Origin of the sequence: Pseudomonas sp. MWU12-2319, from assembly GCF_023242525.1 — a bacterium.
Taxonomy (GTDB): Bacteria; Pseudomonadota; Gammaproteobacteria; order Pseudomonadales; family Pseudomonadaceae; genus Aquipseudomonas; species Aquipseudomonas gingeri_D.
Genome location: NZ_JALJES010000012.1, coordinates 113,596 through 170,187 on the forward strand (window position 1 = coordinate 113,596; position 56,592 = coordinate 170,187).

At 62.1% G+C, this 56,592-nt stretch carries 49 protein-coding genes and 1 pseudogene (1 of these 50 only partly in view); 28 read left to right on the top strand and 22 right to left on the bottom strand.

Annotation, left to right across the window (positions count from 1 at the left end; all coding sequences use genetic code 11):
* Positions 1 to 44: 44 nt before the first annotated feature.
* The 4 genes from ydcS to M5C01_RS20035 all read right to left on the bottom strand — a co-directional run bounded on the left by ydcS (position 45) and on the right by M5C01_RS20035 (position 5,560).
* A complete protein-coding gene (gene ydcS / locus M5C01_RS20020) occupies positions 45 to 1,196 on the bottom strand; it encodes a putative ABC transporter substrate-binding protein YdcS (RefSeq protein ID WP_103495179.1) in 1,152 nt (383 codons plus the stop codon).
* An 87-nt stretch (positions 1,197 to 1,283) separates the two neighbouring features.
* Positions 1,284 to 2,774 (bottom strand): gamma-aminobutyraldehyde dehydrogenase, encoded by a 1,491-nt coding sequence (locus M5C01_RS20025; protein WP_152740191.1) that lies wholly within the window; start codon positions 2,772 to 2,774, stop codon positions 1,284 to 1,286.
* 106 nt (positions 2,775 to 2,880) lie between these two features.
* Complete coding sequence (locus M5C01_RS20030) at positions 2,881 to 3,795, bottom strand: LysR family transcriptional regulator (RefSeq protein ID WP_100942371.1); 915 nt, start codon at positions 3,793 to 3,795, stop codon at positions 2,881 to 2,883.
* A gap of 97 nt (positions 3,796 to 3,892) precedes the next feature.
* Entirely contained in the window at positions 3,893 to 5,560 is a 1,668-nt protein-coding gene (locus tag M5C01_RS20035; protein WP_152740192.1) for a diguanylate cyclase, read from the bottom strand.
* An 86-nt stretch (positions 5,561 to 5,646) separates the two neighbouring features.
* On the opposite strand from M5C01_RS20035, the gene M5C01_RS20040 reads away from it, so the two are divergent.
* The 8 genes from M5C01_RS20040 to M5C01_RS20075 all read left to right on the top strand — a co-directional run bounded on the left by M5C01_RS20040 (position 5,647) and on the right by M5C01_RS20075 (position 14,758).
* Positions 5,647 to 7,269, top strand: a complete 1,623-nt coding sequence (locus tag M5C01_RS20040; protein WP_178129897.1) for a methyl-accepting chemotaxis protein — start codon at positions 5,647 to 5,649, stop codon at positions 7,267 to 7,269.
* Positions 7,269 to 7,787, top strand: coding sequence for a chemotaxis protein CheW (locus tag M5C01_RS20045; protein WP_152740193.1), 519 nt, complete (start codon positions 7,269 to 7,271; stop codon positions 7,785 to 7,787). The genes M5C01_RS20040 and M5C01_RS20045 overlap by 1 nt, the downstream gene beginning before the upstream one ends.
* Positions 7,784 to 9,058, top strand: coding sequence for a protein-glutamate O-methyltransferase CheR (locus M5C01_RS20050; RefSeq protein ID WP_152740194.1), 1,275 nt, complete (start codon positions 7,784 to 7,786; stop codon positions 9,056 to 9,058). Before M5C01_RS20045 ends, M5C01_RS20050 begins: the two co-directional genes overlap by 4 nt.
* The gene (locus M5C01_RS20055; protein WP_152740195.1) at positions 9,055 to 9,741 is read left to right on the top strand and encodes a chemotaxis protein CheW; all 687 of its coding nucleotides are present in this window, start codon (positions 9,055 to 9,057) and stop codon (positions 9,739 to 9,741) included. The genes M5C01_RS20050 and M5C01_RS20055 overlap by 4 nt, the downstream gene beginning before the upstream one ends.
* Entirely contained in the window at positions 9,738 to 12,038 is a 2,301-nt protein-coding gene (locus M5C01_RS20060; RefSeq protein ID WP_152740196.1) for a hybrid sensor histidine kinase/response regulator, read from the top strand. Before M5C01_RS20055 ends, M5C01_RS20060 begins: the two co-directional genes overlap by 4 nt.
* Positions 12,035 to 13,045, top strand: a complete 1,011-nt coding sequence (locus M5C01_RS20065; protein WP_152740197.1) for a chemotaxis response regulator protein-glutamate methylesterase — start codon at positions 12,035 to 12,037, stop codon at positions 13,043 to 13,045. Before M5C01_RS20060 ends, M5C01_RS20065 begins: the two co-directional genes overlap by 4 nt.
* Positions 13,046 to 13,096: 51 nt before the next feature.
* Complete coding sequence (locus M5C01_RS20070) at positions 13,097 to 14,101, top strand: PleD family two-component system response regulator (protein ID WP_152740198.1); 1,005 nt, start codon at positions 13,097 to 13,099, stop codon at positions 14,099 to 14,101.
* Positions 14,102 to 14,473: 372 nt separating this feature from the next.
* Positions 14,474 to 14,758, top strand: coding sequence for a hypothetical protein (locus M5C01_RS20075; protein WP_152740199.1), 285 nt, complete (start codon positions 14,474 to 14,476; stop codon positions 14,756 to 14,758).
* A gap of 258 nt (positions 14,759 to 15,016) precedes the next feature.
* Here the strand turns inward: M5C01_RS20075 and M5C01_RS20080 are convergent, their stop codons facing one another.
* The 4 genes from M5C01_RS20080 to tssI all read right to left on the bottom strand — a co-directional run bounded on the left by M5C01_RS20080 (position 15,017) and on the right by tssI (position 20,984).
* Positions 15,017 to 15,973: a hypothetical protein gene (locus M5C01_RS20080; protein ID WP_178129898.1), complete on the bottom strand. Its 957-nt coding sequence runs from the start codon at positions 15,971 to 15,973 to the stop codon at positions 15,017 to 15,019.
* 61 nt (positions 15,974 to 16,034) lie between these two features.
* Positions 16,035 to 18,377, bottom strand: a complete 2,343-nt coding sequence (locus tag M5C01_RS20085; RefSeq protein WP_152740200.1) for a toxin VasX — start codon at positions 18,375 to 18,377, stop codon at positions 16,035 to 16,037.
* Positions 18,370 to 18,939 carry a DUF4123 domain-containing protein gene (locus tag M5C01_RS20090; RefSeq protein ID WP_152740201.1) on the bottom strand — a complete coding sequence of 190 codons (570 nt, stop codon included), beginning with the start codon at positions 18,937 to 18,939 and terminating at the stop codon, positions 18,370 to 18,372. Before M5C01_RS20090 ends, M5C01_RS20085 begins: the two co-directional genes overlap by 8 nt.
* On the bottom strand, positions 18,936 to 20,984 hold the full coding sequence (gene tssI, locus M5C01_RS20095; RefSeq protein ID WP_152740202.1) for a type VI secretion system tip protein TssI/VgrG: 2,049 nt from the start codon (positions 20,982 to 20,984) through the stop codon (positions 18,936 to 18,938). Before tssI ends, M5C01_RS20090 begins: the two co-directional genes overlap by 4 nt.
* 274 nt (positions 20,985 to 21,258) lie before the next feature.
* On the opposite strand from tssI, the gene M5C01_RS20100 reads away from it, so the two are divergent.
* The 9 genes and pseudogenes from M5C01_RS20100 (at position 21,259) to M5C01_RS20135 (ending at position 28,554) form a co-directional block, all read left to right on the top strand.
* Complete coding sequence (locus tag M5C01_RS20100) at positions 21,259 to 21,807, top strand: hypothetical protein (protein WP_152740203.1); 549 nt, start codon at positions 21,259 to 21,261, stop codon at positions 21,805 to 21,807.
* Positions 21,788 to 22,243 (top strand): type II toxin-antitoxin system YafO family toxin, encoded by a 456-nt coding sequence (locus M5C01_RS20105; protein ID WP_248764381.1) that lies wholly within the window; start codon positions 21,788 to 21,790, stop codon positions 22,241 to 22,243. The genes M5C01_RS20100 and M5C01_RS20105 overlap by 20 nt, the downstream gene beginning before the upstream one ends.
* Before the next feature lie 88 nt (positions 22,244 to 22,331).
* Positions 22,332 to 23,427, top strand: a protein-coding gene (gene prfB / locus M5C01_RS20110; RefSeq protein WP_103498378.1) for a peptide chain release factor 2 whose coding sequence is annotated in 2 segments (ribosomal slippage) — positions 22,332 to 22,403 and positions 22,405 to 23,427 — 1,095 coding nt in all. Because the reading frame shifts where the segments join, the coding sequence is not laid out codon by codon here.
* Between the two features lie 96 nt (positions 23,428 to 23,523).
* Entirely contained in the window at positions 23,524 to 25,026 is a 1,503-nt protein-coding gene (gene lysS / locus M5C01_RS20115; RefSeq protein ID WP_103498377.1) for a lysine--tRNA ligase, read from the top strand.
* A 105-nt stretch (positions 25,027 to 25,131) separates the two neighbouring features.
* The gene (locus tag M5C01_RS20120; protein ID WP_103498376.1) at positions 25,132 to 25,836 is read left to right on the top strand and encodes a TetR family transcriptional regulator; all 705 of its coding nucleotides are present in this window, start codon (positions 25,132 to 25,134) and stop codon (positions 25,834 to 25,836) included.
* 9 nt (positions 25,837 to 25,845) lie between these two features.
* Positions 25,846 to 27,159 carry a flavohemoglobin expression-modulating QEGLA motif protein gene (locus tag M5C01_RS20125; RefSeq protein ID WP_178129899.1) on the top strand — a complete coding sequence of 438 codons (1,314 nt, stop codon included), beginning with the start codon at positions 25,846 to 25,848 and terminating at the stop codon, positions 27,157 to 27,159.
* A gap of 32 nt (positions 27,160 to 27,191) precedes the next feature.
* Positions 27,192 to 27,269, top strand: a pseudogene (locus tag M5C01_RS32980) (outer membrane lipoprotein carrier protein LolA); the annotation flags it as partial.
* A 47-nt stretch (positions 27,270 to 27,316) separates the two neighbouring features.
* Positions 27,317 to 28,231: an alpha/beta hydrolase gene (locus tag M5C01_RS20130; RefSeq protein ID WP_152740205.1), complete on the top strand. Its 915-nt coding sequence runs from the start codon at positions 27,317 to 27,319 to the stop codon at positions 28,229 to 28,231.
* A complete protein-coding gene (locus M5C01_RS20135) occupies positions 28,228 to 28,554 on the top strand; it encodes a hypothetical protein (protein WP_100942390.1) in 327 nt (108 codons plus the stop codon). The genes M5C01_RS20130 and M5C01_RS20135 overlap by 4 nt, the downstream gene beginning before the upstream one ends.
* Before the next feature lie 65 nt (positions 28,555 to 28,619).
* Here M5C01_RS20135 and M5C01_RS20140 read toward each other — a convergent pair whose 3' ends face one another.
* From M5C01_RS20140 to M5C01_RS20150, 3 genes are all read right to left on the bottom strand, one after another.
* On the bottom strand, positions 28,620 to 29,411 hold the full coding sequence (locus M5C01_RS20140; RefSeq protein WP_103497417.1) for an OmpA family protein: 792 nt from the start codon (positions 29,409 to 29,411) through the stop codon (positions 28,620 to 28,622).
* A gap of 62 nt (positions 29,412 to 29,473) precedes the next feature.
* The gene (locus tag M5C01_RS20145) at positions 29,474 to 29,896 is read right to left on the bottom strand and encodes a DUF4398 domain-containing protein (RefSeq protein WP_152740206.1); all 423 of its coding nucleotides are present in this window, start codon (positions 29,894 to 29,896) and stop codon (positions 29,474 to 29,476) included.
* Positions 29,897 to 30,318: 422 nt separating this feature from the next.
* Positions 30,319 to 30,660 (bottom strand): pilin assembly protein, encoded by a 342-nt coding sequence (locus tag M5C01_RS20150; RefSeq protein WP_100942392.1) that lies wholly within the window; start codon positions 30,658 to 30,660, stop codon positions 30,319 to 30,321.
* A gap of 204 nt (positions 30,661 to 30,864) precedes the next feature.
* Between M5C01_RS20150 and ppc the strand changes: the two genes are divergently transcribed.
* From ppc to M5C01_RS20180, 6 genes are all read left to right on the top strand, one after another.
* The gene (ppc, locus tag M5C01_RS20155) at positions 30,865 to 33,495 is read left to right on the top strand and encodes a phosphoenolpyruvate carboxylase (RefSeq protein WP_152740207.1); all 2,631 of its coding nucleotides are present in this window, start codon (positions 30,865 to 30,867) and stop codon (positions 33,493 to 33,495) included.
* A gap of 284 nt (positions 33,496 to 33,779) precedes the next feature.
* On the top strand, positions 33,780 to 34,427 hold the full coding sequence (adk, locus tag M5C01_RS20160; protein ID WP_100942394.1) for an adenylate kinase: 648 nt from the start codon (positions 33,780 to 33,782) through the stop codon (positions 34,425 to 34,427).
* A gap of 93 nt (positions 34,428 to 34,520) precedes the next feature.
* Positions 34,521 to 35,195 (top strand): tRNA (adenosine(37)-N6)-threonylcarbamoyltransferase complex dimerization subunit type 1 TsaB, encoded by a 675-nt coding sequence (gene tsaB / locus M5C01_RS20165; RefSeq protein ID WP_152740208.1) that lies wholly within the window; start codon positions 34,521 to 34,523, stop codon positions 35,193 to 35,195.
* A gap of 222 nt (positions 35,196 to 35,417) precedes the next feature.
* Complete coding sequence (locus M5C01_RS20170) at positions 35,418 to 35,717, top strand: hypothetical protein (protein ID WP_152740209.1); 300 nt, start codon at positions 35,418 to 35,420, stop codon at positions 35,715 to 35,717.
* 13 nt (positions 35,718 to 35,730) lie between these two features.
* Positions 35,731 to 36,603, top strand: a complete 873-nt coding sequence (locus M5C01_RS20175; protein ID WP_152740210.1) for a DUF72 domain-containing protein — start codon at positions 35,731 to 35,733, stop codon at positions 36,601 to 36,603.
* 33 nt (positions 36,604 to 36,636) lie between these two features.
* Entirely contained in the window at positions 36,637 to 37,464 is an 828-nt protein-coding gene (locus tag M5C01_RS20180) for an isocitrate lyase/phosphoenolpyruvate mutase family protein (RefSeq protein ID WP_152740211.1), read from the top strand.
* A gap of 8 nt (positions 37,465 to 37,472) precedes the next feature.
* Here M5C01_RS20180 and M5C01_RS20185 read toward each other — a convergent pair whose 3' ends face one another.
* Positions 37,473 to 38,087: an energy transducer TonB gene (locus M5C01_RS20185; protein WP_152740212.1), complete on the bottom strand. Its 615-nt coding sequence runs from the start codon at positions 38,085 to 38,087 to the stop codon at positions 37,473 to 37,475.
* Positions 38,088 to 38,179: 92 nt separating this feature from the next.
* Between M5C01_RS20185 and M5C01_RS20190 the strand changes: the two genes are divergently transcribed.
* The gene (locus M5C01_RS20190) at positions 38,180 to 38,962 is read left to right on the top strand and encodes a class I SAM-dependent methyltransferase (protein WP_103497420.1); all 783 of its coding nucleotides are present in this window, start codon (positions 38,180 to 38,182) and stop codon (positions 38,960 to 38,962) included.
* A 156-nt stretch (positions 38,963 to 39,118) separates the two neighbouring features.
* Here the strand turns inward: M5C01_RS20190 and M5C01_RS20195 are convergent, their stop codons facing one another.
* A complete protein-coding gene (locus tag M5C01_RS20195; protein ID WP_152740213.1) occupies positions 39,119 to 39,754 on the bottom strand; it encodes a TetR/AcrR family transcriptional regulator in 636 nt (211 codons plus the stop codon).
* A gap of 93 nt (positions 39,755 to 39,847) precedes the next feature.
* Here M5C01_RS20195 and M5C01_RS20200 point away from each other — a divergent pair, with 93 nt between their 5' ends.
* Together M5C01_RS20200 and M5C01_RS20205 are read left to right on the top strand one after the other, a co-directional pair.
* A complete protein-coding gene (locus M5C01_RS20200) occupies positions 39,848 to 40,948 on the top strand; it encodes an efflux RND transporter periplasmic adaptor subunit (RefSeq protein WP_152740214.1) in 1,101 nt (366 codons plus the stop codon).
* A gap of 6 nt (positions 40,949 to 40,954) precedes the next feature.
* Positions 40,955 to 44,020, top strand: coding sequence for an efflux RND transporter permease subunit (locus M5C01_RS20205; protein WP_152740215.1), 3,066 nt, complete (start codon positions 40,955 to 40,957; stop codon positions 44,018 to 44,020).
* A gap of 206 nt (positions 44,021 to 44,226) precedes the next feature.
* Here M5C01_RS20205 and M5C01_RS20210 read toward each other — a convergent pair whose 3' ends face one another.
* The 3 genes from M5C01_RS20210 to plsB form a co-directional block, all read right to left on the bottom strand.
* Positions 44,227 to 44,916 (bottom strand): DUF4197 domain-containing protein, encoded by a 690-nt coding sequence (locus M5C01_RS20210; RefSeq protein WP_152740216.1) that lies wholly within the window; start codon positions 44,914 to 44,916, stop codon positions 44,227 to 44,229.
* A 122-nt stretch (positions 44,917 to 45,038) separates the two neighbouring features.
* The gene (locus M5C01_RS20215) at positions 45,039 to 45,659 is read right to left on the bottom strand and encodes a hypothetical protein (RefSeq protein ID WP_152740217.1); all 621 of its coding nucleotides are present in this window, start codon (positions 45,657 to 45,659) and stop codon (positions 45,039 to 45,041) included.
* 126 nt (positions 45,660 to 45,785) lie between these two features.
* Complete coding sequence (gene plsB / locus M5C01_RS20220; RefSeq protein WP_152740218.1) at positions 45,786 to 48,293, bottom strand: glycerol-3-phosphate 1-O-acyltransferase PlsB; 2,508 nt, start codon at positions 48,291 to 48,293, stop codon at positions 45,786 to 45,788.
* A 246-nt stretch (positions 48,294 to 48,539) separates the two neighbouring features.
* On the opposite strand from plsB, the gene M5C01_RS20225 reads away from it, so the two are divergent.
* The gene (locus M5C01_RS20225; RefSeq protein WP_100942406.1) at positions 48,540 to 48,749 is read left to right on the top strand and encodes a cold-shock protein; all 210 of its coding nucleotides are present in this window, start codon (positions 48,540 to 48,542) and stop codon (positions 48,747 to 48,749) included.
* 48 nt (positions 48,750 to 48,797) lie between these two features.
* On the opposite strand, the gene M5C01_RS20230 is transcribed toward M5C01_RS20225, so the two are convergent.
* From M5C01_RS20230 to M5C01_RS20245, 4 genes are all read right to left on the bottom strand, one after another.
* Complete coding sequence (locus M5C01_RS20230; RefSeq protein ID WP_100942407.1) at positions 48,798 to 49,175, bottom strand: hypothetical protein; 378 nt, start codon at positions 49,173 to 49,175, stop codon at positions 48,798 to 48,800.
* Between the two features lie 85 nt (positions 49,176 to 49,260).
* Positions 49,261 to 50,070: a putative RNA methyltransferase gene (locus M5C01_RS20235; RefSeq protein ID WP_152740219.1), complete on the bottom strand. Its 810-nt coding sequence runs from the start codon at positions 50,068 to 50,070 to the stop codon at positions 49,261 to 49,263.
* Complete coding sequence (gene dapE, locus M5C01_RS20240) at positions 50,070 to 51,221, bottom strand: succinyl-diaminopimelate desuccinylase (RefSeq protein WP_103497400.1); 1,152 nt, start codon at positions 51,219 to 51,221, stop codon at positions 50,070 to 50,072. Before dapE ends, M5C01_RS20235 begins: the two co-directional genes overlap by 1 nt.
* 203 nt (positions 51,222 to 51,424) lie before the next feature.
* Positions 51,425 to 54,016, bottom strand: coding sequence for a glycosyltransferase (locus M5C01_RS20245; protein WP_103497399.1), 2,592 nt, complete (start codon positions 54,014 to 54,016; stop codon positions 51,425 to 51,427).
* 258 nt (positions 54,017 to 54,274) lie between these two features.
* Here M5C01_RS20245 and tcdA point away from each other — a divergent pair, with 258 nt between their 5' ends.
* Positions 54,275 to 55,093: a tRNA cyclic N6-threonylcarbamoyladenosine(37) synthase TcdA gene (gene tcdA, locus M5C01_RS20250; RefSeq protein ID WP_103497398.1), complete on the top strand. Its 819-nt coding sequence runs from the start codon at positions 54,275 to 54,277 to the stop codon at positions 55,091 to 55,093.
* Between the two features lie 3 nt (positions 55,094 to 55,096).
* On the opposite strand, the gene M5C01_RS20255 is transcribed toward tcdA, so the two are convergent.
* Both M5C01_RS20255 and M5C01_RS20260 read right to left on the bottom strand, forming a co-directional pair.
* Entirely contained in the window at positions 55,097 to 55,501 is a 405-nt protein-coding gene (locus M5C01_RS20255) for a SufE family protein (RefSeq protein ID WP_152740220.1), read from the bottom strand.
* Positions 55,498 to 56,592 carry the 3' portion of a cysteine desulfurase gene (locus M5C01_RS20260; protein WP_103497396.1) on the bottom strand. It continues 111 nt past the right edge of the window, so 1,095 of the gene's 1,206 nt are visible here — the last part of the coding sequence; the start codon falls outside the window, past its right edge — the gene reads right to left on this strand; its stop codon occupies positions 55,498 to 55,500. Before M5C01_RS20260 ends, M5C01_RS20255 begins: the two co-directional genes overlap by 4 nt.

A 56,592-nucleotide genomic window follows, 5' to 3' on the forward strand; every position in this document is an offset into this window, starting at 1 on the left:
TCTGCTCCTACAGGTTTCGGGTTGTGTTCAGGACCGCGTGGGACTCAGCGACCGCCCATGATCGCGATGTAATCCTGGGTCCAGCGGCTGTACGGCACGAACTTGCCGCCCGCTGCCTGCGGAGTGGTCCAGAAGGCGATCTTGTCGAAGTGGTCGAAGCCATTGGTCTTGCAACCTTCAGCCCCCAGCAACTCGCTTTCCTTGCACGCCGCCGGGACCGCCGGCAACGAGCCGAACCAGGCCGCGACATCACCCTGGACCTTGGGCTGCAACGACCAGTCCATCCACTTGTAGGCGCAGTTCGGGTGCTTGGCATCGGCGTGCAGCATGGTGGTGTCGGCCCAGCCGGTGACGCCTTCCTTCGGAATGGTCGACGCCACCGGTTGCTTGTCCGCTTGCAAGCCGTTGACCATATAACCCCAGGAACTGGACGCGGCGACGCCTTCGTTCTTGAAGTCGCTCATCTGCACGGTCGCGTCATGCCAGTAGCGATGGATCAACGGCTGTTGCGCGCGCAGCAGGTCGAGCACGGCCTTGTACTGGGTTTCGGTCAGTTCATAGGGGTTCTGGATGCCCAGTTCCGGCTTGGCCGATTTCAGGTACAGCGCCGCGTCGGCGATATAGATCGGGCCGTCATAGGCCTGCACGCGGCCCTTGTTCGGCTTGCCGTCCGGCAGGCTCTGCGGATCGAAGATCACGCCCCAACTGGTCGGTGCCTGCTTGAACACATTGGTGTTGTACATCAGCACGTTCGGGCCCCACTGATAAGGCGTGCCGTAGGTCTGCTTGTTGACCACATACCACGGCGCATCCTTGAGGCGCGGGTCGAGGTTCTTCCAGTTCGGGATCAACGCGGTGTTGATCGGTTGCACACGCTTGCCGACGATCAGCCGCAGGGAGGCGTCGCCGGAGGCGGTGACCAGGTCATAACCGCCCTTGGCCATCAGACTGACCATTTCATCGGAGGTGGCCGCGGTTTTCACGCTGACCTTGCAACCGGTTTCCTTCTCGAAACCCGTCACCCAGTCGTAGGCCTTGTCGCTTTCGCCGCGTTCGATGTAGCCGGGCCAGGCGACGATATCCAGTTGGCCTTCGCCCGCCCCGACGGCTTTCAGCGGCTCGGCGGCCTGGATCGAGACGCTGGCCAGCAGCGCGGTGGTCATTGCACTGAGCAGTGCGGTCTTGTGCACGAACATGGGGATTCCCTCTTCTTTAATTATGGTCGGGGCAGTTGAACGTGATGCAGCGTGCCGTTTGCGGGCTGGTTATTAGAGTAGAACGTCTTACAAATGCTGGCCGTGGCGCGCCATGATGTGCCGCACCACGCTGTAGTCCTGAAGCGAATCGCTGGACAGATCCTTGCCGTAACCGGAGCGCTTCAGGCCGCCGTGGGGCATTTCGCTGACCAGCATGAAATGGCTGTTGATCCAGGTGCAGCCGTATTGCAGGCGCGAAGCCACCTGCATGGCCTTGTCCAGGTTCTGGGTCCAGACCGACGAGGCCAGGCCGTATTCCGAATCGTTGGCCCAGTCCACCGCCTGGCTCAGTTCGTCGAAGCGGGTCACGGTAACCACCGGGCCGAACACTTCGCGCTGGACGATTTCGTCGCTCTGCCTGCAACCGGCGAGCAGGGTCGGCTGGTAATAAAAGCCGGCCCCGGAATGTACGGCCGCGCCGGTGACCCGTTCGATATGCGGTTGCCCGAGAGCGCGTTCGACAAAGCTGGCGACGCGGTCGCGCTGGCGGGTGCTGATCAGCGGACCGATTTCATTGTCGGCGTCGCGCTTGCCGGCAAACCGCAGGCTGCTGACCGCCGCGCCGAGTTCGGCCACCAATTTGTCGTGAATCCCGGCCTGGGCGTAGATCCGGCAGGCGGCGGTGCAATCCTGCCCGGCGTTGTAGTAGCCGTAGCTGCGCACGCCTTCGACCACGGCCTGCAGGTCGGCGTCGTTGCAGACGATCACGGGGGCCTTGCCGCCCAGTTCCAGGTGGGTGCGCTTCACGCTTTTGGCGGCGGCCTGGAGGATTTTCTGGCCGGTGACGATATCGCCGGTCAGCGACACCATGCGCACTTTCGGGTGGCTGACCAGATGGCTGCCGACCCCTTCGCCACCGCCGCAGACGATATTGATCACCCCCGGCGGCAGTAGCTCGGCGAGGACCGGCGCCAGGGCCAGGATCGACAGCGGTGTGTGTTCCGAGGGTTTGAACACCAGGGTGTTTCCGGCGGCCAGGGCCGGGGCGATTTTCCACGCGGCCATCATGATCGGGTAGTTCCACGGTGCAATGGAGGCCACCACGCCAATCGGGTCGCGGCGGACCATGCTGGTGTAGCCCGGCAGGTACTCGCCGGATAGCTGGCCGGTCTGGCAGCGCACGGCGCCGGCAAAGAAGCGGAATACGTCGACGGTGGCGCTGAGATCGTCCTGGCGGGCCAGGTGCAGGGGCTTGCCGCAGTTCAGCGATTCCAGGCGGGCCAGCAGGTCGGCGTTTTTTTCCACCGCCTCGGCGATGGCCAGGAGGATATTGGCCCGTTGCTGCGGAGTGGTCCGCGACCAGCCGGCAAAGGCCCGGTGGGCGGCGAGGATGGCGCTTTCGACCTGTTCGCTGCTGGCTTCGGCGATATGGGTGAGCACCTCGCCGGTGGCCGGGTTGAGGATCGGCTCGACAAAACCCTGGCCGGCAACGAGCTCACCGTCGATCAGCAAGGCGGTGAACAGTGGGGTCGGGTGTGCGCCAGCCATTTTGCGAGTTCTCTTTTCTTGTGTGGCCATGGAGCTTCCCCTATCGCTGGAGTCCGGCCTTTCTCTAGATGGATGGCAAGAGACTAGTGGGCGGACGGGAGGTCGACAAATACTAAATACTGAATGCGGCGTTCGATTAAATAGATGGCTTGCGGCCGCCGTGGGGTTGTTCGCGGGCCACGGTCAGGAACGGGTCCACCAGCGGCGGTCGGGCGGTGCCCCGGCGCCAGGCCAGGCCGACGTCGAGGGTCTGGCTCAGGTCGGCCAGGGGCCGGGCTTCGATGATGTCGCCCTCCAGCGACCAGGGCCGGTAGGTCATGTCCGGTTGGATCGACACTCCCAGCCCGGCCGCCACCAGGCTCCGCACTGCTTCGGTGGACGCGGTACGCAAGGTGATCCGCGGTTGCAGGCCGGCGCCGCGCCACATGCGCTGGGCATTGCGGTCCATTTCATCGACATTGAGCTGGATCAGCGGCTCGCGGGCGACGTCGGCCAGGTTGATGCTGTCGTGTTCCAGCAGCGGATGCTGGGCCGGCAGCCACAGGCGATGGGGAGAGTGGGTCAGGACCTCGGTCTGCAGGGCGTGGCGGTCTTCGAGGTTGGAGAGGATCAGCACCCCGACATCGATCTCGCCGCTGACCAGCAAGTGCTCGATATAGGGCCGCTCGTCTTCCATCACGCGGATTTCCACATTGGGGTAGGCGCGCTGGAAACGGGTCAGCAGGTCGGCGAGGTAGTAGCCGGCCACCAGGCTGGTCACGCCGATGGTCAGTTGCCCGGCCACCTGGTCGGTGCTCTGTTGCAGGCTGCGCTTGGCGTTGTCGACGGTGGCCAGGATCAGGTGCGCCTGGCGCAGGAACTGGTGGCCCTGGTGGGTCAGGGTCATGCCCTTGGCATGGCGGTTGAACAGGCTGACGCCGATCTCCTGTTCCAGTTGCTGGATCGCCAGGGTCAGGGTCGACTGGGAAATGAACACCGCCTGGGCGGCGGCCGAGATCGAGCCGGTCTCGGCCACGGCGATAAAGTGACGGATCTGACGCAGGGTCATCATGGGGTGCGCACCGATGCCGGTTAGCCGGCGGGTTGTTTTTATGGATGCGACCCAGTGTATATCTTTTTAATCGATGGCCTTGCAGGTGGTGGGCGCCTCAGTGCGACCCGCCAGCCTCTGCTGCTTCATGAAAGTGCGCCTGGCCCTTGCCCGCATGCTTGGCGCGGTACAAGGCCTGGTCCGCCAGGCCGAGCACGTCGCTCAGGTCCGCAGCATCCAGGGGCCACAACGCGCCGCCGATGCTGCAACCGATCCAGGCCGGGACATCGTGCACCCGGAAGGATTGCCCCAGGCTGGCGAGCACGCGTTCGGCAATGCCGCGTGCCTGGTCAATGGCATCGTGGCGGGGCACTTGCAGCACCATCAGGAACTCGTCGCCGCCCAGGCGTGCCACCAGATCGCCTTCGCGCAGGCAGACGCGCAAGCGACTTGCCACTTCCCTGAGCAGCTCATCGCCGCCGGCGTGGCCGAACTGGTCGTTGATCGGCTTGAAACCGTCGAGGTCCAGGTACAGCAACGCCAGGTATTGGTTCTGTGCCTGGCTGCGCTGCTGGGCGCGCGGCAGGTATTTCTCCAGGGCGGCACGGTTCGGCAGGCCGGTCAGGGCGTCATGGTGGGCCAGGCTTTCCATCATCCCCAGGGCGGTCTGCTGATTGCTCAGGCTGTCCACCAGATGGCGGATCGACTGGCTCAACTGGGCGATTTCCCGGGTGCCCCTGACCTCGGGAATTTCCATGGATTCACCGAGGCTCAAGCGGTCGGCGGCCCGGGCGATAGCGTGCAGCGGTCGGGTAAACCAGGTGGCCAGCAACCAGCCGACAAAGGCGATCACCACCGCCAGGGCAATGCCCCAGGCCAGGATGTCACGCTGCAATTCCTTGGCCGGGGCGTAGGCTTCATCGAGCGTCTGGCGCGTGACCACGGTCCAGCCCAGCCCTGCATAGCTGCCATAACCGTGGCTCATGGCAATCCCCGTGAGATAGTCGTTGCCGTCCGGCCAGCGCTGGACGCCCCAGCGGGTCTGTTGTGGGTCGAGGTTGTCGAACAAGGGCAGGGGCAATGCCTGGCCGATCGACTCGCGGGGACCGAGGATGATCTGATGGTTGGCCGCGAGTACGAAAAACTCCACCTTGCGCCGGGCCTGCTGGGGTTCGAACAAGGATTGGCGCAGCTCTTCGGCCCAGCCCCAGGAGAGGTGCGCCGCGAGTACCCCTACTTTATTTTGTGACGATAGGTTGACGGACTCGTCGCTGAACACCGGCAGGCTGATGTCAACGAACTTCATGGCCTCGCCAGTGGGGTTGGGCAACAGTCTGGACAGTAGCTTGGCATCATGCACGTCCCCGACGAACAAGCGTTCCCGGCCCTGTTTGAACACGGGACGTTCGCTGATATCGGACTGTTCGAGAACGCCATGGGTCGCGGCCTTGACCACGCCGTCGGGCGCGACGAAACCCACCCAGGCGAAACTCGGGAATTCTTCCTGCAAATGATCGAGCAGGTGACGGATCTGTGGGGTATCCGAGGCTTGTTGCATCACCTGTAGCCGGCTGATGACGCTCAGCAGGTGAATCCGGCTGGCCATGTCGCGGTCCAGCCGATCCGCCATCTGGTAGGCGTTTTCGCCGAGATCCTGGCCGATTTCGTTGATCATCCGCGAATTGGAATCGTGGCTGATGAACGAACCCAGCAACCAGCTCAGCAGGCTGACCAGCACGGCGATCATCAACGCAAAACGACTGCGTAAGCTGGGCAGGACGGGCATGGCTTGGGTTCCTCGAACGGATTGCTCAAGGATGACACACGCTCGGCTATACTGCCCTTCATTTGAATGGTTCCAGAGGACTGCGAGTGAAGAACTGGACGTTGCGCCAACGAATATTGGCAAGCTTTGCCGTCATCATAGCGATCATGCTGCTGATGGTCGTTGCTTCGTACTCCCGGTTGCTGTCGATCGAGTCCAGCGAGGAGAGTGTGCGCACCGACGCCATTCCCGGGGTCTACTACAGCACCATGATCCGCAGTGCCTGGGTCGACAGCTATGTGCTGACCCAGCAATTGCTGGGGTTCACCGCCGACGGCGATATCAGTGCCGCTGACCAGGCGCAGTTCAAGGACTTCGAAAACCGTCTGAACGTGCAGATCGAGAACTATCAGAAGACCATTTTCAGCCAGGAAGACCAAGCGGCCTTCGACGTATTCAAGCGTGAGCGGGTGGCTTACGACAAGTTGCTGGCCAGCGTGCTCGATCTCTATCAGCACAAGCAGAACGACCAGGCTATCCGGATGTTCAACGAGCAATTGGCGCCTGCCTGGGCCGAAGGTCGCAAGCAACTCAATGACATCATCAACCAGAACAAGGACGTCGCCGACCAGGACACGGACTCGATTTCCGCCGCCGTGTCAGCGGCGAAACTCAGCATGGGCATTTCCCTGCTGATCGCGGTGATCGCTGCCGGCCTCTGTGGCCTGCTGCTGATGCGAGCGATCATGGCGCCGATGCAGCGGATTGTCGAAATTCTTGAAATCATGCGTACCGGTGACCTGAGCAGCCGCCTGAACCTGGCGCGCAAGGACGAGTTCGGGGCGGTGGAGACCGGCTTCAACGACATGATGACCGAGCTCACGGCCCTGGTTTCCCAGGCCCAGCGCTCTTCGGTGCAGGTCACCACCTCGGTGACGGAAATCGCCGCCACCTCCAGGCAACAGCAGGCCACGGCCACCGAAACCGCCGCGACCACCACCGAGATCGGCGCGACCTCGCGGGAAATCGCCGCGACTTCCCGCGACCTGGTGCGGACCATGACCGAAGTCTCCACCGCCGCCGACCAGGCCTCTGTGCTCGCCGGTTCCGGCCAGCAAGGGCTGGCGCGCATGGAAGAAACCATGCACTCGGTGATGGGCGCCGCCGACCTGGTGAACGCCAAGCTGGCGATCCTCAACGAGAAGGCCGGCAACATCAATCAGGTGGTGGTGACCATCGTCAAGGTCGCCGACCAGACCAACCTGTTGTCCCTCAACGCCGCCATCGAGGCGGAAAAGGCCGGTGAGTACGGTCGCGGTTTTGCCGTGGTCGCCACCGAAGTGCGGCGCCTGGCGGACCAGACCGCCGTCGCCACCTACGACATCGAACAGATGGTCCGCGAGATCCAGTCGGCAGTGTCCGCCGGGGTCATGGGCATGGACAAGTTCTCCGAGGAAGTGCGCCGCGGCATGTTCGAAGTGCAGCAGGTCGGCGAGCAACTGTCGCAGATCATCCATCAGGTCCAGGCCCTGGCGCCGCGGGTGCTGATGGTCAACGAAGGCATGCAGGCCCAGGCCACCGGTGCCGAACAGATCAACCTCGCCCTGGTACAACTGGGCGATGCCAGCAGCCAGACCGTCGAATCCCTGCGCCAGGCCAGTTTCGCCATCGACGAGCTGAGCCAGGTCGCGGTGGGCCTGCGCAGCGGCGTCTCGCGTTTCAAAGTCTGATGAGCGAGTGGGGGGCGAAACGCGTCGCCAGCGCGCAGCCCAGGAACAGCCTGTTCCTGGTCTTTCGTATCCAGGGCGAACGCTTTGCCCTGGAGGCCGTGGAAGTGGTCGAGGTGCTGCCGCGCCTGCAACTCAAGCCGATTGCCCAGGCCCCGGCCTGGGTCGCGGGAGTGCTGGCCCATCGTGGCGCGATGGTCCCGGTGATCGACGTCAGCGCCATGACCTTCGGCGAACCGGCGGCGGCGCGTACCAGCACACGGTTGGTGCTGGTGCATTACCGTCCCGCCGACGAGGTGCCCGGACAGCTACTCGGGCTGATTCTCGAACAGGCCACCGATACCCTGCGCTGCAATCCGGCGGACTTCCAGCCCTATGGCCTGGACAACCGCGCGGCACCCTACCTGGGGCCGGTGCGCGAAGATGCCCAGGGCCTGCTGCAACGTATTCGGGTCAACGACCTGCTCAATGCCGAGGTGCGCGCGCTGCTGTTTCCAACGGTGGATGAGGCGTGCCCATGAGTGACGACCAGCGCTTTTTCGATTTCCTCAAGCACCGCATCGGCCTCGACGTGGCTTCGGTCGGCCCGGCGATTATCGAGCGTGCCGTGCGCCAGCGTTGTACTCAGTTGCAGATGCCCTCGGCGGACCACTACTGGACCCGCTTGCAGACCAACGGCGAGGAACAGCAAGCGTTGATCGAGGCGGTGATTGTCCCGGAAACCTGGTTCTTCCGTTATCCGGAATCCTTTTCGACCCTGGCGCGCCTGGCCAGCGAGCGGCTGGCACAGATCAAGGGCATGCGTGCCTTGAAGATCCTCAGCCTGCCCTGTTCCACCGGCGAAGAGCCCTATTCGATTGCCATGGCCCTGCTCGATGCAGGCTTGGCGCCGCACCAGTTCAAGGTCGACGGCATCGATGTCAGCCCGTTGTCTGTGGAACGGGCCAAGCGCGCGGTGTACGGCAAGAACTCCTTCCGCGGCCAGGGTCTCGAGTTTCGCGAGCGGCATTTCACTGCCCTGGCGGACGGTTACCGGCTCAGCGAGCGAGTTCGCGAACAGGTGCGTTTGCAGAGCGGCAACCTGCTTGACCCCGAGTTGCGGGTCGGCGAGGTCTATGACTTCGTGTTCTGTCGCAACCTGCTGATCTATTTCGACCTGGCGACGCAACGCCAGGTCTTCGACATTCTCAAGCGCCTTACCCATGTTGATGGTGTGCTGTTTATCGGCCCGGCCGAGGGCAACCTGCTGGGGCGGATGGGCATGCGCTCCATCGGCGCGGCGCAGTCCTTTGCCTTTCGCCGCGCGACGGAAGTCGAGCCCCAACCCCTGCCGGTGATCGTCCCGCCGCCTTTGCCGGTGCGTGTGTCGCAACCCGTCAGCGCGCCGGTGTTGCCTCTGCGCCGACCGTTCGCCCCCAGCGCGGTGTTCACGCCCGCCGCGCCAGTGTCGCTGGTCTCGAACGACGCGGCCGGCCTGCTGGCGCGGATTGCCACCCTGGCCAACGAAGGCAACGGCGCCCAGGCGCGCCAGGCCTGCGAAAGCTACCTGCGCCAACACGAGCCGGTGGCCCAGGTCTTCTGCTGGCTGGGCCTGCTGAGCGACGTGGCCGGCAGTGCGCTGGAGGCCCAGGGGTTTTATCGCAAGGCTTTATACCTGGAACCGCAACATCCCGAGGCCCTCGTCCACCTGGCGGCCCTGCTGGCTTCCCAGGGGGATGTGGCAGGCGCCCGGCGATTGCAGGAACGCGCCGCCCGTAGCGAGCGCACCGCTGACAGTGAGCGTAAACGATGAGCGGTTTGACAGACCTGAACCTGACCCACCACGACGCCGAGAAAATCGACGATTGCTGGAACCGCATCGGTATCCACGGCGACAAGTCCTGCCCGCTGCTGATCGAACATATCCACTGCCGCAACTGTGCGGTGTATTCCGCCGCGGCCACGCGCCTGCTGGACCGTTATTCGTTGCAACAGGAGCGTCCCGAGCAGGGCGCGGTGGTCGAGGCCGCCAGTGATGTGGTCACCCGTTCGCTGCTGATGTTCCGCCTCGGCGAGGAATGGCTGGGCCTGGCCACCCGCTGCCTGGTGGAAGTCGCGCCGCTGCAGACGATTCATTCCCTGCCGCACCAGCGCTCGCGGGCCTTGCTCGGTGTGGCCAATGTGCGCGGTGCCCTGGTGGCCTGTCTGTCGCTGGTGGAGTTGCTCGGGCTGGACGCCTCGATCACGGTCACGCCAGGCGGTCGGATCATGCCGCGCATGCTGATTGTCGGCGCCCAGGGCGGTCCGGTGGTGTTGCCGGTGGATGAAGTGGACGGCATCCATGCCATCGACCAGCGCCTGCTCGACAATGCCAGCGCCGCCGGGCCCCAGGTCAGCGCGCGGTTTACCCGTGGTGTACTGCCGTTCAGGGGGCGCAGCCTGCGTTGGCTGGATGAAGAGCAATTGCTGTCGGCCGTGACCCGGAGCTTCACATGACCCCCGATCAAATGCGCGACTCGTCGCTGCTGGAACTGTTCAGTCTGGAGGCCGAGGCCCAGACCCAGGTGCTCAGCGCCGGCCTCCTGGCCCTGGAGCGCAATCCGACCCAGGCCGACCAGCTCGAAGCCTGCATGCGTGCTGCCCATTCCCTCAAGGGCGCGGCGCGGATTGTCGGCGTGGATGCCGGGGTCAGCGTCGCCCATGTGATGGAGGATTGCCTGGTCAGCGCCCAGGAAGGTCGGTTGTATCTGCAAGCGGAGCATATCGACGCCTTGCTGCACGGCACCGACTTGCTGATGCGCATCGCCACGCCCAGCGCCAATGTCGGGCCGGTGGAGATCGAGGCGTATGTCCTGCGGTTGCAGGCGTTGCTCGATCCGGCGGCGGCCACTGCGCGGGGGGGGCCGGTGGCGCCCGAGCCGGCGCAAGTCGCGTTCGTGCCGTCGTCTGTGGCCGCCGATCTTGAAGCTCTGCCTCTTGATAGCGCGTTGGCGGAACCCCCGTCGCCGGAGCTGACACCCCCGGGCCGTCGGGTCGCCGAAGGTGGTGAACGGGTGTTGCGGGTCACCGCCGAACGTTTGAACAGCCTGCTCGACCTGTCGAGCAAGTCCCTGGTGGAAACCCAGCGCATCAAGCCTTATCTGGCGACGATGCAACGGATGCGGCGCATGCAGGACAAAGGCCTGCGCGCCCTGGACCAGCTCAGCGATCACTTGAAGAGCGTCGGCCTGAGCCTGGAAGCCGAAGAAGCCCTGGGCGATGCCCGGCGTTTGCTGGCCGAGTCCCAGCAGATGCTGACGGCGCAAACCCTGGAACTGGACGAATTCGGCTGGCAGGCCAGCCAGCGCGCCCAGGTCCTGTATGACACCGCCCTGGCTTGTCGTATGCGGCCCTTTGCCGATGTGCTGAGCGGTCAGGTGCGGATGGTCCGTGACCTGGGCCGCAGCCTGGGCAAACAGGTGCGTCTGGAAATCGAAGGGGAGAAAACCCAGGTCGACCGCGACGTGCTGGAAAAGCTCGAAGCGCCGCTGACCCATCTGCTGCGCAATGCCGTGGACCATGGCATCGAAAGCCCTGAGCTGCGGGTGTTGGCCGGCAAGCCGGCCGAAGGCCTGATTCGTCTGCGGGCCTCGCACCAGGCCGGGTTGCTGGTGCTGCAATTGAGCGACGACGGCGCCGGCGTGGACCTGGAACGGGTCCGCCGCAGCGTGATCGAGCGCCAGTTGTCCCCGGCCGAGACTGCCGCCCAACTGAGCGAAGAAGAGCTGCTGAGTTTCCTCTTCCTGCCGGGTTTCAGCCTGCGGGACAAGGTCACCGAAGTCTCCGGGCGCGGGGTCGGCCTTGACGCCGTGCAGCATATGGTCCGCCAGTTGCACGGTGCCGTGGTGCTGGAGCAGGTGGCGGGGCAGGGCAGCCGTTTCCACCTCGAAGTACCGCTGACCTTGTCGGTGGTGCGCAGCCTGGTGGTGGAAGTCGGTGGCGAGGCCTATGCCTTTCCCCTGGCCCATATCGAACGCATGTGCGACCTGGCGCCCGAGAACATTGTGCAACTCGAGGGGCGCCAGCACTTCTGGCACGAAGGCCGGCATGTCGGGCTGGTGGCGGCCAGCCAGCTGTTGCAGCGCCCGGCTAGCGAACACCATGATGGCAACCTCAAGGTCGTGGTGATCCGCGAGCGTGATGCGGTCTATGGGGTCGAGGTGGAGCGCTTTATCGGCGAGCGCACCCTGGTGGTGTTGCCGCTGGACCCACGCCTGGGCAAGGTTCAGGATATTTCCGCCGGGGCTTTGCTCGATGACGGTTCGGCGGTGCTGATCGTCGACGTCGAGGACATGCTGCGCTCGGTGGACAAGCTGCTCAACACCGGTCGCCTGGAACGTATCGACCGGCGCAATCGCCAGGCCAGCGAGGCCGTGCGCAAGCGCGTGCTGGTGGTCGACGACTCCCTGACCGTACGCGAACTGCAACGCAAACTGCTGCTCAACCGGGGTTACGAGGTCGCGGTCGCGGTGGATGGCATGGACGGTTGGAACGCCCTGCGCGCCGAAGACTTTGACCTGTTGATCACCGATATCGATATGCCACGAATGGACGGGATTGAATTGGTCACACTCTTGCGTAAAGACACGCGCTTGCAGTCGCTGCCGGTCATGGTGGTGTCCTACAAGGACCGTGAAGAAGACCGTCGACGTGGACTGGACGCCGGAGCCGACTATTATCTGGCCAAGGCCAGTTTTCATGACGACGCCTTGCTGGATGCCGTGGTCGAGCTGATCGGGGGAGCCCAGGGATGAGGATCGCCATCGTCAACGATATGCCCATGGCGGTAGAAGCGTTGCGTCGAGCCCTGGCGTTCGAGCCGGCACACCAAGTGATCTGGGTCGCCGGCAATGGCGCCGAAGCGGTGAAATACTGCGCCGAGGACACCCCGGACCTGATCCTGATGGACCTGATCATGCCGGTGATGGATGGCGTCGAAGCTACCCGGCGGATCATGGCCGAGTCGCCGTGTGCCATTGTCATTGTCACTGTCGACCGGCAACAGAACGTGCACCGGGTGTTCGAGGCCATGGGCCACGGTGCCCTGGATGTGGTCGATACCCCGGCCATTGGTGGTGGCAACCCGAAGGAAGCCGCGGCGCCGCTGTTGCGCAAGATCCTCAATATCGGTTGGCTGATCGGCCAGCGCGGCAGCCAGGTGCGCAGCGTGCCCGGCCCGGCCCGGGACGACAGTCCGCGACAGAAGCTGGTGGCCATCGGTTCTTCGGCCGGGGGGCCGGCGGCCTTGGAAACCTTGCTGAAAGGTTTGCCTGCTAATTTCCCCGCCGCCATCGTCCTGGTCCAGCATGTCGACCAGGTATTTGCCGCCGGCATGGCCGAATGGTTGAGCAGCGCCTGTGGCCTGCCGGTGCGCCTGGCCCGCGACGGCGAGGCGCCGCAACGCGGCACCGTACTGCTGGCCGGGACGAACCACCATATCCGCTTGTTGAAAAACGGCACCCTGGCCTACACCGCCGAGCCCGTGAACGAGATCTACCGGCCTTCCATCGATGTGTTTTTCGAGAGTGTCGCCAGTTACTGGAATGGCGATGCGGTGGGTGTGCTGTTGACGGGCATGGGGCGCGACGGTGCCCAGGGCTTGAAGCTGATGCGCGAGCGCGGCTACCTGACCATCGCCCAGGACCAATTGAGCAGTGCGGTGTACGGCATGCCCAAGGCAGCGGCGGCTATCGATGCGGCTGTTGAAATTCGTCCACTGAACAAGATCGCTCCACGTTTGCTGGAGATATTTCCGACATGAGTTCTATAGTCAGCAGCCCTGGCTTGAAAGCAGTACTTCAGGTGACCGCGTATGAATGATTTACAGCTGTATGATTTCAAGACCACCGACGAAAACGCCGCGATGGTGTTGCTGGTTGACGACCAGGCCATGATCGGTGAGGCGGTGCGGCGCGGATTGGCCACCGAGACCAATATCGATTTCCACTTTTGTGCCGATCCGCACCAGGCGATTGCCCAGGCGATCCGCATCAAACCGACGGTGATCCTGCAGGATCTGGTGATGCCCGGCCTCGATGGCCTGAGCCTGGTGCGCGAATACCGCAATCACCCGGCGACCAAGGACATTCCGATCATCGTGCTTTCCACCAAGGAAGACCCGTTGATCAAGAGCGCGGCCTTTGCCGCCGGGGCCAACGATTACCTGGTCAAGTTACCGGACAATATCGAACTGGTGGCGCGCATTCGTTATCACTCGCGCTCCTACATGACCTTGTTGCAGCGTGATGCGGCGTATCGGGCGTTGCGGGTCAGCCAGCAGCAATTGCTCGACACCAACCTGGTGCTGCAGCGTTTGATGAACTCTGACGGTTTGACCGGGTTGTCCAACCGTCGGCACTTCGACGAGTACCTGGAGTTGGAGTGGAGAAGGGCGCAGCGCGAGCAGACGCAGATGTCGTTGCTGATGATCGACGTGGACTATTTCAAAGCCTTCAATGACAGCTTTGGCCACCTGGACGGCGATGAAGCCTTGCGCAAGGTGGCGGAGACGATCCGTGAGTCCAGCAGCCGGCCGTCGGACCTGCCGGCGCGTTATGGTGGCGAAGAGTTTGCGCTGGTGCTGCCGAATACCTCCCAAGGTGGGGCGCGACTGGTGGCGGAAAAACTGCGCCAGACCGTGGCGGGGTTGAAGATCCCGCACAATATGCCGAGCGAGGGGGCGGTGCTGACGGTCAGCATTGGGGTGTCCACGGTGATACCGCAGCAGGGCAGCAACTGTCGCGATCTGATTTCGGCGGCGGACAAGGGGCTGTATTCGGCGAAGAACAGTGGGCGTAATCAGGTGGGGATTGGTTGAGGCGGGGATTGAAATGGGGCTGTGTATTCGGTGCGTGAGCCCTGATCGTTTCTGGCTTGTGTGATGCGCTTGTCGCTCGGTTACCCCGCTCCTTTGACTTGTGTCGTACGCTGTTCGTCCGTTCACCTCGGTCCTGTAGGAGCCTGGCTTGCCAGCGAAGAGGCCCTCAAGCCAGCCACCAATCTCGTGGGCAATGCGGACAAATCGCCATTGCTGGCATCCGCAGTGGCTTGTATTTCAAGGTGTAAAAGGGGCGACTATTCGGCGAGCGGCTGGACTATAGTTCGGTCGTCACCGATGTATCGGTGATCGATCTTAGCCGGTCGAAATTCCTAACGGAGCGTAAATACCTCTATGTAAGGATTTTCATCGATGACCCAATATCGCCCGCTACAAAGCAATCTCACCGAAGTCCCTGTTCTCTACCTCAACCTCGATGCCCCGGTGCGTGACTTGTATGAGTGCGCCATCCAGCGTATCAAGGCCGCCCGCGACCTGAGCCACAGCCTGACCTGCATGAGCATCGGCAACACCTGCGACCGTGATCTTCAGCATTTCGCCAGTGCCTCTTACCTGCTGTTGCAGGATGGCTGCGATGCGCTGGACGCGATGCAGGGCCGCTTCACCGACCGAGCCCGCAGCGCCCTGGTTTCCTGACTAAACATCACCCGTGTGGGAGCCGGCTTGCTGGCGATGACGTCCGCAAGGGCGGTGCAAGGCTCAAGGGCCTCTTCGCGGGTAAGCTCCGCTCCCACAGGTTTTGTGTCGTACACAATATCCGGGGTCGACTCAAATACTGTGGGAGCGGAGCTTGCCCGCGAAGGCGTCAGTTCTGGCGATGCAAATCTTGGGAGTCTTATCACCAATAAAGCCGGCTCCGACACGAGCCGACGTTGGCCTGAAAGGTTGTGTGAGTTAAACATCCAGCCCACGCTCACGTTCCAGATCAATCAATCGTGTGGTTGGGCCATCGGGGCGCAGGCGCTCTAATACAATTTCCGGCCAACGGTTGCGGGCTCGGCGTTTGGCCGTGTCGTAGACAAAGTCTTGTATAAGGTGTGTGGGGTGGAGGTAAAAGTCGCCAATCAATGAGATATAGTCTGTTGGGGTTAAGTGAGTTTTTCTTCCCAGGGCAGCCTTTTTTTCTAGAATCAATTGGCGTTCATGAGCTAGAAAATCTGAGGGTCGTATATTGCTGGCCAATTGTTCCCTGATGAAAGTATCTGACTCACTATGGTTGCCGTGCTCGTCAAACCAAGGTCCGTTATTCATATAGGCTCGTATGTATTCCCAAAATCCCTTTTGCATGTCCAGGTCTTTACCCATGGGGGCTCCCAAAGGAACCATCAGAGCATTTTCTGGCTCTCCAAGTCGGCGAACCAATATCTCCAAAGCTGCATTATTCAATCCGCCTACGTGGTGGCTCACAATGGTAAAGTCATAAGTGATGGCTTGGATGTCATCCCAGGGAGTGTGAAATAGTTGGCCGTTATGATCAAAGTAGATTTCTCGTGTGCGTCTGTTGAATATGATAGGAAGCGGGAGTTTTGCACGACACTCCAAAATAAAAGAAATAAGAAAGACACCTGCTCCGATCAGCAGCGGCAAAAATATGCTATTGAAATGTCCATAATAGAGGCCGATAGCGATCACGATCAGGCAGGGGATTGTATATATTAAGAAAATCACTCCCGTTATTTCGCCGCGCCCTGACTCACCACCACTTCTAAGGGACAGATAGTGTTCAGTGTGCTCGTCGGTGACGAAGAGCTCCATAGGGGGATGGTTTGTTGGTTCATCTGCTTTCAGAATGATGTGAGGGGACTCACCATATAAATTTCTAGCTCGCTCAATAAGATCTTTTATATTCATTGTGTTTTCGCGGTTTCGTTTTTAATAAGGTGTTGTGGTAAGTAAGTGTTTGATTAAAAGCCTAGGCGACTGGGGATAGAATTTTTTGAAGCTCAAGTGCTGATTTTTCGTAGCTGTCCGACCACGCTTCGGGGTAGGTGCCAAAGCGACTGCTTTTTAACCATTTTTCTATCGGTATATCTTGAGTGTATAGACGAGCAATCACGCCGCTGACAATTAGTAGGGTAAGCCCCAGAAGTTTAGGGACGATATGGGGGGCTTGATTTATCCCGCGGCCAATTGCGGCAAACTCTCCAGCGAGTACCGCAGCGCGTGCCGTCCTTAAAGCCCTATAGGTTCTCAGGTATAGGGCGAAATTAGCTGCTGATGCAATGGTTAATCCAGCGTTGATTAATGCTGTATCTATATCTCCAGCCTTGAAGGCCTCTAGCGTTTCGATGCCAAAGACAATAACGTCCAAGGCAGATACCAGTGATAAGGAGGAGGCAACTTGCGAGCCCTTTAGGAGTGCTTTTGCCAATGCCTCGCGGGAAGTGTGTGAATTTTTTCCAGTGGTTTCAGTGATCGCTTTCCATGCTCTTTCTGCATTGCTTTGTTGGATCGCTAGAATTGCAGCGGCGATGCCTGTTGCAGCCCCAGCCAAATTCATTGTGTTTTTTATTGAAGCGTTCTTCTTGTATTGATCTAGTGTCCAAAAAAAACTCACACCCGCCACCACCAACACCAAACACTTCAACGGTGTTTCCGTCAGTGCCTCCTTGCTCGTTTTCAGCAGATTCTTCAGCTCCTTCTCTGGTTGAGCCAAATCCGCAACCGAAGTCAGAGGTTTCCCAGCAGCACTTACTTGCCCCGCCGGCACCAGATGAAAGAACGGCAACGCTTCCTGCACGGCACTTGCTACCGGTTTCAACGGCAGCGTACCGGGAGGCGCTTGTGTGGGGACTTGCGCCAAATGGTTCAGCCATTGCTCAACCTGCTGCGGTGTGGCCGCCACCAGATCGATACGTTGCTGGCTGCGACTTAACGCAGCCCCCATGTACAGCCGCGCAACATTGCTGGGCGCCTCCGTGGCCTTGTGCATCTGCGCCGCAAGCACCGGACTCAGGACCGTGAACAATTCCTCCGTCACCTTGGCCGGATTGTGCAGCGCCAGGTTCTCCGCGCTCTTGTTGAATGCCAGGCTCATATTCAGCGCCTGCGCCAACTTGATACCCAGCTTTTGCAAAGCCTGTACGTTGTCCTTGAGGGTGTCCCCGGTATCGATCAGCCGCTTGATCTCCGAAAGCCCAGGTTGGTTGGGCAGCCCGAGCAAAGCCCAGATCAACCAGGGCTTCTCGGTCGCCCTGTCAGGATCGAGCGCCTTGCTCAGCGTCTTCACCCCAAAACTGGTGCTGGAGGCACCGGCACACGCGAGGGCGAATTCTTCGCCCAATGCCTCCAGCGCAACAGGCTGGGTAATGTCGAAATGCTCACAAGCAGTCGCCAGTGTCGCCGGGCTGTTCAGGCTCAGGGTGTCGAACCACGCCCCCCACAATTGTGAGATATAGCGCAGGTCCGACTCGTAGCCCTGGGTTTCATCGTCATGCTCTTTCCAGGTCCTTTCCAGCAGGTGATAGCGCGTCGCGCCAGGCAGCACTTTGCGAACCTGTTCATCACTTTCGCTCAACGAGCGAATCAACCCGGCAATGGCCCAGTCCTCGCTACGCTCCTTGCGGCGCTCCTCGAACGCCGCCATCTGCACCTGGAGCAATCGAGCCAGATCCTGCAATACACCCCAGGTATCGTCGATCACCGCATAGGTCTGGAACTCGCAGACATTCATATCCTCAAGAGCCTTCAGCCAGTCTGGTGTCTGGCCAACGGGATCCTGGCTCCAACCATAACCATCGAGGTCCATGTAGTCGCCGATGGACTCATGGATCTTCTGGACCGGCCCGCTCATAGGCGTTACGCCGGGTGTGAACGTGCGCATGACGCTTTCGCGCCTGGCCGGATCTGTCTTGGCCGTGTCGAATTGCGCATCGCTCCAGCGAATCGGCGACCAGACCATCATGGCCGGCGCCCCGGCCCGCAACATGAAAAAAGGCTTGTGACGCGGGTCGATCACGCTGCCGCCGCGTGACGTTTCCTTGAGCAGTGCCCCGGTCACCTCGAACTCGATCATCATGTTGATGGTGGTTTGCCAGACATACAGCCAACCATTGCGTAGCAGGCGGGCGGTGTAGTTCATCGGCTTGCCGCTGGTGTTTTCCGAACCCTTGCCGAGCGCGGGGAAATGACTGCTCAGGGGCGCAACATTGTGGCCACTCAAGTCGAGCGGCAGCGAAGGGCCAATGGCGTAGCGCAGGGGAAATACCGCCGCCAGCAGCGGGCAGGTGCCGGGTTTGAAGGTGTATTCAGACATTAGCCTTTTCCTCGGACTCACCGGACAGCGCGCAGAGCAAAGCCTGCGGCAACACGATTTGCGCTGCGAAACCGATATTGGCCGGTGCGGCGTCCTGTTCAGGGGTGGTGTTTTTCCAGGCACACAGCGGCGCGCCCCGGTGCCGCAGCCAGACGCTATCGACGCCGTGCCAGAAGCCTGCCGGCCAGGGCGCTTGAGATTCCCAGGCTCGCAACAGGGCACCCGCATCACCCAGGCGCAGCCAATACTCGCGGTCTTGGGCGCCATGTACTTTCAGGCGTCGCTGTAGTGAGACGAACAGCTTGACGGGCGATAGCCGCGAGCTCAGCCAGACACCCTGGTCCAGGGGCGAACCACCTTGCCACCAATCGCGCTGCATCGGGCTTCCCGGTAGGGTCTCCAGCAGAAACGGCCCCGCATCAGCGATAGCCGCGTAGGGCGTGTTGATCAGCAGGGAGACGGCCTGATGGCTGGGATAGTGCTGACGAAACCAGGCTCTGGCGGCATCGAGGCAGGTCCCTTCTATCAGCAGGAAACCGGGGTGATTTATCGCCTCGATCATGGCTGTCTCCCCTGGCTATTCTTCGCCGCTTCGCATACCTCGCAAACGCCCGAAGCTGTCTCGCGCAGTGCCAGGCCTTGCTTTATTACCGTGTCCAGCGACAGCGCCGGCTTTCTGATCGGCGCCGTCTGCCCAGGTAGCCAAGGCATCGCTCCCGAACCCTCGCCAGGGCTGCCTTCAGTGTTGAACGGCTGGCTGAAGGTAATGCCACTGCCATCGATCTTGATGAAGTTGCCCCCGGCTTTGAGGGTCAATTCGGCACCGGCTTCCATCACGAGCTTGTAGCCGCTGGACAGGTGGATTTCCTCGCCAGCCTCAACCAGATAACCCACTCCTGCTTTCACCTGCTGGCTCTGTCCCACCGTCAGATGATCATCACCCTTCACCTCGCAACGTCGATCCTGGTGAACCGTATGATGTTCTTCGGCCTTGAACTCGGCGTAGCTGTTGGCACCGACGCTTTCATGCCGCTCATGACCGATCTGTACATGCTGGTCATGTTCGATGTGCTGCTCGAAATCCCGTTGGGCATGCACATAGATCTGTTCCTGGCCCTTGAGGTCTTCGATGCGGATCTCATTACTGCCGCCACCCCCGGGGCTGCTCTGGCTTTTGAACACACTGCGGGTCTTGTGCGCAGGCAGAGGGTAGGGCGCTTGCTGCAGCGCGTTGTTCAGGCAGCCGACGATCAGTGGCTGATCGGGGTCGCCTTCGAGAAAGGTCACCAGTACCTCCATGCCGACACGGGGCAGGGTGACGGCGCCATGACTCGGCCCGGCCCAGCCGGACGCCACCCGCAACCAGCAACTGCTGTGGGCGCCGGTTTCGTCGGAACGGTCCCAGTGAAACTTCACCTTCACCCGGCCATATTCGTCGCAGTGGATTTCTTCGCCAGGCGGGCCGCTGACGATAGCGGTCTGGGCATTCAGACGACGGGATTCGCGCACCTGTAGCGGCGGCCGAAAGAACACATCCCACGGCGTGGCGAGAAAGCTGTTGCGATAGCCCTGGCGGAAATCGCTGTCGGCAACGCTCGGGATCGGTGCCGACTCCTCCAGGACCTGCGGCTGTTTGCCTTCATGGGTCAGGTGGGTCAGCAGCCAGAGATCATTCCAGTCAGGCTGTGGATGGTCGCTCAGGGTCAGGAGATGACCGCTGGCCAGTTGTGGCGCATTGCTCTTGCCCGAAGCCTGTCGATAGTCGGCGCGATGGCGCTCCAACTGGCGGCGATTGAGTCGTTTACCAGCGTCGTCATGCTTGAAGCGGCCAGGATAGCGATAGTCCTCCAACACGGGTTTCGGTAGTGAATCCGAGCAGTGGGTCGTCCGCTCCAGCAAGGTATGCGGCTTCTCGAAGTCGTAATCACGCAAGGCCGCATGACTGCTGCGGGTCTCCAGGCGCAGGTCAAAGGACTTGATGCTCGCGGTCGTAGCCACGGTGCCGCTGTCCGGCACATAGGGCACGGCAGTGGACAGCCGGCGAAAGAAGGTCTGGTCATCGCCGAAGGCCAGGTGATGGTCGGCCGGGCTGTGCTGGAAGTGGTAGTGCAGGCCGTCTTCCTCACACAGCCGCTGGATGAAATCCAGATCGGATTCGTTGTACTGCACGCAGTACTCGCGGGCGGGCAGGGGTGTGGCGAGATTGAAGCTGAAGGCGTTGCCGAGGATGCCGTGGTCCTTGAGCACCCGGGCGATGATCTGCGGTACGGTCTGGTTCTGGAAGATGCGCTGGTTGAAGCGATGACCCAAGTAGGTCAGTTGCGGCACGAGGGTGAGGTGATAGTGGGTCCAGCGCTGGCCGGTATCACCCTGGCCGATGCTGTAGACCTGGCCGTGAATACCCGCGCCGCTATCGTTGAAGGCGAGAAAGCCCTGCTGGTGCAACAACTCGTCGAGGTTCAGGTCCGGGCGGCGGCTGACCAGTTCCAGTTCGAAGCGATAGGGCTGGCTGATGGCTTCACTGCCTTTGAAGGCCAGCACCTGGAGTTCAGGGGCAAGGCCCGGGAGGGTCAGGGTAAAGCGGTTTAACGGCGCTGAAATGAACATTCGTAGTCCCTTACTCAAGCGGTAAGGGGGGAGTCTGCTTGTCCTCGGCGGTGCGTTGAATAGGTCTGTTAAAAAACAGAAATACCTTACATTTCAAGGTTAAAAAGACTGACGCAGTAGCAGAACATTTTGCCAGAAGAAGTGAAAGTGCTACTGCTGGGGGGGCTTAAGCAGGTGGAGGGTTGCTGAAATATCACGATACGGTGTGATGCTGTACAATAATTGCACACCAAAATACTTTTGAGCAGACCGCTCCTTGAACGGGTATTTCAACATGAAGCCTGAATCACCACCCAGCATCCCCACCGCATCGCTGCTATTGGCTGCGCTCGCGTTGATCGGTGGGTACGGTGCGGCGGTATCGGTTCAGGCTGCTGCGGATCATGATAGTGGCTTCAGAAATGAGGCCAGCCAGAAGTCCGGCCAGCTCGCCACTGAAATTCACAGGCTGATAAAAAAGGCGAAACAGGTAGAAAACGGGTTCGCAAGCATCATCAAAGACATGCTTGCCAGAGATCCGGCCCGTACTCCTGAAGGACTGGATGCTCAAGCAAAACTTGAAGATCTGGGGCGGAATCTGGACAGCTTTCGCGGCATGGAACTGACGCTACGCAGTGCGATTGTCCCGGAGGGGTTGGCCGAGGTTCATATGGATCTTCGTCGGTCCATGGCTCGTGCAAGGGAGAAAATGGCGATTACCCACAGCCTGCTCTCTCAAATGCTGACAGTGCCGGAATCCTTTGAAAGTACTGCTGATGGAGAAGGGCTGCGCGCATTGGCCGAGCATTCCACCCAGAGGCTGATTGAGTTGGCTAACGCCTGATGTCCAGGGCGTCAGCCATCTTTCATCCGGAGTCCTACCGCGAGCTTTTCTGGATGTTCTAAAGGATTATCCAGGACTGGACACCGCTCTACTGAATGATTTCGTTACCTATAAGCAGACAGGCATTCCTTCAGATCGATTTGGGCGCGACGCTCCCTACGTCTGGCCTGCAGCTGCGTTTAATGCAAACCTCATGCATATCCACTTGAAGCTTCCGCCGGAAAAGTTTCCCAAGAACCTTCCTCAGATCGATCGAGTCTGTCGTAGAGGCGCTCCGGAAAAGGACGCCGCTCTTGTTTATGTGCGCGGAGAGCTGGAAGAACATCGTTACTGTCATCTTGCGGTCCTGTATCCCGATGGGCATGCCAGGGCGCGGGAAGAGAAGCTGATGCGATACCTGGCCAGATTGGCGCAGAAGTTTCGCGGCGAAAACTGAAATCACCCCGCCAAGCGGGCTGCCGGGACGCGTGCAACTCGGTTATACTCGTCGGCTTTCAAAAGTTCACCGACGAGTGCTGCCCGCCATGGAAATCAACCCGATCCTTAACAGTATCAAGGACCTGTCCGAGCGCTCCGAAACCATTCGGGGGTATCTTTGACTACGATCAAAAGCATGAGCGCCTGACCGAGGTCAATCGCGAGCTTGAAGATCCAGCTGTCTGGAACAACCCCGAATACGCCCAGAACCTCGGCCGCGAGCGTTCCGCGCTGGCGCTGATCGTCGAGACCCTGGACGACATGTCCAGCGGCCTGAGCGATGCCCGCGACCTGCTGGAAATGGCCGCCGCCGAAGAAGACCAGGGTGCCGTCGATGACGTCGCCGCTGAAGTCGAACGCCTGCGCGCCGCCCTCGAGAAACTCGAATTCCGCCGGATGTTCAGCGGCGAAATGGACCCGAACAACGCCTACCTGGATATCCAGGCCGGTTCCGGCGGCACCGAAGCCCAGGACTGGGCCAACATCCTGCTGCGCATGTACCTGCGCTGGGCCGACAAACGCGGTTTCGACGCCACCATCATGGAACTGTCCGCCGGCGAAGTCGCCGGGATCAAGGGCGCCACCGTGCATATCAAGGGCGAATACGCCTTCGGTTGGCTGCGCACCGAGATCGGCGTGCACCGCCTGGTGCGCAAGAGCCCGTTCGACTCCGGCAACCGTCGTCACACCTCGTTCTCGGCGGTGTTCGTCTCCCCGGAAATCGACGACAACATCGAAATCGAAATCAACCCGGCAGACCTGCGGATCGATACCTATCGTTCCTCCGGTGCCGGTGGTCAGCACGTCAACACCACCGACTCGGCCGTACGGATCACCCACGTACCGTCCAACACCGTGGTCAGCTGCCAGAACGAACGTTCCCAGCACGCGAACAAAGACACCGCGATGAAAATGTTGCGGGCGCGCTTGTACGAACAGGAAGTGCAGAAGCGCAACGCCGCTTCCCAGGCCCTGGAAGACACCAAGTCGGATATCGGCTGGGGTCACCAGATCCGCTCCTACGTACTCGACGCCTCGCGGATCAAGGATCTGCGCACCAACATCGAACGCAGCGACTGCGACAAGGTGCTGGACGGCGATATCGACGAATACCTGGAAGCCAGCCTCAAGCAAGGGCTTTAAGGCACTGCGGCGACGGCGCGCACCAAGGCGCGCCGCCTGCCGTGAACCCCTGCCGAAGGCCGGGGGCAACGAACCTGTGATGGAAAATCTAAAGACATGAGCGACCTACAACTCGACCCGCAAGCCCTGCAACAGGAAGAAAACACCCTGATCGCCCTGCGCAAGGAAAAGCTGGCTGCCGAGCGCGCCAAGGGTCAGGCCTTCCCCAACGACTTCCGTCGCGACGCCTACTGCGAAGACTTGCAGAAACAGTACGCCGACAAGACCAAGGAAGAGCTGGCTGAGGCGGCGATCCCGGTCAAGGTTGCCGGTCGCATCATGCTCAACCGTGGCTCGTTCATGGTGATCCAGGACATGTCCGGGCGCATCCAGGTCTACGTCAACCGCAAGACCCTGTCGGAAGAGACCTTGGCCGCGGTGAAAACCTGGGACCTGGGCGACATCATTGCCGCCGTTGGTACCCTGGCCCGCTCCGGCAAGGGCGACCTGTACGTTGAAATGACCGACGTGCGCCTGCTGACCAAGTCGCTGCGCCCGCTGCCGGACAAGCACCACGGCCTGACCGATACCGAAACCCGCTATCGCCAGCGCTACGTCGACCTGATCGTCAACGAAGAAGTGCGCCAGACCTTCCGCGTGCGTTCTCAGGTCATCGCCCATATCCGCAACTTCATGATGCAGCGCGATTTCATGGAAGTGGAAACGCCGATGCTGCAGACCATCCCCGGTGGTGCCGCGGCCAAGCCGTTCGAAACCCACCACAACGCGCTGGACATGGGCATGTACCTGCGCATCGCGCCGGAGCTGTACCTCAAGCGCCTGGTGGTCGGTGGCTTCGAGCGGGTGTTCGAGATCAACCGCAACTTCCGTAACGAAGGCGTGTCGACCCGGCACAACCCTGAGTTCACCATGTTGGAGTTCTACCAGGCGTACGCCGACTACGAAGACAACATGGACCTGACCGAAGAGCTGTTCCGTGAACTGGCCCAGGCCGTTCTGGGCAGCACCGACGTGCCGTACGGCGACAAGGTCTTCCACTTCGGCGAACCGTTCGTGCGCCTGTCGGTGTTCGACTCGATCCTCAAGTACAACCCTGAGCTGACCGCCGCCGACCTGCAGGACGTCGACAAGGCCCGCGCGATCGCCAAGAAGGCCGGTGCCAAGGTGCTCGGCTTTGAAGGCCTGGGCAAGCTGCAGGTGATGATTTTCGAAGAGCTGGTCGAGCACAAGCTGGAACAGCCGCACTTCATTACCGAGTACCCGTTCGAAGTCTCGCCGCTGGCCCGTCGCAATGACGAGAACCCGAACGTCACCGACCGTTTCGAGCTGTTTATCGGCGGGCGTGAAATCGCCAACGCCTATTCCGAGTTGAACGACGCGGAAGACCAGGCCGAGCGCTTCCAGGCCCAGGTGGCCGAGAAGGACGCCGGCGACGACGAAGCCATGCACTACGACGCCGACTTCGTACGGGCGCTGGAGTACGGCATGCCGCCGACGGCGGGCGAGGGCATCGGTATCGACCGCCTGGTGATGTTGCTCACCAACGCACCGTCGATTCGCGATGTGATCCTGTTCCCGCACATGCGGCCGCAAGCATAAAATTGCTGTTGAAAAAGCCGCCCTCACAAGGCGGCTTTTTTATTGTCTATTGGTACTGATGTTTCAGATTATTACAAGAGAGGAAGACCGGTAGTGGAGCGTGCAATGGCGCAAAAGGGAGCAGCTGGCGTCGCTACGGCGGTGGCTGAGAGCGTTCAGTATCAAGGGCGCAAGGCCAGTCGACAGGGAAGCGAGCAACGACGACAGGCGATTCTTGACGCCGCCATGCGCATTGTCGTGCGCGACGGTGTGCGTGGGGTGCGGCACCGCGCGGTGGCCGCCGAGGCCGATGTGCCGCTGTCGGCCACTACCTATTACTTCAAGGATATCGATGACCTGCTCACCGATACCTTCGCCCAGTATGTCGAGCGCAGTGCGGCCTTCATGGCCAAGCTGTGGGGAAACACCGAAGGCATATTGCGGGAAATGGTCGCCTACGGTGACGGCAGTGCGGCCTCGCGGGCGCAAGTGGCTGACGACATCGCCCATATGATTGTCGACTACATCCAGCGGCAACTGCACAACCGTCGCGAGCACCTGATGGCTGAGCAGGCGTTTCGTCAGGAAGCGCTGCTCAATCCACGCCTGGCGGTGTTGGTGCGTTCGCACCAACAGATTCTCCTGCAGGGCGCCTACCAGTTTGTCCAGGTACTGGGTACCAAAGAGCCTCAGCAGGATGCCAAAGTGTTGACGGCGATTATCGGACGGATGGAATATCAGGGCCTGCTCAACGACGCCGAGGTCCAGTCCGAACAGGACATGCTGGGGATCCTCTCGCGCTACATGCACTTGGTGCTGGCCTCGGTCTAGGCTCTGTGCATGGCTATTCACCGGTATCACCTTCAGGAGTCACCCTTGGACGATTACCAGCAGACGATACGCAGCCTCTCTGATCGCATTGTGCTGGCACAGACGCCGATTCGCGTGCTCGACGCGGTGAAGTGGGACGAGAACATCCGCAAGGGGTTTCTCAAGGGCAAGGGCAAGGAAATGCCGGCGGTGGATCGCGACTATTACGCCTCGCGGCCGCTGTCGTTCGACTCCGGCGCGGTGAAGCTGGAGTTCCAGAATATCGAGCGGGATGTCACCCGGCGGCTCGGCCAGTTCAACCCGGTCGGGCAGATCATGCGCCGCATGTGCCGCGAGTACCGGCAGGTGGTGCGGATGCTCGAAGCCCGTGGCACCGCGGATTTCGGCCTGATCTCCCAGGAATTGTACGGCGCCGCGTCGGATGCGTTCCACGCCGGTGATCCGACCCTGGCCGACCTCGGCTTGATGCTCTCCGATTACTTGAACAATATCGACGGCCGGGGTGATCTCAAGGACGAGCCCAAGACCCTGACCGCCAAGGAGGCGGTCGATATGCTGCAAAGTCGCCTGAACAAGGTGTTCGGCGAGGCCGAGGAAACCATCCGGGTGTTCGAGTCCGACGGCATTGTCGCCGACGCAGCGGCGGGTGCCGACTACATCAAGATCCGCGCCGATGCGATGTTCAATTCGCGGGATGTGCGGGCGCTGGAGGTGCATGAAGGCCTGGTGCATGTCGGCACCACCCTGAACGGCTTGAACCAGCCGATCTGCACCTTCCTGTCCAAGGGCCCACCGTCGTCGACCGTGACCCAGGAAGGCCTGGCGATTCTGATGGAGGTGATTGCCTTCGCCTCCTATCCGACCCGCCTGCGCAAGCTGACCAACCGTACCCGGGCCATCGACATGGTGGAGCAGGGCGCGGATTTCCTCCAGGTGTTCGAGTTCTTCCGTGAGCAGGGTTTCGAAATGGCGGAAAGCTATGGCAATGCCAGTCGGATCTTCCGTGGCTCGACACCGACGGGGCTGCCATTTACCAAAGACTTGTCCTACCTCAAAGGCTTTATCATGGTTTACAACTATATTCAGTTGGCCGTGCGTAAGGGCAAGCTCGAGCAGGTGCCGCTGCTGTTTTGCGGCAAGACCACGTTGGAGGATATGCGTACGCTGCGCCAATTGGTGGATGAGGGCCTGGTGGTGCCGCCCAAGTACCTGCCGGAACAGTTCCGCGACATGAATGCGCTGTCGGCCTGGATGTGTTTCAGCAACTTCCTGAACCACTTGAGCCTGGATCGGATCGAGGCGGATTACTCTAATATCCTCTGACCGCCGACCCTGTAGGAGCGAGCTTGCTCGCGATGGTCGTCAACGATAACGCGGGGCATCTGGTGCCCCGAGGTGCCTGTGCCTCCATCGCGAGCAAGCTCGCTCCTACAGGTGAGGGTTGGCGACATTTCTCCTTATCTAGCGAGGCTTCAAACGGATGAGAATCCTCGGCATGCTCTGCCTGCTGCTGACCTTGGGTGGTTGCAGTTCCCTGCTGTTCTATCCCGATCCCGGCCTGCCGTTCACTCCGGACAAGGCTCACCTCGAATACCGCGATGTCACCCTGGTCACCGCCGACGGCGTGCGCTTGCGCGCCTGGTGGCTGCCGGTCAAGGCCGGCGTGGCGGTCAAGGGCACGGTGCTGCATTTGCATGGCAACGGCGGCAATCTGTCCGGGCATCTGGGCGGCAGCTGGTGGTTGCCGGAGCAGGGTTACCAGGTATTGATGCTCGATTATCGCGGCTATGGCGTGTCCGAAGGCGAACCGAGCCTGCCGGCGGTCTACCAGGATATCGATGCGGCGTTCGACTGGCTGCAAAAGGCCCCGCAAGTCCAGGGCAAACCCCTGGTGGTCCTGGGGCAGAGCCTGGGCGGGTCGCTGGTGGTGCATTACCTGGTGGAGCGCCATCCCGAATACCAGTCGCGGCTCAAGGCCCTGGTACTTGATGGCGCGCCGGCCAGCTACCGTTCGGTGGGGCGTGATGCCCTTGCGTCGTCCTGGCTGACCTGGCCCCTGCAAATCCCCTTGTCCTGGCTGGTGCCCGATGGCGACAGCGCGATCAAGGCCATGCCGCGCCTGACCGGGGTGCCGAAACTGATTTTCCACAGCCTCGACGACCCGGTCGTGCCGCTGGTCAATGGCATCCAGCTGTATCAGGCGGCGCCACCGCCGCGGGTGCTGCAATTGACCCGTGGCGGCCATGTGCAGACCTTCGGCGACCCGACCTGGCGCCTGGTGATGCTGCGTTACCTCGACGACCCGCAGCACTTCAACGGCCTGCGCCGCCTGGGCGAGATCCCGAATTATCCGCCTGTCCCGAATTCGAATGTTGAACCAGAGAGTCCGCAATGACTGAAGAACGTAACGCCATTCCCCTGATCCTCACCGGTATCTGCAGCATCATCGGTACGGTCGCGTGCCTGTGGTACTACGGTTACCTGCATTTCGCCAAACCGGAGGATGCGCTGCTGCTGAACGAGTTCACCATGCTCAAGACGGTGCCCGGGGAGGATTACAAGATCTCGCTGGAACCGGCGGCACAAACCGCGCAGTGCATTGACGGGGTGCTGGTGCTGTTCGACACCGAACAGAAGGGCTTGACCGGCGTGCTGGTGAACAGCCAGAAGCAGGCGGTACGCTGCATGGGGCAGGAAACACCGAAGTTGGAGCAGTAACCTTTCCCCACGGGCCAGACGTGAAAAAACCGCCTGATTCAATCAGGCGGTTTTTTTTTAACCTGTCAGTTGGCGCTGCTGATGGACGAACGCGGGGCCACGGGTTGGTTGTCGTTGGAAATGGTCACTTCCACGCGACGGTTCATGGCGCGGCCGGAAACGCTGCCGTTATCCGCTACCGGGTATTCCTGGCCATAACCCTGGGTCACGATACGCGACGGGTCGACGCCCATCTTGATCAGTGCCACTTGCACCGAGGTGGCGCGGCGCTCGGACAGGCTCTGGTTGTAACCCGAACCGCCGGTGCTGTCGGTGTAGCCTTCGATGATCACTTTGCGATCAGGGTTTTCCTGGAGGAACTGCGCCAGTTTGTTGATGTTGACCAGGCCGGAGGATTTCAGGTCGGCCTTGTTGGTGGCGAACAGCACGTCACCGAAGGTCACCAGGGTGCCCCGCTCGGTCTGCTTGGCGTTGAGGCTTTCCTGCAACTGTTTGATCTGCTGGTCACGGGCGTCCAGGCGAGCCTGGGCCCGCTGGGCGGCCGCGTTTTTCAGGTTGGCTTCGGCGGTGCGCAGGGCGATGGTCTGCTTCGCCACTTCAACCCGCTGATTGGTCAGGTAAGCCAGCTGGTCGACGGTTTCGACCTTTTCATGGTCCTGGTAGGCCTTGTTGGTCTTGTCCAGGTAGTCGCTGGCGTCCTTGGTTTCCAGGGCGGCGACCTTGCTTGCTTGCGGGTTGGCTTGCAGGCCGGAGAAGTTGGTACGGGCTTGCTCCAGGTTGGCATTGGGCTGCGACGAGCAGGCGGCCAGGCCGACACTGAGGGCCAGGAGGGCGGGGATCATCAATTGTTTACGCATAATGGTTCATCCTTTTTAGGGTTCAAGCTTCAGGGAAAGCAGGCGTCAAGCGGGGCCGATGCTTACTGCACCGGTTGCACGGAGCGCTGGCTTTCCTGGCGCAGTTCCTGAACACCTTTCTGTGAGTCCTTCACGGCCAGCTCGGCCTTGGCGGCCTGGGCCTTGCGTTCGGCGACGCGGGCATCCCATTCAGCCTGTTCGGACAGGCGACGGGCTTCGTCATACTTTTTATCGTGCATGGCCATTTCAGCTTGTTTGAGCTTGTCCTGGGCCGACTTCATTTCCACCGCTGCGTATTCGGTGCCGCCGGCACTGACGGCGCTATTGACCGCCGATTGGGTCACGGCGTACTGCTCGGTCGGCGGGTTACCGGCGCAACCGGCCAGAAGCAGGCTGCCGCCGAGTACCAGCGCGGCCAGTTTCAGTCCGCGCAGGGGGGTAAACGACGATTGGACAGTGTGGGTCTTCATGATCTTCAACTCCATTGGATAGCTCCTGAATAACGACATCGTCCACCACGGTTCCGGGAGCTTGTCGCGCCGTGTCCGGTCGGGGGCCGGGAGCGTGTTTAGTACAACTGCTCCGGTGATGGCTACTGGGTGTGACCCGAGGCTTTTTTGAATAGTTCAGGGAAAGATGGCCCATTGCTCGAAAAAAATCTGACCGAGTAGTCAGTGCGAAAAGTCTGAACTTTCGCGGTGTGCGGGGGTATCGGCTGGAGGGAGTGGAGGAGGGAGAACGGTTTTTTGAATACACCGCTGAACCTGTAGGAGCAGGGCTTGCCCGCGAAGCTTTTAGCGGCCTCAAGGGCCTCTTCGCGGGCAAGCCCTGCTCCTACAGGTCCGTGTTGGCCGTAGTGACACCTCAAGGAACAGGGTGCTATCCGCAAGGGGAATCGCGTCAGGCTTTAATGTTTCGGTTTGTCCTGGGACGCCAGGTCATGCAGATGTCGTCGCGACAGCGAGAGAAAACGCGGTGTCGGCCCGACGTCCTCATAAAGGGGGTCACCTTCTTCGTCGGTGGCCACCACCTGTGAGCCCTGGATATAGGGGAAACTGGCTTCCAGTTCCTCCAGCGCCGCACCGACCAACTCGCCGAGCAGTTCTTCCGGGCGCCGTTTGGGGTACATGTCGATCACCGCCGCCAGTCGCGCCGCAGCTTCCACATCCAGATGAATGACATAGCCGGTGTCGGTCAACCGACCCTTGGCGTTTTCTTCCCAGTGCTGGGCAAGCTCGCGGATTTTCATATCGACCTCAATTCGCACCCGTTGATAGCGGGTATTGATGAGTGACCGGCCTGTACCGGCGATAAAGCCTTCGTGAGGCTTATTATCAGACTAGTTCTATGTGACGAGGTTCAGTGGGGATTTTTGCCAGGCTTGTAAGCGTTCGCCGCGCTGGTGCACTCTTGAGCCTGTGAGCCATCTCAGCGTCCCCCGGAGAGTCTGTCGATGTCCGATATTGATGTACGTTTGCGTGAAGACGTCCACCTGTTAGGTGAACTGCTGGGCAATACCATCCGTGACCAGCACGGTGACGAATTCCTCGACAAGATCGAGCGTATCCGCAAGGGCGCCAAGGCCGACCGCAGCGGTTCGGCGAATGCCGAGCTCAGTGCCAGCCTCGACAGCCTTGGCGACGACGAGCTGCTGCCGGTGGCCCGGGCCTTCAACCAGTTTCTCAACCTGGCCAATATCGCCGAGCAATATCAGCTGATTCACCGCCGCGACGAGTCGCAGCCAGCGCCTTTCGAGTCGCGGGTGCTGCCGGAGTTGCTGGCGCGGCTGCTCGCCGAAGGCCATGGCGCCGAATCCCTGGCACGGCAACTGGGCCGCCTGGAGATCGAACTGGTGCTCACCGCGCACCCCACCGAGGTGGCGCGGCGGACCCTGATCCAGAAATACGATGCGATTGCCGCGCAATTGGCCGAGCAGGACCACCGCGACCTCACCGCTGCCGAACGCGAGCAGATCCGCCAGCGCTTGCAGCGACTGATCGCCGAAGCCTGGCACACCGAGGAAATCCGCCGGACCCGGCCGACCCCGGTGGACGAGGCCAAATGGGGCTTCGCGGTGATCGAGCATTCCCTCTGGCAGGCCATTCCGCACTACCTGCGCAAAGCCGACCAGGCGCTGTTCGCGGCCACCGGCCTGCACCTGCCCCTGGAAGCCGCGCCGATTCGATTTGCTTCCTGGATGGGCGGCGACCGTGACGGTAACCCCAATGTGACGGCCAAGGTCACCCGTGAGGTTCTGCTGCTGGCTCGCTGGATGGCGGCGGACCTCTATCTGCGTGATGTCGACCAGTTGGCCGCCGAGTTGTCGATGCAACAGGCCAGCGAGGCCCTGCTTGCCCGCGCCGGTGAGAGCGCCGAACCTTACCGCGCCGTGCTCAAGCAATTGCGTGAGCGACTGCGGGCCACCCGCAACTGGGCCCAGGCGTCCCTTGCCACGACGCAACCGGCACCGGACGAAGTCCTGCAGAACAACCGCGAACTGCTCGAACCGTTGCAACTCTGCTACCAGTCCTTGCACGATTGCGGCATGGGCGTGATTGCCGACGGCCCGTTGCTCGATTGCCTGCGCCGGGCGGTGACCTTCGGCCTGTTCCTGGTGCGCCTGGACGTGCGCCAGGACTCTTCCCGTCACGCCGCCGCCATGACCGAGATCACCGACTATCTGGGGCTGGGCCGTTACGAAGACTGGAATGAAGAAGATCGCCTGACCTTCCTGATGCGCGAGCTGGCCAATCGCCGCCCGCTGTTGCCGGCCTATTTCAAACCTTCCGCGGACACCGCCGAAGTGCTGGCGACCTGCCGGGAAGTCGCTGCGGCGCCGGCCGCCTCCCTCGGATCCTACGTAATCTCCATGGCTGGTGCCGCCTCCGATGTGCTGGCGGTGCAGTTGCTCCTCAAGGAGTCCGGCGTGCTGCGGCCGATGCGCGTGGTGCCGTTGTTCGAAACCCTGGCCGACCTGGATAACGCCGGTCCCGTGATGGAGCGGCTGTTGCTGCTGCCGGGCTATCGCGCGCGCCTGCAAGGTCCGCAGGAAGTGATGATCGGCTACTCCGATTCGGCCAAGGACGCCGGCACCACGGCGGCGGCCTGGGCGCAGTATCGGGCCCAGGAACGGCTGGTGGAGATCTGTCGCGAGCAGCAGGTCGAACTGCTGTTGTTCCATGGTCGTGGCGGCACCGTTGGCCGTGGCGGCGGTCCGGCCCACGAGGCCATCCTGTCGCAGCCGCCGGGTTCGGTGGCGGGGCGTTTCCGCACCACCGAGCAGGGCGAAATGATTCGTTTCAAGTTCGGCCTGCCGGACATCGCCGAACAGAATCTCAACCTCTACCTGGCCGCCGTGCTCGAAGCCACCTTGCTGCCGCCGCCGCCGCCGCAACCGGCCTGGCGTAAATTGATGGATGAATTGGCCGCGGACGGTGTCAGTGCCTACCGCGCCGAGGTGCGCGACAATCCGCAGTTCGTCGAGTATTTCCGCCAATCCACCCCGGAACAGGAGCTTGGGCGCCTGCCGTTGGGCAGCCGTCCGGCCAAGCGCCGCGCCGGCGGAATCGAAAGCCTGCGGGCGATTCCGTGGATTTTCGGTTGGACCCAGACGCGCCTGATGTTGCCCGCCTGGCTCGGCTGGGAGGCGGCGCTGCGCAAGGCACTGGCACGGGGTGAAGGCGAGCTGCTGGCGCAGATGCGCGAGCAATGGCCGTTTTTCCGCACCCGTATCGACATGCTGGAAATGGTCCTGGCCAAGGCCGACAGCGATATCGCCCGCTCCTATGACGAACGTCTGGTGGATGCCGAACTGCTGCCATTGGGTGTGCACTTACGCGACCTATTGTCGCAGGCGTGCGCGGTGGTACTGGGTTTGACCGGCCAGTCGCAACTGCTGGCCCATAGCCCTGAGACCCTGGAGTTCATTCGTCTGCGCAACACCTACCTGGACCCGCTGCATCGATTGCAGGCCGAGCTGCTGGCTCGTTCGCGGCGCAAGGAAACGGCCCAGGACAGCCCTCTGGAACAGGCTTTGCTGGTGTCTGTGGCGGGGATTGCCGCCGGGCTGCGCAATACTGGCTAAGGTGTGTGGGAAGAGTTGCCCTATGTAATGGGACAAAAGCGACCGTCCAGTCAGGGGCGGTCGTTTTTGTGTGGCGGCGCTTTATTGGCGGGGGCGACCCGGCATAGCAGGTTTCACCGCTTGTGCAGGCATGAGTGACTGCGACTTTCGGCGGCTTGTGTGGCTCCGGTCGGCTGTGTATCTTGATCAGCCTTTGGCCGTTTTGCGGCCATGACCCTATTTTTGAGATTGGCCCCACGAGGCGAATCCGAGCGTTTCTAAATAAAAAATTGAGGAGCACATCGATGCGCGTCATTCTGCTGGGAGCTCCCGGGGCCGGTAAAGGTACTCAGGCTAAGTTCATCACCGAGAAATTCGGCATCCCGCAAATCTCCACTGGCGACATGCTGCGCGCCGCGGTCAAGGCCGGCACCGAGCTGGGCCTCAAGGCCAAGGGCATCATGGACGCCGGCGGGCTGGTCTCCGACGACCTGATCATCGCGTTGGTCAAGGACCGTATCGCCCAGGCCGACTGCGCCAAGGGTTTCCTGTTCGACGGTTTCCCACGCACCATTCCCCAGGCGGAAGCCCTGGTGGATGCCGGTGTCGAGCTGGACTACGTGGTCGAGATCGCCGTCGATGACGAAGAGATCGTCCAGCGCATCGCCGGCCGTCGTGTTCACGAGGCTTCCGGGCGCGTCTACCACACCGTCTACAACCCGCCGAAAGTCGAAGGCAAGGACGACCTGACCGGGGACGACCTGGTCCAGCGCAAGGACGACACCGAAGAAACCGTGCGTCATCGCCTGTCGGTCTACCACTCCCAGACCAAGCCGCTGGTGGATTTCTACCAGAAGCTCTCGGCCGCCCAGGGCAAACCGAAGTACAGCCATATCGCCGGTGTCGGCTCCGTGGAATCGATCACCAGCAAGGTGCTTGAAGCCCTGAGCTGATCGCTGTAGCTGCTATGTGTACAACAGCCCGCTTGCGGGCTGTTGTTGTTTATACTGTTGCACTTTTTTCATTTCGACCTGACGGATACATCGATGAGCACCTTGCTGGCCCTGGACACCGCGACTGAAGCCTGCTCCGTCGCCTTGCTGCATGACGGCAAGGTGACGAGCCACTACGAGGTGATTCCGCGCCTGCATGCGCAAAAGCTCCTGCCGATGATCCAGCAGTTGCTGGCCGACGCGGGTATCAGCCTGTCGGCGGTGGATGCGATTGCTTTTGGCCGTGGTCCCGGGGCTTTTACCGGGGTGCGGATTGCCATCGGTGTGGTTCAGGGGCTGGCGTTTGCCCTGGAGCGTCCGGTGTTGCCGGTGTCGAACCTGGCGGTGCTGGCGCAGCGGGCCTTTCGCGAGCGCGGTGTGCGCCAGGTGGCCGCGGCCATCGATGCGCGGATGGACGAGGTGTATTGGGGCTGCTATCGCGAAGAAGCCGGGGAAATGCGTCTGGCCGGGGTCGAGGCGGTGCTGGCTCCGCAACTGGCGGCCTTGCCGGACGATGCCGCTGGCGAATGGTTCGGCGCGGGCACGGGTTGGGGTTATGGTGAGCGGATCAACGTTGCACTGACAGGCCAGGATGCCAGCCTGCTGCCCCACGCCGAGGATCTGTTGAGCCTGGCGCGTTTTGCCTGGGCGCGCGGCGAAGCCATTCCGGCCGACGAGGCCCAGCCGGTTTACCTGCGCGACAATGTGGCGACGCCCAAGGCCCGTTGACGCCGGGCGGCAACTGATAAAATTCAGGCTAAACTGAACGTTAAACCGATCACCCGAAAAAACGCCCAGATAGTCAAAAATGTGCCGTTCGTCATGTTTTCCCCACCCAGGCACCAGGGTGTGAAAACCTTTTTCAGGTTCTGTGGTCCAGTTATCACTCGGGCAATAGCTAAGTGCGGTGCGTGCTGCTAAATTGCCATCATTGACACCGAGCATGCCCCAATGCGTATAGACGGCGTTTCCTCACAGTCCTACCCCATCAAGCGCAAACCGCGTAAAGGCAGCGTCGTGGTTGACGACGAGGTCGATGTCTCGGAGGGCGATAGCGAGGACCTCTCCGAGGTGGCCGCCCGCGCCGAAGCGGCCGGTAGCCGCCTGGCCAACCTGCCGGCCCGTCCGCAGGACATGATCTTCCATCGCGCCATGAGCAAAAGCGTCGCCAACGCCCTGGCCAGCTACCTGACCACCGCCGGTTTCGTCGAGTGGGACATGGAAGTGTTGGGGCTCGACCTGCATATCTGATTTAATCGGGTCGATGACTGATCCTGTCCTGCTGCCTTATTTCCTCGGTTGCCCCTCCTGGAGCGAAAACGCCTGGCGCGAGTACCTATACCCGCCCACTGCGCGCACGAGCGATTTTCTCGACCTGTACGCCCAGGTGTTCAACGCCGTCGAAGGCAACACCACCTTCTACGCACGGCCCGCGTCCGCCACGGTAGAACGCTGGGCGCAGACCATGCCCGCACACTTTCGCTTCACCGCCAAGTTTCCTCGGGATATCAGCCACGGCGGTGATCTGCGCGAGCAGGTCCAGGCGGCTGAAGACTTCCTGCAACTGCTCAAGCCGCTGGGACCGCGGGTGGCGCCGCTGTGGCTGCAATTGCCGGCCAGTTTTGCGCCGCAGCGCCTGGCCGAGCTGGTCGGGTTTATCGACGCGCTGGAGCGCCCGTTGGCGATTGAAGTCCGTCATCGTGATTTCTTCGCCAAGGGCGACGCCGAGCGGATGCTCAACCGCCTGCTGCTGGACCGGGGTGTCGAACGGATCTGCCTCGATCCACGGGCGCTGTTCAGTTGCACTTCCACCGATGCCTCGGTGCTGCACGCCCAGTCGAAAAAGCCCAAGGTGCCACCCCGGCCGGCAGCGTTCACGCTGTTTCCGCAGGTGCGTTTTATCGGGCACCCGGAACTGGAGGCCAATGAGCCTTTCCTGACGCCCTGGGTCGAGAAGGTCGCCGGCTGGATCGAGGAGGGGCGCACGCCCTACGTGTTTCTGCATACCTCCGACAACCGCCTCGCACCGGCGCTGGCGCAACGTTTCCATGTTCGGCTGATGGCGCGTCTGCCTGGCTTGCCGGCGCTGCCTGAGCTATACAGAGGGCCCGCCACGGAGCAACTCGGCTTGCTCTGAGGGCATCACACTCTCTTTGCCAGGAGTCGACCCATGGATGCGCAAACCCTTCGAGCCCAAGCCTTCAAGGCCCTGCACGAACGTGACGGAGCCTTTGTGATTCCCAATCCCTGGGATGCCGGTTCGGCAAAAATGCTCGCCGCACTGGGCTTCGAGGCGTTGGCCACCACCAGCGCGGGCCTGGCGTTTTCCCTTGGGCGTCCGGATGCGGAAGGGGCCAACTCGCTGAACGATACGCTGGAAAACGCGCGGAGCATTGTCCTGGCCACGGCGCTGCCGGTGGCGGCCGATCTGGAAAATGGTTTTGCCCACAGCCCCGCCGGGTGTGCCGAGGCGATTTTGCGGGCGGCCGAAGCTGGCTTGGTGGGGGGCTCGATCGAAGACGCCAGTGGTCATGCCGAGGACCCCATCTATGAATTCAACCACGCGGTAGAACGGGTCGAGGCCGCGGTTGCCGCGGCCCGCAGCCTGTCGTTCCCCTTCATGCTCACGGCGCGGGCGGAGAACCTGCTGCACGGGCGCCAGGATCTGCCGGATACGATTCGCCGTTTACAGGCGTTCGCCGAGGCCGGTGCCGACGTGCTGTATGCGCCAGGCCTGCGCACGCGTGAGGAGATCCAGGCGGTGGTCAAGGCCGTGGCGCCCAAGCCGGTAAATGTATTGATGTCGGGCGGGGTCAACCTGTCGGTGACCGAGTTGGGCGAACTGGGAGTCAAGCGCATCAGTGTCGGTTCGGCGTTGGCCCGGGCGGCGTACGGCGCCTTCTATCGGGCGGCCGAGGAGATGCGTGGGCAGGGGACGTTCAGCGCGCTGGATCAGGCCATGCCCTTTGCGCGGATCAATCAGATGTTCAAGAACTAGGTAAACACTCAGGCCGCGAGGCGCAGGTTCTGTGCCACCAGCGGACGGGCCCAGTTCAGGTCGTAGTCCATGGCTTTCTGCTGCTTGACCAGGGTTTCTTCGTCGAACGGCACATGCGGCTCCAGCAGATCCAGCTCGAACTCGGCAATCGGCAGGTGCAGCGCACGCGCTTGCGGCGCGGGGCCCGGTGCTGGCAGCGGCTGGCCGGCGTTGAGGACGATAGGGCGAACCCAGCCGCTTTCGAAATCCTGCTGTTTCTGTTGCGCGACAACTTCTTCCGGCGGGTAAGGCACGGGCCGCTTCAGCAGGTCCAGATCGAATTCGGCAATCGGCAGGAACAGCGGCTCCGGCGGACGGACCGGGGTGTCCTTTACGTCACACTGGCGCTGGTCAACGATCTGCGCCAGCAGCTCGGCACCGGCGGTGGGCTCCACCGGGCCGTCGACCGGCAGTTGTGCCTGGACATTCTTTGCATCCGCCGCGTCCCCGACCTGTTCGGCCAGCGCCCGGGCAAAGAAATCTTGCCACAGGTGACTGACACCGCTCAGTGCCTGGGAATTGCGCAGGCCATAATTGTCGACGGGCGACAGATAACCTATGGATGTAGTGCGAATGTCTGACATGGCTCTCGAGTGACGCTCAGGTCTGGCAAAATGCTGGATAATGTTTTTATCGGCAGCTTTTGCCGATCATTAAATTTTTGAGCGTGTTTTTCATGAGTGAGCAGCAAGCACCGGTCCGTATCAGAGTCGAGGCCCTGGCCGAAGGGTTGCAATCCCGGGCCGAAGCCTGGGCCGAACGCCTCGGTTTGCCGTTGCAGGAAGCCGAAGCGGAGTTCGCTTTGCAGGTGTCGGAGCAGGGGTTGCAGTTGCAGCAACTGGGGCCTGAGGCGCCTGGACCGGTCCGGGTGGACTTTGTCGAAGGCGGCGCGGCGCACCGGCGTCTGTATGGCGGCGGCAGCGGGCAGATGATCGCCAAGGCCGTGGGCATTCAACCGGGCGTACGGCCGCGGGTGCTGGACGCCACTGCTGGCTTGGGCAAGGATGCGTTCGTGCTGGCGAGCCTGGGCTGCGAGATGAGCCTGATCGAGCGCCAGCCGCTGATTGGCGCCTTGCTCGAGGATGGCCTGGCCCGTGGGTTGGAAGATTTCGACGTGGCGCCGATTGTTTCGCGCATGCACTTGCTCAAGGGCAATTCGATCGAGGTGATGCGCAATTGGGAAGGCGAGGCGCCCCAGGTGATCTACCTGGACCCGATGTTTCCTCACCGTGAGAAAACCGCCCTGGTGAAGAAGGAAATGCGCCTGTTCCGCCCGTTGGTGGGCGATGACCCGGATGCGCCGGCATTGCTGGAGGCGGCACTGGCCCTGGCGACCCATCGGGTGGTGGTCAAGCGCCCGCGCAAGGCGCCGTGTATCGACGGGCCGAAACCGAGCCATGGCCTGGACGGCAAGTCGAGTCGCTATGACATCTACCCGAAGAAAGCCCTGAAGCCTTGAAAGCAGGCTTGGCGTGACGGTTTGGGCGATCTTGAGGGCCTCATCGCGAGCAAGCTTGCTCCTACAGGATTTGTGTCGTGAGCACCGTCTATGCAGTACGCAAAACTTGTAGGAGCAAGCTTGCTCGCGATAGCGGTCTGACAGGCGCCCGAGTGCTCAAGGCCGGTAGGCGCGCATGAACAACCCCACCACCTCGCGCACATGGGCTTCGCCCTCGGCCTCGCTCGGCGGCTCGCCGCAGCCGTAGAGCAGGCGGAAGTTCGCCGCGCCCTTGAGCAGGCAGAAGAAGTGCTCGGCGGCGTAGTGCGGCTTGTCGATCACCAGGGCACCGCCCTGGTTGATCCGACTCAGCAGCCGCTCCATCTCCGTGAGCATGCGTTGGGGCCCGGCCTCGAAGAAGATCTGCGAGAGCTTCGGGTCCTGGCTGCCCAGGGCCATGATCAGCCGATGCAGGTTCACCGACTCGTCACTGTTGATCAGGTGATGAAAACCCCGGGCGATGTTCAGCAGAATGCTTTCCACCGGCACGCCTTCGGGCAGGGCGAAAAACAGCTCGGGCAGCTGTTCTGCGCATTTGGCCACCACGGCAGCGGAGAACAGTGTCTCCTTGTCGTTGAAATGGCTGTACACCGTCAGCTTTGAAACACCTGCTGCTGCAGCGACTGCGTCCATGCTGGTGCTGGCGTATCCATTACTCAGGAACAGATCTTTCGCCGCTTGCAGGACGGCCTGGCGTTTTGCCAGGTCCTTGGGGCGGCCGGGGCCGCTGGGCACTGAAAGATTGTCGGACATTTTCTTAGTTAATACTGGACTGGTGAGTTTGGTATTAATACCATACTGGCCAGTATAAATATTCTGAGCACCATTAGCGAAAGGTCCTACACCATGCTCCGCTATGTCATGCCCCTTGCGTTGCCCGTCAGTTTAGCCCTTTTCCTGGCCGGTTGTGGTCATGAAGAGCCGGCCCAGGTCAGCGTTCGTCCCGCGATGGTGGTGCAGCCACAGCCTTCGGCCCAGGCCATGGACAGTTATCCTGGCGAAGTGCGGGCGCGTTTCGAGCCCGACCTGGCCTTTCGTATCGGTGGCAAGGTCAGTCGACGACTGGTGGAGGAGGGCGAGCGGGTCAAGGCCAACCAGCCCCTGGCGGAGCTCGACCCGCAGGACGTGCGCCTGCAACTGGAAGCGACTCGTGCCCAGGTTGCGGCCGCCGAGGCCAACCTGAACCTGGTGCGCTCCGAGCGTGATCGCTACAAGACCTTGCTCGACCGACAGATGGTCAGCCGCTCGCAGTACGACAACGCGGAAAACCTCTACCGCTCCGGTGAAGCCCGCGTCAAGCAGATCAAGGCCGAGTTCGACGTGTCCAGCAACCAGGCCGGTTATGCCGTGTTGCGTGCGCCCCAGGACGGTGTAGTCGCCAAGCGCCTGGTGGAAGTCGGCCAGGTGGTCGCCGCCGGCCAGACGGTCTTTACCCTGGCCGCCGACGGCGAGCGTGAAGTGCTGATCAGCTTCCCGGAGCAGGCTTTCGGACGGTTCAAGATCGGCCAGGATGTGGCCGTGGAACTCTGGTCGCAGCCGGACCAGCGTTTCAACGGGCGGATCCGCGAGTTGTCGCCGGCCGCCGACCCCAAGTCGCGGACCTTCGCCGCCCGTATCGCCTTCAGCGCCGGCAAGGTGCCGGCTGAGTTGGGACAGAGCGCCCGGGTGTTTATCCAGGCCGCCGGTGTGGTGCCGTTGTCGGTGCCGCTGTCGGCGGTGACCGCGGAAAACGGTGCGACCTATGTCTGGCGGGTCCAGGCGGACAACACCCTCAAACGGACCCCGGTGCGGGTCGGTGCCTTTGGCGAAAAGACCGTGCCGGTGTTCGAAGGCCTTTCGGCCAGCGATTGGGTGGTGGCGGCCGGTGTGCATGTGCTCCATGACGGCGACCTGGTTCGCCCGGTGGATCGCTCCAACCGCGTGGTCAATCTGGCGACCAAGGAGTAGTCCCCGATGGGTTTCAATCTTTCCGAATGGGCGTTGCGTAATCGCCAGATCGTACTGTTCCTGATGATTCTGCTCGCGCTGGTCGGAGCCTTGTCCTACACCAAGCTGGGGCAGAGCGAAGACCCGCCGTTCACCTTCAAGGCCATGGTCATCAAGACCAACTGGCCGGGGGCCACGGCCCAGGAAGTCTCGCGGCAAGTCACCGAACGCATTGAAAAGAAGCTGATGGAGACCGGCGAGTACGAGAAAATCATCTCCTTCTCCCGGCCAGGGGAATCCCAGGTGACCTTCATGGCCCGGGACTCGATGCATTCCTCGGAGGTTCCCGACCTCTGGTACCAGGTGCGCAAGAAGATCGGCGATATCCGCCAGACCTTGCCGCCGGATATCCAGGGGCCGTTTTTCAACGATGAGTTCGGCACCACCTTCGGCAATATCTACGCCCTGACCGGCGAGGGTTTCGACTACGCCGTGCTCAAGGACTACGCCGACCGTATCCAGATCCAGTTGCAGCGGGTCAAGGACGTGGGCAAGGTCGATCTGCTCGGTCTGCAGGACGAAAAGGTCTGGATCGAACTCTCCAACGTCAAGCTGGCGACCCTTGGCCTGCCGCTGAGTGCGGTGCAGCAGGCCCTGCAGGAGCAGAATGCGGTGTCCACCGCCGGCTTCTTCGAGACCCCGACCGAGCGTGTGCAACTGCGGGTCAGCGGTAACTTCAAGACCGTCGACGAGATCAAGAACTTCCCGATCCGCGTCGGTGACCGCACCTTCCGTATCAGCGATGTCGCCGAGGTGCACCGTGGCTTCAACGATCCACCGGCACCGCGCATGCGCTTCATGGGCGAAGACGCGATCGGCCTGGCGGTGGCGATGAACGAGGGCGGCGATATCCTGGTGCTGGGCAAGGCACTGGAGATCGAGTTCGCGCGTATCCAGAAAAACCTGCCGGCGGGGATGAAACTGAGCAAGGTCTCCGACCAGCCGGCGGCAGTGAAGACCGGCGTCGGTGAGTTCGTCCAGGTGCTGGTGGAAGCCCTGGTCATTGTGTTGCTGGTGAGTTTCTTCTCCCTGGGTGTGCGCACCGGGATGGTAGTGGCGCTGGCGATTCCGCTGGTGCTGGCGATGACCTTTGCCGCCATGTACTACCTGGGCATCGGCCTGCACAAGATCTCTCTCGGCGCGCTGGTACTGGCCCTCGGCTTGCTGGTGGATGACGCAATCATTGCCGTGGAGATGATGGCGATCAAGATGGAGCAGGGCTTCGACCGCCTCAAGGCGGCGAGTTTTGCCTGGACCAGCACGGCGTTCCCGATGCTCACCGGCACCCTGATCACCGCCGCCGGTTTCCTGCCGATTGCCACCGCGCAGTCGGGCACTGGCGAATACACCCGCTCGATTTTCCAGGTGGTGACCCTGGCCCTGCTGGCATCGTGGATCGCGGCGGTGGTGTTCGTGCCTTACCTGGGGGAAAAGCTGCTGCCGGACCTGGCGAAGATCCACGCCGCCAAGCATGGCAGCGAACAACCGGACCCTTATGGCACACCGTTTTACCAGCGTGTCAGGCGCATGGTGGAGTGGTGCGTACGCCGTCGTAAAACCGTGATCGTGCTGACTGTCGCGCTGTTTATCGGCTCGTTGCTGCTGTTCCGCTTTGTGCCGCAGCAGTTCTTCCCGGCCTCGGGGCGGCTGGAGCTGATGGTCGACCTGAAGTTGGCCGAAGGCGCGTCCCTGAACAACACCACCGAACAGGTTGCGCGTCTGGAAGCCCTGCTCAAGGATCATCCCGGTATCGACAACTATGTCGCCTATATCGGTACCGGTTCGCCGCGTTTCTACCTGCCGCTGGACCAGCAATTGCCGGCCACCAGCTTTGCCCAGTTCGTCGTGCTGGCCAAGAGCATCGAGGATCGGGAAGTGCTGCGCACCTGGCTGATCAAGGTCCTCGACGAGCAGTTCGCCGATGTGCGCGGACGCGTGACACGCCTGGAGAACGGACCGCCCGTGGGTTATCCGGTGCAGTTCCGGGTGACCGGCGAGCATATCGAAGTGGTCCGTGCCCTGGCGCGCAAGGTGGCGGCCAAGGTCCGTGAGAATCCGCACGTGACCAATGTGCACCTGGACTGGGAAGAGCCGAGCAAGGTGGTCTACCTGAACGTCGATCAGGATCGGGCCCGGGCGCTGGGGGTGAGTACTTCGAACCTGTCGCGCTTCCTGCAATTGTCGCTGACCGGTTCGACCGTCAGCCAGTACCGCGAGGACAACGAGTTGATCGAAATCCTCATGCGCGGCACTGTCCAGGAACGCAACCAGTTGTCGGCATTGCCGAGCCTGGCGGTACCGACGGACAACGGCACCAGCGTGGCGCTGTCGCAGATCGCGACCCTGGAGTACGGTTTCGAGGAAGGCATTATCTGGCACCGCAACCGCTTGCCGACCGTGACGATCCGCGCCGACATCTACGGCCAGGAGCAGCCCCTGAGCCTGGTCAAGCAGATCATGCCGACCCTGGATCCGGTTCGCGCCGAGTTGCCGGACGGCTACCTGCTGGAGGTCGGTGGTACCGTGGAGGATTCGGAGCGCGGCCAGGCCTCGGTGAATGCCGGCGTGCCACTGTTCATAGTGGTGGTACTGACCTTGTTGATGCTGCAACTGCGCAGCTTCTCGCGGGTGGCGCTGGTGTTCCTCACCGCGCCGCTGGGGCTGATCGGGGTGACCCTGTTCCTGCTGGTGTTCCGCCAACCGTTCGGTTTTGTCGCGATGCTCGGGACCATTGCCCTGTCGGGGATGATCATGCGCAACTCGGTGATCCTGGTGGACCAGATCGAACAGGATATCCGCGCGGGCATGTCGCAATGGCAGGCAATTATCGAAGCGACGGTGCGGCGTTTCCGCCCCATCGTGCTGACCGCCCTGGCGGCGGTGCTGGCGATGATTCCGCTGTCGCGCAGCGTGTTCTACGGACCGATGGCCGTGGCGATCATGGGCGGTTTGATCGTGGCGACGGCCTTGACCCTGCTGTTCCTGCCGGCACTGTATGCGGGGTGGTTCAGGGTGAAGAAGACGGCCCCCTAAAGCGCGGCCGTTTTGTAGAGCCTGGCTTGCCAGCGAAGCTTTTGGCGACCTTGAGGGCCTCTTCGCGGGCAAGCCCTGCTCCTACAGGTTTTTGTCGTATGCAATATAGGTGATCGACTCGGTCATGTAGGAGCCTGGCTTGCCAGCGAAGCTTTTGGCGATCTTGCAGACCTTATCGCTGGCAAGACAGTTCAAGGGGTGAGGTGTCAGAGCGCGCCAAACACCTTCTTCGCCAGGCTGGTGGCCGCCGCCGCCGGGTTGGCGCGGATGTCTTCTTCCTTCTGGGCGATCATCTTGAACAGGCCGTCCAGGGCTTTTTCCGTTACGTAGCCTTCAACGTTGGCACTCTTGGCGTCGAGTACACCGAGGGTCGCCGCCTGCCCGGCGAACGAGTTGTACTGCTTGGCCAGGCCCACCTTGTCGGTAGCCTCCTTGACGATCGGCAAGAACTTGGCGCGAATCTGCTCACGGCTGGTCTTGTCCAGGTACTGGGTCGCCGAATCCTTGCCACCGGTGAGGATGCCCTTGGCATCGGTCACGGTCATTTTCTTCACGGCGTCCACCAGCAACGCCTGGGCCTGTGGCATGGCGGCTTCCGCCGCCTTGTTCATGCTGGCTTCCAGTTGATCGACCTGGGCGCCCATGCCGAACTGCTTCATCTTGCTGGCGACCTTGCCGAGGTTGCCCGGCAGTTCGATCTTCACCGCAGGGTTGTTGCTGAAACCACCCGGCTTGCCGAGGTTGGTCACGGCGGCGACGGCACCCTGGGCCAGCGCGTCCTTGAGGCCGCCGGAGGCTTCACCCTGGGAGAGGCTGCCCAGGGACAAGGCCAGGGCGTTGACGGAAATCAGCAGGCCTGCGCAGAGGCCGACCAGACGAAGGGAGGGACGGAGCATGGAAGCTTCCTTGTTGGGATCAGTGGGGAAATCCGTGGCGCCAGGAGAAGCCTGGCGCCAGCCAGTGAGAATCTAACGGATTTATCGGCAAACGCCAGTTTTCTAAAGACGTTGGCCGCCACTCAGGCGCTGAGGATCAGGCTCTGGGGTTTCTCTTTCAGCAGTACGACGCTGCGCGGAATCGGCTTCATGGTGAATTTACGGCGGCTGCCGAAGGTGCCCTGGGTCTCGTAGATCTGGCCCGGCTTGACCTTGTTCACGTCGTAGCGCAGGTAACGCGGGATCGAGCCCTTGAAGAAGGTGATTTCCTCGCTGAGGACATGCACCGGAATACCCGGTTCGGTCTGGGCCACCAGCCTCAGGGTAGCCAGGGTGTTGTCCTGCGTGCCGATCATCGGCACCAGCGCCGCGCTGAGGTACAGATACCCCGGTGGGCTCAGGTGAAAGGTTTCTTCCTGGTTGTCCCGGCGCCAGCGGAAGCTGTATTTGATGTCCGGCAGCAGCGAGGTGCCGGCGACACTCAGGTCGATGTCGATCTCGACCTTGCAGTTACGCTTGAGGTCCGCCGGCAGCTCGAAGCTAAAGCGCCACGGCGACTGGTCGGGTAGTTGCGCACTGGTCCAGGTTCCCAGCAGGGTGTCGCTGCAGCGGTTGCGCAGGGTGATACGGGTTTCGGCCTTGGCCGGGATCCTGTAGTCCGGTGGAAAGTGGAAAACAGCGGTCACGACGTTTTTTGCGGTCATCTCGATGTCCTTATCGAACGCGTCAAAGGCAACGCAAGATTGAGTCTACACGGGCCTTTGGGCTTGAAAACCGGCGGAGAAGCATCCTTGCTGCTTTACCGAATGGTCTGATGTGGGTGGTTCGTCTTATCCCACGTCAGAACCCGACTCGGGGCTCTGTTCGGCGGCATCTTCGCTGCGATGCAGGGCCACCTGGCGAATCGACAGGCGGATTTCCGCTGGCAGTACCCGTTTCGCCGCGCCCTCGGCCAGCTCGCCGAGCAGTTCGTGATAACCCAGTTTGCCGGCCGCGTCGCGGCGCAGTACATCGAGGTCGAGCAGGGTCTGGATAAAGTGGCGGAACAGACTCTTGTCGAAGAATTCCGGGGCGTTCAGGCCATGGAGAATCGACAGGCGCTGTGCCATGACCGTACAGAGGTCTTCCAGCTCCTCGGCACTGATGCTGTGCTGGCCGCTGTTGAGCAGCAGCGAGATGGCCATGTAGAACCGTTGCAGGGTCTGGGCGATGCTCCGCGACAGCAGGGTCAGCAGCACGAAGTGCCGCGAGCTCGGTGCCGGGCGCAGGTAGACGTCGTTCTCCAGGCGCAACAGGCCCTGTTCGACGAACGCCTCCAGCCATTGGTCGATCACCGCGTCCAGCTCGTCCAGTGACCAGCGGATAAACAGTTCCGCCTGCAGGTACGGATAGAGCGCGCGGCTGTAGCGCAGGATCTGTTCGCGGCTCATGCGCGAGGCGCTCTGGAAGAAGCTCGCCAGCAACGACGGCAGGGCGAAGATATGCAGCACGTTGTTGCGGTAATAGGTCATCAGGACGGCGTTCTGCTCGTCCAGATAGAGGATCTTGCCCAAGGCATCGCTTTGCTCGGCCAGCAGGTCCATGTCCTTGACGTGCTGGATCAGCGCGCGACCGTCGCCTTCCGGCAGGGTGGTGTGCGGCGAGTAGGGCACGCGGCGCAACAGCGCCAGGTAGAGGTCAAGGACCCGGGCCATGGCGCGGTCGTCGAGGGCCAGGCGGGTGGTCGAGAGCAGCGCCAGGGCCACCAGGTTCACCGGGTTGATCGCCGCGGCTTCGTTGAGGTGGCGGGCGACGCGCTCTCCAAGGCGGTTGGTGGTTTCATTGAGCCAGGCCGGGCGGAATTGCGGACCCAGTTCCTGGGCGCGCCAGTCCGGCTGTTCCTGATCGAGGAACTCGGCCAGCTTGATCGGCTCGCCGAAGTTGACCGCGACCTGGCCGAAGCGCTGCTTGAGTGCGCCGATGACCTTGAAGATGTCGAAGATCGATTCTTTCTTCTTGCTCGCGCCACGCAGTTCACCCAGGTAGGTGCGACCTTCGAGCACCCGCTCATAGCCGATATACACCGGGATGAAGACGATCGGCATGCGCGAGGAGCGCAGGAAGCTGCGCAGGGTGATGGCCAGCATGCCGGTCTTCGGCCGCAGCATGCGCCCGGTACGCGAGCGACCGCCTTCGACGAAGTACTCCACCGGGAAACCCTTGGTGAACAGGGTGTGCAGGTACTCGTTGAACACCGAGGTGTAGAGCGGGTTGCCCTTGAAGGTACGGCGCATGAAAAACGCCCCGCCGCGGCGCAGCAGGCTGCCGATCACCGGCATGTTGAGGTTGATCCCGGCGGCGATGTGCGGCGGGGTCAGGCCATTGCGAAACAGCAGGTACGACAGCAGCAGATAGTCGATATGGCTGCGATGGCAAGGCACGTAGATGACTTCATGGCCCTGGGCCACGGCCTGCACGCCTTCGATATGGTTGACCTTGATGCCGTCGTAGATCTTGTTCCAGAACCAGCTCAGCACCACTTCGAGGAAGCGGATGGCGGTGTAGGTGTAGTCCGAGGCGATCTCGTTGCCGTAGCGCAGGGCCTGGGCCTGGGCTTTTTCCACGGAGATGTTCTCGCGCTGGGCCTCCTCGAGGATTGCCTGGCGCACCATCGGCTCGTTGACCAGGCCCTTGACCAGGTTGCGCCGGTGGGAGATGTCCGGGCCGATCACCGCGGCCTTGAGGTTGCGCAGGTGTACCCGCAGGATCCGCTGGGCCATGCGCACGGTGCGCTCATGGCCCTTGTTGTGTTCGATCAGGCCGCGCAGGTGGATCGGCGCGGAAAACTGCACGCGGGTCTTGCGCCCGAGAATCAGGATGCTCATCAGGCGGCGCAGGCGACCGGTGACCGCCCAGCTGTCGGCGAACAGCAGTTTCCAGGGGCTCGATTCACTGTCCGGCGACTGGCCCCAGAACACGCTGACCGGGATGATCAGCGCATCTTCGGCGGGGTTCTCGCTCAAGGCGCTGACCAGGCGGGTCAAGGTCGGTGGCGCGCCGCGCTTGTCCTGGCGGCCGAGCCAGTCGGGCTCGGGGGTCAGGTAGAAGAACGCCGCAGGCTCCATGAGCGAACCGACCGACACCGGTAGCACCGGGCGCGGCAGGCCGGCCTTGGTGCATTCGCGGTCGACCACGGCCAGGTCGGTCAGCGAGGGCGATTGCAGGACGTAGAACACCGGCCGACTGCGGTCGAGGTCGAGAGTCAGCGACGATTGGTTGATCGTCTCCGAGCGCACCCACAGGTACAGGAGGCGGCGCAAGGTACCAAACACGAGACGGCGGAACGGGGAACGGGTCATACGGCTTCTGCAGGCAAATGGATTGAACCGAGCGTTTGCTCGGGGCGGCTAGTGTGCCGTATTCGTCAAAAATCGGCAAAAACGCGGCGAACTAATATTGATTGAGAGTTTTTTGACCTGTCTTATACTCGGTCGTTCGCCATGAACGGTAGGATTCATCCGCGCAGCACGATGTTCTGGCGACGCAGCAGGCAGGACCCGTCGAGCCGGGCCCAACCCAACAATAACAAGACGGAGTACGGATTCATGGCAACTCGCGAGACGGGCAATGTGAAGTGGTTCAACGATGCCAAGGGCTACGGCTTTATTCTGCGCGAAGACGGAGCGGATGTGTTTGTGCACTACCGCGCGATTCGTGGCGAAGGCCACCGCTCCCTGGCCGAAGGGCAGCAGGTGGAGTACGCGGTGGTGGAAGGCCAGAAAGGCCTGCAGGCCGAGGATGTGGTCGGGCTGTGAGTGAGAGGGGCTTGCTGTGGCAAGCCCCCTGTCCGGAGTCAGTGAGCGTCAGGCCGTACGCCAGGTGATCTCTTCTTCGCCATCGGCGCTGATGCGGATCCAGCGATCGGCCGTCTCCTCGCCCTCTTCCTCGACCCAGCTGCCCGGGGCACAACGCACTTCCACGTTCAGCGCGGCAAAGGCCGCGCGGGCGCAGGCGATGTCGTCGTCCCACGGGGTCTGGTCGCTTTCCAGGTACAGGCTGTTCCACTTGCCCACGGCCTTGGGCAACCAGGTCACCGGCACGCTGCCGGCCTGGCACTTCCAGGTCTGGCCTTTCTGGACCCAGTCGCTGCAAGGCCCCAGGGCGGCGCCGAGCCAGGCGGCAACGGCCTTGTGATCGACGTCGTCGTCCTTGAGGTAAATCTCGATATCGGGCTGGCGCATGGAAATCCTCGCTGCGGTTGTTCGAAAAATCCATTCGCGGATTTTGCCGGCCTTGAACCCGTGTCCAAGGCCATGAAGAGTGGGGTTATTGCAAAACGAAGTAATCGTAGCGCATCGACACGCTGACCTCGAACGGCTCCGGCTGTTCGATGACCTGCGCCCGGCGCTCGGCACTGGCCCGCCAGCCGTGGGGCGTCATGGCCAGCAGGTTCGCCCGGTCCTGGGCGCTGGCCAGGCTCAGCTTGAACTCCAGCACTTCGCTGTGTTGCAACGCCATGCCCTCCGGCACCAGGGCCAGGTGCTTGTCGTCAGTGTATTCGCGCACTTCATCGTACAGACGCTCGCGCAGTTCCATCAGGTGGCCGCTGGTCGGTCCGACTTTCATCAGGCCGCCACCGGGGCTCAGCAGGCGTTTGGCCTCCTGCCAGTCCAATGGGCTGAACACGCTGGCGATAAACTGGCAGCAGGCGTCGGCCAATGGCACCCGCGCCATGCTGGCGATCAACCAGGTCAGTTGCGGGTTGCGCCGGCAGGCACGCTTGACCGCCTCGCGGGAAATATCCAGCGCATAGCCGTCAGCCGCGGGCAGGGCCTCGGCCAGTTGCGCGGTATAGTAGCCCTCGCCGCAGCCGATATCGACCCAGCGTCCCGGCGTCCGTTCGGCCGCCAGCTCCGCCAGGCGGCGGGCCACCGGCGCGTAGTGGCCGGCGTTGAGGAAGTCCCGTCGGGCTTCGACCATGGCCAGGTTGTCGCCCGGATCACGGCTGTTCTTGTGCTGGACCGGCAACAGGTTCAGGTAACCCTGGCGTGCCCGGTCGAAACGATGCCCGAGCGGACAGGCCACGCCGTTGTCGACCGCGTTCAGGGGTGCGCTGCAGAGGGGGCAGGTGAGCATCAGGCAAGCAACTTGATCAGGGTCTGGTAGTAGATTTCGGTCAGCACATCGAGGTCGCTGGCCAGGACCCGCTCGTTGACCTGATGAATGGTCGCGTTGACCGGGCCCAACTCGACCACCTGGGTGCCGAGGGTCGCGATAAAGCGCCCGTCGGAGGTGCCGCCGCTGGTGGAAGCCTTGGTGTCGCGCCCGGTGATGGTCTTGATGCTCGCCGACACCGCATCGAGCAGCGCGCCCGGCTCGGTGAGGAATGGCAGGCCGGACAGCGCCCATTCCACGTGCCAGTCCAGGCCGTGCTTGTCGAGGATCGCCGCGACCCGCTGTTGCAGGCCTTCAACCGTGGACTCGGTGGAGAAGCGGAAGTTGAACAACGCCACCAGTTCGCCGGCGATCACGTTGGTCGCACCGGTCCCCGAGTTGAGGTTGGAAATCTGGAAACTGGTCGGTGGGAAGAAGGCGTTGCCATTGTCCCAATGCTCGGCGGCCAGTTCGGCCAGGGCCGGAGCGGCCAGGTGGATCGGGTTTTTCGCCAGGTGCGGGTAGGCCACATGGCCCTGTACGCCGCGCACGGTGAGGCGGGCGCCGAGGGAGCCACGGCGGCCGTTCTTCACCACGTCACCGACCAGGGTGGTGCTCGACGGTTCGCCGACGATGCACCAGTCCAGGCGCTCGCTACGGGCGGCCAGGCGCTCGACCACGGCCTTGGTGCCGTGGTGGGCCGGGCCTTCTTCGTCGCTGGTGATCAGGAAGGCGACCGAACCACGGTGGTCCGGGTAGTCCGCGACAAAACGCTCGGCGGCCACCAGCATCGCGGCCAGGCTGCCTTTCATGTCGGCCGCGCCGCGACCGCAGAGCATGCCGTGCTCGTCGATCAAGGCATCGAACGGATCGTTCTGCCAGGCCTGCAGCGGACCTGTCGGCACCACGTCGGTGTGACCGGCGAAACACAGCACCGGGCCTTCATGCTTGCCGTGGGTGGCCCAGAAGTTGTCGACGTCCTCGATACGCATCGGCTCGAGCTTGAAACCGGCATCGCCCAGGCGCTGCATCATCAGCTTCTGGCAGTCGGCATCGACCGGGGTCACGGAAGGGCGGCGAATCAGGTCGCAAGCGAGTTGCAGGGTCGGCGAAAGGTCGGCGTGGGCCGTCATGGGAAAGCTCCGAAACGGGTATGTAGGAGCGAGCTTGCTCGCGAGGGTGGTTCAGGCTCCGCGGGGTATCAGGTGCCCAGCATTATCGTTGACGACCATCGCGAGCAAGCTCGCTCCTACAGGAAGATAGGGGCGCGCAAAGGGTGGATATCTTAAAGCAAAACGGCGGCCCGCAGGCCGCCGTTTCGTGTCGTGCATCGCGTTTATGCGACGGATGCCGGCTCCGGCGCGCTGACCGGTTTCGGCAGCGAGGAAACGAACGCCATGATCAGTGCCGCCAGGTACGGCAACGACTGCACCAGCAACATCACTACCCAGAAGCGCATGTCGTTGCTCGGCAAGCCCTGCACCAGGAAGATCCCCAGCGCCGCGGCCCACAACAGCAGCATGATGAACATCTCTTCGCGGGCTTCCGAAATCGCTACCCAGAAACCGTGGTTATCGGCGTTTTTCGGCGTGCGGAAGAACGGAATGCTGCTGGTGAAGAAACCGTACAGCACTGCCTTGGCAATGGTATGGGACAAGGCCAGGCCAGCCAGTGCGGCGGCGAAGGCATCCTTCATGTTGACCCCGACCGCGCGGCGGTAGAGGAACAGGATCTTGCCGACCTTGAACACGAACAGCGCCAGTGGCGGGATCGCGAAGATCAGCAGCGGCGGATCGACCCGTTGCGGCACGATGATCATCGCCGCCGACCAGAGCAGGGCGCCGACGGTGAAGAAGATATTCATGCCGTCGGCTACCCACGGCAACCAGCCCGCGAGGAAGTGGTAGCGCTGGCCACGGGTCAGTTCGGTGTCCTTGCCGCGCAGCAGGCTGGCGGTGTGCCGCTTGATGATCTGAATCGCCCCGTAGGCCCAGCGGAAACGCTGTTTCTTGAAGTCGATAAAGGTATCGGGCATCAGGCCCTTGCCGTAGCTGTCATGGTGATAAGCCGCCGACAGGCCTTTTTCGAAGACCCGCAGGCCCAGCTCGGCGTCTTCGCAGATGCACCAGTCGGCCCAGCCCAGTTCTTCCAGAACCGAGCGGCGGGTCATGGTCATGGTGCCGTGCTGGATGATCGCGTCGCGGTCGTTGCGGGTGACCATGCCGATATGGAAGAAGCCCTTGTATTCCGAGTAGCAGAGCTTCTTGAAGGTGCTTTCGTTCTGGTCGCGGTAGTCCTGGGGCGATTGCACGATGGCGATCTTCGGATCGGCGAAGTGCGGGACCATGTGCTTGAGCCAGTTGCGGTCGACGCAGTAGTCCGAGTCGATCACGGCGATGACTTCGGCGTCCTTGGCGGTGTGCGGGATCAGGTAGTTCAGCGCCCCGCCCTTGAAACCGGCCAGCGGCGCGACGTGGAAGAAGCGGAAACGCGGGCCGAGGGTTTCGCAGTAGGCCTGCACCGGTTCCCAGACCGCCGGGTCCTTGGTGTTGTTGTCGATGATCAGGACTTCGTAGTCCGGATAGTCGAGGGCCGCGAGGGCGTCGAGGGTCTGTTTGACCATCTCCGGCGGCTCGTTGTAGCACGGCACGTGGATCGAGACTTTCGGCCGGTAGTGCGAGTCGCCTTCAACCGGTAGGAATTCACGCCGGCGCTTGTGGGTCCAGACCGCCTCGGCCAGTTCGTGGGCCTCGGTGAGCAGGACGATAAACACGCCCAGGGCACCGATGGCCAGCAGGAAACCCACCGTCAGGCTGAACCAGGTGCTGTATTGCTGGCTGTAGTCGTAGCCGATCCACACCAGCACCGAACCGCAGAGGAACGCGGTAAAGGTCAGGAAGGTCCGGCCGCGCTGGCGCAGGGCCGAGCCGTCGATCATCAGCAGGGTCAGCGAGAGCAGTGCGAGCACCACCGAACCGATGGCCAGTACGCGCCATTGCGGAATCGCCACCACCGGCCCTTCGAAGTTGAACTTCTGCTCGCGCGCGGCGTTGAACACGCCCCAATAGGCGCCCACCGAACCTTCGTCACTGGCCTTCCACGGCTGGTCGAAGGCTTCGATCACGAAGTAGTTGAAGCCCTGGCGGTTAAGCTTGTTGACCAGGGTGCGCAGGTAAATGGCCTGGTCGGCCTGGGTCGCATCGGCACCGCCACGCATGCGGCCGTTGCTCGGCCAGCCCACTTCCGAGAGCAGCAGGGGCTTTTTCGGGAACATGCGCTTGAGTTCGCGGGCGCGGTCCAGTACGTACTGGCCGGCCTTGTCCATGGGGATGAATTCCCAGTAGGGCAGGATGTGCGCGGCGATCAGGTCGACGTGCTTGACCAGTTCCGGGTTGTGTTCCCAGATATGCCACTGTTCCGAGGTGGTCACCGGCACCTTGACGGCCGCCCGTACGCGGTCGATCAGCACGGCCAGGTCCTTGGCGGTGATTTCCTTGCGGAAGATCGCCTCGTTACCGACCACCACCCGCACGACACTGCGGCTGGTGTTGGCCAGTTCGATGGCGCGGGCGATTTCCCGCTCGTTGCGCTCCTGGTCCGGGCTGATCCAGATCCCCAGGGTCACCCGCAGGCCGAACTCTTCGGCGAGCTTGGGAATGTCCTGAAGGGTGCCGTCGACCGAGTAGATACGGATGTTGTCCGTCAGCTTGCTCATGATCTCCAGGTCGCGACGCATTTCATCGTCGGTCGGGTACTGGTCTTTCTGTGGGAATTGTCCCTGCTGGAAAGGCGAGTAGGAGAAGCCGGCGATCTGCTCGGGCCAGTCAGGCGCCGAAACCGGGCGGTTGATCAGCGCCCAGAAACCGGTGAATAGTGCGGCAATTGCCAACACCACGACCAGGTTGAGTCCAAATTTACGCGATGACATAGGTATTTCGGGTTCCGAAAAGGGCTAGAACAGGGAACAGAGCGGCGCGCATCCTACACTTGCTATCCGTCGACCGTACAGTACCGTGGAATATGCGCAGGCATTGGGCAATGAGACAGGGCTTAAGTTCTTTCCTGATTCTTTGTAGCTCTATTCTCGTCAAAGTGTTGTGATTTAACGCTCATGGACAGCCATTCATAGGCTAAAGCTGCCCTCGGCCGGCGCCCGGCCCTATAATGCGCGCCGGTTTTTGGGGTAATGGTCATGAGTGCAGAAGATCCGCGGTTTGCCGGCGTCGCCCGGTTGTATGGCATTGAAGGGCTGGCGCGGCTGAAGGCCGCCCATGTGGCGATCGTCGGCGTCGGCGGTGTCGGCTCCTGGGCGGCGGAAGCCATTGCCCGTTGCGGTGTCGGCGAGATCTCGCTGTTCGACCTGGACGATGTCTGCGTCAGCAACAGCAACCGTCAGTTGCATGCCCTGGACAGCACCGTGGGTCGGGCCAAGGTCGAGGTGATGGGCGAGCGCCTGAAGGGCATCAATCCGGACTGCCAGGTCCACGCGGTGACCGATTTTGTGACCCGGGAAACCATGGCCGAGTACATCACCCCGGACATCGACTGCGTGATCGACTGCATCGACAGCGTCAATGCCAAGGCCGCGCTGATCGCCTGGTGCAAGCGGCGCAAGATCCAGATCATCACCACGGGTGGTGCCGGTGGGCAGATCGATCCGACCTTGATCCAGGTCTGCGACCTGAACCGTACCTTCAACGATCCCCTGGCCTCGAAGGTGCGTTCGACCTTGCGCCGTGACTACGGATTTTCCCGCACGGTGACCCGCCATTACAGCGTGCCCTGTGTGTTTTCCACCGAGCAGCTGCGTTATCCGAAGCCCGATGGCAGCATCTGCCTGCAGAAGAGTTTTGTCGGTGATGGGGTGAAGCTGGACTGTGCCGGTGGTTTCGGCGCGGTGATGATGGTCACGGCGACCTTCGGCATGGTGGCGGCGACCAAGGCGGTGGACAAGATCGTCGCGGGCATGCGCCGGCCGGCGGATCGGATCAAACCGCAGGCCTGAGGCTTATTGGGTCAATTCACGCATCCGCTGCAGCACGGCATTCAGGCCGTTGCTGCGGGACGGCGACAATTGTCGGGACAGGCCCAACTGGTTGAACCAGTCGGGCAGGTCGACCTGCTGCAATTCGTCGGCGCTCAAGCCATTGACCCGCACCAGCAACAACGCCACCAGCCCACGAATCATTCGGGCGTCGCTGCTCGCGGCAAACTGCCACTGACCGTCTTGCAGCCGACCGGTCAACCACACCTGGCTTTCGCAGCCATGGACGCGGTTGGCCTCGGTCTTGTCGGCGTCGTTCAAGGGCGGCAAGCGCTCGCCCCATTGCATCAGCAGGCGCGCCCGTTGTTCCCAGCCCGCCAGGTGCCGGAAATTTTCCAGAACCAGCAGTGCTTCAGCGGGCAGGCTCATCGCAACAGCTCCAGGGCCTGATCCAGTGCCTCGAAAAACCGTTCGAGGTCTTCGGAGTCGTTGTACACACCCAGCGATACGCGGATCGCGCCGGCCAGCCCGAGCTGTTTCATCAGTGGCATTGCGCAGTGATGCCCGGCGCGTACGGCAATCCCTTGCTCGGTCAGCAGGTGCGCCAGATCGGCGTTGTGCACGCCGTCGACGATAAAGCTGGCCAGTGCCAGTTGCGGCTCGCCCAACAGGCGGATGCCCTTGCGGACTTTCAGGCCTTGCAACAGGTGGGCGTGCAGCGCCGCTTCGTGGGCCGAGACCGCGGCCTGGTCGAGGCCGGCCAGGTAGTCGAGGGTCGCGCCGAGGCCGATGACGCTGGCAATCGGCGGTGTTCCGGCTTCGAAGCCCAAGGGGGCCGGGCGGAAGCTGGCCTGCTGATAGTCCGCGTCCAGCACCATCTCGCCGCCGAATTGCCAGTGGCGCAGTTGGCTCAGGGCTTCGTGGCGGCCATAGAGCACGCCGACTCCATCGGGGCCGTAGAGCTTGTGGCTGGAAAATACATAGAAATCGCAGCCCAGCGCCTGGACATCGTGGCGACCATGAACCACGCCCTGGGCGCCGTCGACCACGGTCAGTGCGTTGAACGAGCGGGCCAGGGCCAGCAATTGCGGTAACGGTTGCCAGGCCCCGAGCACATTGGACAGTTGGCTGACCGCCAGCAGGCGGGTCCGTGGGCCGATCAACGGGCGGGCGGCTTCCAGGTCGATCAGGCCGCTGTCGGTGATCGGCAGCACCACCAGGCGCAGTCCCCGGCGTTGCGCCAGTTGCTGCCAGGGCAGCAGGTTGGCGTGATGCTCCAGGGCGCTGATGACGATCTCGTCGCCGGGCTGGAAAAGCGCTTCCAGGCCATAGGCCAGGAGGTTCAGCGCCGAGGTGGCGCCGTGGGTGAAGACGATCTGTCCGCTATTGCCGACATTGAGCCACTGGCCAGTCTTGCTTCGACTGTCCTCGAAGGCCTGGGTGGCATGGGCGCCGGGCAGGTGTTGGGCACGGTGCACATTGGCCGCACCGTTGCTGTAATAGTGCGCCAGGGCATCGAT

Bases quoted from the DNA above. Each gene is read 5' to 3' on its own strand.
- M5C01_RS20035 (WP_152740192.1), bottom strand. From the start codon at position 5,560: ATGCCCGTCCTGCCCAGCTTACGCAGTCGTTTTGCGTTGATGATCGCC.
- ppc (WP_152740207.1), top strand. From the start codon at position 30,865: ATGTCCGATATTGATGTACGTTTGCGTGAAGACGTCCACCTGTTAGGT.
- plsB (WP_152740218.1), bottom strand. From the start codon at position 48,293: ATGACCCGTTCCCCGTTCCGCCGTCTCGTGTTTGGTACCTTGCGCCGC.
- M5C01_RS20135 (WP_100942390.1), top strand. From the start codon at position 28,228: ATGACTGAAGAACGTAACGCCATTCCCCTGATCCTCACCGGTATCTGC.
- M5C01_RS20185 (WP_152740212.1), bottom strand. From the start codon at position 38,087: ATGTCAGACATTCGCACTACATCCATAGGTTATCTGTCGCCCGTCGAC.
- dapE (WP_103497400.1), bottom strand. From the start codon at position 51,221: ATGACGGCCCACGCCGACCTTTCGCCGACCCTGCAACTCGCTTGCGAC.
- M5C01_RS20065 (WP_152740197.1), top strand. From the start codon at position 12,035: ATGAGGATCGCCATCGTCAACGATATGCCCATGGCGGTAGAAGCGTTG.
- M5C01_RS20245 (WP_103497399.1), bottom strand. From the start codon at position 54,016: ATGTCATCGCGTAAATTTGGACTCAACCTGGTCGTGGTGTTGGCAATT.
- M5C01_RS20140 (WP_103497417.1), bottom strand. From the start codon at position 29,411: ATGCGTAAACAATTGATGATCCCCGCCCTCCTGGCCCTCAGTGTCGGC.
- M5C01_RS20215 (WP_152740217.1), bottom strand. From the start codon at position 45,659: ATGACCGCAAAAAACGTCGTGACCGCTGTTTTCCACTTTCCACCGGAC.
- M5C01_RS20190 (WP_103497420.1), top strand. From the start codon at position 38,180: ATGAGTGAGCAGCAAGCACCGGTCCGTATCAGAGTCGAGGCCCTGGCC.
- M5C01_RS20205 (WP_152740215.1), top strand. From the start codon at position 40,955: ATGGGTTTCAATCTTTCCGAATGGGCGTTGCGTAATCGCCAGATCGTA.
- M5C01_RS20170 (WP_152740209.1), top strand. From the start codon at position 35,418: ATGCGTATAGACGGCGTTTCCTCACAGTCCTACCCCATCAAGCGCAAA.
- M5C01_RS20025 (WP_152740191.1), bottom strand. From the start codon at position 2,774: ATGGCCACACAAGAAAAGAGAACTCGCAAAATGGCTGGCGCACACCCG.
- M5C01_RS20125 (WP_178129899.1), top strand. From the start codon at position 25,846: ATGGCTATTCACCGGTATCACCTTCAGGAGTCACCCTTGGACGATTAC.
- M5C01_RS20180 (WP_152740211.1), top strand. From the start codon at position 36,637: ATGGATGCGCAAACCCTTCGAGCCCAAGCCTTCAAGGCCCTGCACGAA.
- M5C01_RS20175 (WP_152740210.1), top strand. From the start codon at position 35,731: ATGACTGATCCTGTCCTGCTGCCTTATTTCCTCGGTTGCCCCTCCTGG.
- M5C01_RS20055 (WP_152740195.1), top strand. From the start codon at position 9,055: ATGAGCGGTTTGACAGACCTGAACCTGACCCACCACGACGCCGAGAAA.
- M5C01_RS20235 (WP_152740219.1), bottom strand. From the start codon at position 50,070: ATGCTCACCTGCCCCCTCTGCAGCGCACCCCTGAACGCGGTCGACAAC.
- M5C01_RS20200 (WP_152740214.1), top strand. From the start codon at position 39,848: ATGCTCCGCTATGTCATGCCCCTTGCGTTGCCCGTCAGTTTAGCCCTT.
- lysS (WP_103498377.1), top strand. From the start codon at position 23,524: ATGAGCGACCTACAACTCGACCCGCAAGCCCTGCAACAGGAAGAAAAC.
- M5C01_RS20225 (WP_100942406.1), top strand. From the start codon at position 48,540: ATGGCAACTCGCGAGACGGGCAATGTGAAGTGGTTCAACGATGCCAAG.
- M5C01_RS20075 (WP_152740199.1), top strand. From the start codon at position 14,474: ATGACCCAATATCGCCCGCTACAAAGCAATCTCACCGAAGTCCCTGTT.
- M5C01_RS20145 (WP_152740206.1), bottom strand. From the start codon at position 29,896: ATGGAGTTGAAGATCATGAAGACCCACACTGTCCAATCGTCGTTTACC.
- M5C01_RS20030 (WP_100942371.1), bottom strand. From the start codon at position 3,795: ATGATGACCCTGCGTCAGATCCGTCACTTTATCGCCGTGGCCGAGACC.
- M5C01_RS20100 (WP_152740203.1), top strand. From the start codon at position 21,259: ATGAAGCCTGAATCACCACCCAGCATCCCCACCGCATCGCTGCTATTG.
- M5C01_RS20210 (WP_152740216.1), bottom strand. From the start codon at position 44,916: ATGCTCCGTCCCTCCCTTCGTCTGGTCGGCCTCTGCGCAGGCCTGCTG.
- adk (WP_100942394.1), top strand. From the start codon at position 33,780: ATGCGCGTCATTCTGCTGGGAGCTCCCGGGGCCGGTAAAGGTACTCAG.
- M5C01_RS20050 (WP_152740194.1), top strand. From the start codon at position 7,784: ATGAGTGACGACCAGCGCTTTTTCGATTTCCTCAAGCACCGCATCGGC.
- M5C01_RS20060 (WP_152740196.1), top strand. From the start codon at position 9,738: ATGACCCCCGATCAAATGCGCGACTCGTCGCTGCTGGAACTGTTCAGT.
- tcdA (WP_103497398.1), top strand. From the start codon at position 54,275: ATGGTCATGAGTGCAGAAGATCCGCGGTTTGCCGGCGTCGCCCGGTTG.
- M5C01_RS20085 (WP_152740200.1), bottom strand. From the start codon at position 18,377: ATGTCTGAATACACCTTCAAACCCGGCACCTGCCCGCTGCTGGCGGCG.
- tsaB (WP_152740208.1), top strand. From the start codon at position 34,521: ATGAGCACCTTGCTGGCCCTGGACACCGCGACTGAAGCCTGCTCCGTC.
- M5C01_RS20045 (WP_152740193.1), top strand. From the start codon at position 7,269: ATGAGCGAGTGGGGGGCGAAACGCGTCGCCAGCGCGCAGCCCAGGAAC.
- M5C01_RS20230 (WP_100942407.1), bottom strand. From the start codon at position 49,175: ATGCGCCAGCCCGATATCGAGATTTACCTCAAGGACGACGACGTCGAT.
- M5C01_RS20150 (WP_100942392.1), bottom strand. From the start codon at position 30,660: ATGAAAATCCGCGAGCTTGCCCAGCACTGGGAAGAAAACGCCAAGGGT.
- M5C01_RS20090 (WP_152740201.1), bottom strand. From the start codon at position 18,939: ATGATCGAGGCGATAAATCACCCCGGTTTCCTGCTGATAGAAGGGACC.
- tssI (WP_152740202.1), bottom strand. From the start codon at position 20,984: ATGTTCATTTCAGCGCCGTTAAACCGCTTTACCCTGACCCTCCCGGGC.
- M5C01_RS20070 (WP_152740198.1), top strand. From the start codon at position 13,097: ATGAATGATTTACAGCTGTATGATTTCAAGACCACCGACGAAAACGCC.
- ydcS (WP_103495179.1), bottom strand. From the start codon at position 1,196: ATGTTCGTGCACAAGACCGCACTGCTCAGTGCAATGACCACCGCGCTG.
- M5C01_RS20195 (WP_152740213.1), bottom strand. From the start codon at position 39,754: ATGTCCGACAATCTTTCAGTGCCCAGCGGCCCCGGCCGCCCCAAGGAC.
- M5C01_RS20130 (WP_152740205.1), top strand. From the start codon at position 27,317: ATGAGAATCCTCGGCATGCTCTGCCTGCTGCTGACCTTGGGTGGTTGC.
- M5C01_RS20255 (WP_152740220.1), bottom strand. From the start codon at position 55,501: ATGAGCCTGCCCGCTGAAGCACTGCTGGTTCTGGAAAATTTCCGGCAC.
- M5C01_RS20080 (WP_178129898.1), bottom strand. From the start codon at position 15,973: ATGAATATAAAAGATCTTATTGAGCGAGCTAGAAATTTATATGGTGAG.
- M5C01_RS20120 (WP_103498376.1), top strand. From the start codon at position 25,132: ATGGCGCAAAAGGGAGCAGCTGGCGTCGCTACGGCGGTGGCTGAGAGC.